Below are 56224 nucleotides of genomic sequence, written 5' to 3'. Positions count from 1 at the left end.
GCAGCGAAGCTGCGCGCGGAGGGCGAGGAGCAGTCGCTGACCATCCGCGCCCAGGCCGACCGTGACAGCACCGTGCTGATCGCCGAAGCCGAGCGTGATGCACAGCGCCTGCGTGGTGAAGGCGATGCCGATGCGGCCCGCATCTACGGCAAGGCCGGCTCGGCCGACCCGTCGTTCTATGCGTTCTACCGCAGCCTGGAGGCCTACCGTGGCTCCATGACCGACGGCAACGGCGTGATCGTGCTCGACAAGAACGACCCGTTCCTGCAGTACCTGAAGAACGACCGCTGAGGTCGCAGGGCAGTACCCCACGGGGCCCGGCCAGATGCCGGGCCCCGTGCTTTTTCCGGAGTCCCCCATGAAAGATCTGTTCGCTGCCGTCTGCCTGGTGGCGGTGCTGGAAGGCCTGTTCCTGTTCGCCGCCCCGTTCGCCTGGAAGCGCATGGCCGAACGCCTGCTGGACCTGCCCAGCCCGGCCCTGCGCAGCTTCGGCGGACTGGTGCTGTTGGCCGGCCTGAGCCTGCTGTGGTGGGTGCGGCATTGAAAGGGTAGTGCCGGCCGCTGGCCGGCAACCTGGGATTGCCGGCCAGCGGCCGGCAGTACCGGGGAGGCGCCTGACCGGCCGGTGAAGCCGTCCGTCGGAAAGGTGGCAGCGGACCCCGGAAACCCGGATAATGCACAAAAGCCGGACGGGCCTCCCCCGTTCGGCTTTTTCCGTGTCTGGGCCTTCCATCGCCGGCCGCTCCCCGTTTGGAGCCGCCCTACAGGTGCTGGCCAGCCCTGCCACGGTTTACCCGTCCGCGGCCCCGATGGCCGCAACAAATCGAGGAGCCCGTCATGGGTCAGTCTGTCGTAGTGTTGGGTGCCCAGTGGGGCGATGAAGGCAAGGGCAAGATCGTCGATCTGCTCACTGAGGAAATCGGCGCCGTCGTGCGCTTCCAGGGCGGCCACAATGCCGGCCACACCCTGGTCATCAACGGTAAGAAGACCGTCCTGCATCTGATCCCGTCGGGCATCCTGCGTGACGATGCGCTGTGCCTGATCGGCAACGGCGTGGTGATCTCGCCGGCCGCGCTGCAGAAGGAAATCGCCGAGCTGGAAGCCTCCGGCGTGGAAGTGCGCTCGCGCCTGAAGATCTCCCCGGCTGCGCCGCTGATCATGCCGTACCACATCGCCCTGGACCAGGCGCGCGAGCGCGCTGCCGGCGGCAAGGCGATCGGCACCACCGGCCGTGGCATCGGCCCGGCCTACGAAGACAAGGTGGCGCGTCGCGGCATCCGCATCGCCGACCTGCATTACCCGAAGCAGCTGGAAGAGCTGCTGCGTACTGCGCTCGATTACCACAACTTCGTGCTGACCAAGTATCTGAACACCGATGCGGTCGATTTCCAGAAGACCTTCGACGAAGCGCTGGCCTTCGGCGAGTACGTGCAGCCGATGAAGTCCGACGTGGCCGGCATCCTGCACGACCTGCGCAAGCAGGGTAAGCGCGTGCTGTTCGAAGGTGCGCAGGGCGCACTGCTGGACATCGACCACGGCACCTACCCGTACGTCACCAGCTCCAACACCACCGTCGGTGGTGCGCTGGCCGGTTCCGGCGTCGGCGCCGATTCGATCGATTACGTGCTGGGTATCGCCAAGGCCTACGCCACCCGCGTCGGCGGCGGCCCGTTCCCGACCGAGCTGGACGACGAAGTCGGCCAGGGCATCCGTGACCGCGGCGCCGAGTACGGTGCCTCGACCGGTCGTCCGCGTCGTTGCGGCTGGATGGACATCGTCGCGCTGAAGCGCGCCGTGGCCATCAACGGCATCAGCGGCCTGTGCATCACCAAGCTGGACGTGCTGGATGGCATGGAAAAGCTGAAGGTCTGCATCGCCTACGAATACAACGGCAAGCGCACCGAGTACGCGCCGCTGGACGCGCAGGGCTGGGAAGACTGCACCCCGGTGTACCTGGAGTTCCCGGGCTGGAGCGAGAACACCCACGGCATCACCAACTGGGATGACCTGCCGCCGGCCGCGCGCGCCTACCTGCGCTCGCTGGAAGAGCTGGCCGGCTGCCCGATCAGCATCGTCTCCACCGGCCCGGACCGCGACCACACCATGGTCCTGCAGGATCCGTTCGCCTGAGGTAGCACCGGGCGCTGCCCGGCGTAGGTGACAGGAAAAGCCCCGCGCAAGCGGGGCTTTTTCGTTACTGTGTCGCCAAGGCCAGCGGGGAAGCGACGCAATGACCAGGATGTCAGCGTGAAGGGCGAGACGATCGTGCGGATCACCCTGTGGGTGCTGTGGAGCCTGTGGGGCATCGCCTGCCTGGTACTGCTGCTGGGTGCGGCCGCCAATGCCCTGGCGTCGCGCACGCAGACGGTGCCGCTGGTGCTGAGTCCTGGCGCAACCGCCCAGATCACCGTCTACCGCCTCATCGATGACCAACTGCGGTTGCGCCTGCGCTATGCCGCGGACGGTACGGAGGCTGACCCCGAGGTGCTGCTGCGCATCGAAACTCCGACCGATCAGGGAGACTTCCGTGCAGGGGAGCGTTCGGGAGTGGCCGGGCAGGGCATCAATCGCGCGCTGGCTTCGGTTGAGTCCAGCGGCCTCACGGCGTTCTACTTTGGCTACGGCCGCGGCGACGCATTGCCACGCGGCCGCTCATGGCTACGGGTAACCGTGCTGGAGGTGGACCCGGCCCTGGCCGGGCACGCGGCAGACATCGAGCTGCAGCCACCGCTGGACCTGCTGAAGCTGACCGACCTGGACTACATCTGGCTGTGGCCGTTCTTCTTCTGGAAGATGGCGGCGCTGTTCCTGCTGATTCCAGGGGCTGCGTTGGCTGTCTTTACTCTGGTGTTGCGGCGCTGGCAGCGCCGGGCATCAGCGCCGCCGACTTCAGCAGGGGGTAGGGATTGATGGACTCTCCCTTCCACCACTGTTTTTCCGGCCCCAGCACATGCACCTCGAAATGCAGATGCGGCGCGTCGGCACTGGCGTTGCCGGTGCTGCCGACGTAACCGATCACATCCCCGCGTTTGATCACCTGCTTTTCCGCCAGGCCATCGGCATAGCGCTGCAGATGCGCGTAGTAGTAGCACCAGCGTCCGCTGGGTTCGAACTGGTAGATCGTCAAGCCGCCGCGCTCGCTGTCGAACAGTTTTTCCACCGTGCCATCGGCCACCGCGAGTACCGGGGTACCGGCATCGGCCATGATGTCGATGGCATCGTGCACACGGCCCTCGCTGCGCGCATCGGTGAAGGTGTCGCGCAGCTGAGAGGGCAGTACGCCCTGCAGCGGCAGCAGCAGACCGGACGGTGCATCCGCAGCCTGCGCGGCCGACTGCGCGGTGGCGGCGGGTGGGGTTGTTGCGCGCGGCGCTACTGGTTCCGTCACCGGCGCGGCGGCCAACGTCGATGGCGCTGCCGGCAGCGAGGCGGCTACCGGCTCACTCGCGTCGCGGCGCAGCCACCAACCTGCACCCAGTCCCAGCAGAACGCCCAGTACGATCAGCTGCGGAAGGCGCATCGGCTCACTCCTGCATCACCACGGGGACCAAAGTGTCCACCGCATCGGCCACACGCAGCGCATCCCAGTTGGTCATGCGTACGCAGCCATGCGATTCGGTCTTGCCCACGTGGCCGGGTTCAGACGTGCCGTGCAGGCCGTAATGCGGTTTGGACAGGTCGATCCAGACCCGCCCGACCGGATTGTTCGGGCCCGGTGGCAGGGTGGCCTTCTTTTCGCCCTTGCGGGCATCCCAGAACAGCTTCGGGTTGTAGTGGAACGGCGGGTCGCGGTACACGCCCTGGATCTTCCATTCGCCGATCGGTAACGGGTCGTGCTGGCTGCCCGACGACACCGGGACCTGTGCAATCACCTTGCCCTGCGCATCCAGCAACTGCAGGGTGGAGTCGGATTTATCGACCACGATCTTCGCCGCCTTTGGCAATGCGGCGGGTGCGATGTTGGGTACCTGGATGCGGCCGCCTGCCTTGGCAAGATCCACGCCTGGATTGAGCAGCTTCAGCAGCTCAGGGGATGCATGGAAGCGCTCGCCCAGGGCCTCTTCCACACTGCCGTATCCCAGCGATTTGAGCTTGGCCTGGGCGGCGGGCCCTTTGGGTGTGGCCTGGAACGGACCGGCAACATCCTCAGCAGTCAGCGTGTAGCTGGCCAGCGGCGTGATCGTATCGGCCTGCAGAGCCTTCCAGGTGGCGTCATCCAGTTCACCCGTTACGGTCAGCCCATGCGCCGCCTGGAAGCCCGACACCGCGCGTCGCTGGTTGCTGCCCACTTCGCCATCGATCTGGCCGGGAGAGAAATTCGCACGATCCAGCAGCACCTGGGCGTGCAGCGCGGAGCGTGGGGCCACATCCGGCCCGGCTTTCTCGGCAATGGGGGCGGGCAGCTCGGGCGGCGGCGCCTGTGCGAAGGCTGGCGACGCCAGCAGTGAGAGAGCGAGCAGGGTGGATCGGGACACGGGCAAGGGCATTGGGATCTCCAGCAGGTCACGCCACCACCTTGCCCGCAGCCGCTGCCGAGCCGTCGTGAAAGGAATCTGATGCCGGCATGAGCAGCCATCGCCATCGCAGCCGTTTCCAGTGCGCAGGTGCCGCTGGGCCGCAGGCTCACCAAGGTGAACGGTGGCCGACGCCGTCGATGGACGGCGATCAAGATCGCGTGCCGGGCCGCCGATAAGGCCTCATCCCCCCGTTTTGGATACCCCCATGAACTACTTGAGGAACGTCAGGGTTGCCTGGCGTCTTGGGCTGGGCTTTGGCCTGTTGCTGCTGCTGGTCGCCGCCGTGGTGGCCACCGGCGCCACCGCCAGTGTCGTGCAGAAGCGCGCGATGCAGCAGGTGGTCGACGTCAGCGTGGCCAAGGTGCGCCTGCTGTCGCAGATGCTCGATGCCAACAACCAGATGATGGTGGTGCGGCGCGAGATGCTGATCCGCCAGGGCGATGACCGCGGCCACGATGAGCAGCGCATCGCCGATCTGGTCAAGCGCTACGAGGCCAGCTGGACCGCCTACCAGGCGCTGCCCAGCGACGCCGAGGGCAAGGCCATTGCGGAAACCATCGCAGCCAAGCGTGCCATCGCGCGCCCGCTCAACAAGCAGACCAGCGAACTGATGGAGCAGGGCGACTACCCGGGCGCCGTGGCGCTGACCCTGGGCCCGGTGCAGGAAGCGGCCAACGGCTGGAACAAGGCACTGTCCGATGGCGTGGACTTTGAGGAGAAGGAAAGCCGCAAGGCCGCCGCCGAGGCGATCCGCCTGGGTGAGCGCAGCCTGCTGCAGCTGCTGGTGCTGGGCGGCGTCGCGCTGCTGGTGGGCATCGGTGCCTCGGTGATGATCGGCCGCAGCCTGACCGGCCCGCTGGCCCGCGCGGTGAACCTGGCCGAGCGCCTGTCCAAGGGCCAGCTGGACCAGGAGTTCCGTCTTGGTGGCCGTGACGAACTGACCCAACTGGGCGAGGCAATGGCCAGCGTTCGGCAGAGCGTGCAGGCGGCGATCGGCGCGCAGCTGCAGATGGCCGAGCAGCACGAAGCGGGGGCGATCCGCTATCGCATGGACGCCGGTGCATTCCCGGGTGACTTCGGCCGCATGGTGCAGGCGACCAACAGCCTGGTCGAATCGCACGTGCAGGTGGAACTGCTGATGGCCGAGGTGATGCAGCGCTACGCCATCGGCGACCTCAGCCGCAACCTGCCGGACTACCCGGGCGAGAAGGGGACGCTGACCCGTACTTTGGCCGCAGTGAAGCAGAGCCTGATGGCGATCAACGCACAGATCGATGAACTGGCCCGTGCCGCGCGTGCCGGTGATTTCAGCATGCGTGGCGATGCCGCTGCGTTCCAGTACCAGTTCAAGGCGATGGTCGAGCACCTCAACGGCATGATGGCCAGTTCGCAGGCCAGCATCGCCGATGTCTCCGACGTGCTGCGCGCGATCTCGCACGGCGACCTGACCGCTCGCATGGACGGCGAGTACGACGGCGTGTTCGCCCGTATGCGCGACGATGCCAACACCACCACCGCACAGCTGACCGGCATCGTGCGGGGCATCCAGGTGGCTGCCGACAGCATCAACAACGCGGCGCAGGAACTGGCTGCCGGCAACAACGACCTGTCGCGCCGCACCGAGCAGCAGGCGGCCAACCTGGAAGAGGCCGCCGCATCGATGGAGGAGCTGACCTCCACCGTGCGCCAGAACGCCGAGCTGGCGCGTCAGGCCGACAGCGAAGCGCATGCGGCCGGCGCCGCCGTGCGCGAGACCGAGCAGGCGATGGCACAGATGGCCTCGGTGATGGGTGAGATCGACCAGTCGTCGGCACGCATCTCGGAAATCTCCACGGTGATCGACGGCATCGCGTTCCAGACCAACATCCTGGCGCTGAACGCGGCGGTGGAAGCCGCACGTGCAGGCGAGCAGGGCCGCGGTTTTGCCGTGGTCGCCAGCGAAGTGCGCACGCTCGCGCAGCGTGCCGGTGTCGCCGCCAAGGAGATCAAGGAGCTGATCGAAGACGCCGCCGCCAAGGTGAAGAGTGGCCTGGCGGTGACCGTTGAATCGGAAGCCGCGATCGCGCGTGTGGCCCAGGCAAGTTCGCGCACGACCCAGCTGATGAGCGACATCGCAGCGGCCAGCAAGGAACAGGCCGCCGGCATCGAGCAGGTCAACCAGGTGGTGGTGCAGATGGACCAGGTGACCCAGCAGAACGCCGCGCTGGTGGAAGAAGCCACCGCGGCCAGCCGCGCGCTGGAAGAACAGGCGCATGCACTGACCACGTCGGTGTCGGTGTTCAAGGTGGAAGGCGCAGCGGCTTCGGCCGTGCCGCGTCGCGCAGCCTGAGCAGACTGCTGAACCCGTGACAGGAATACGGCCGCCCTGGGCGGCCGTATTCCCATTGCCTGCTCAGACAGGCCGACACATCACCATCATTGTTCAAGAACACTGCCGAGCATGGCCCCCACGGCATACAGCACGACCAGGGTAGGGGGCATCACCAGCAGGTAGACGGTCGTCCAGGTCTTTCCGGAAAGCCACCCACCCATGCCGATGACGTTGAGTGCTGCGGTCTGCAGCATCACCGGCAGCTGCATGAGGATGTAGGCGCCCTTGGGGTCGCTGTTGGCCTGGGCATCGAGCACCAGCCAGGTGGTCAGCGCGAGATAGAGTGTGCATACGGCGATGCCGGTCCAGCTGAGCCAGCGTGGCTTGCGCATGCCGCCTTCTCCGTTCCGTCGGGACCACCAGCGTAGCGCCGCGTGTGCCGCCGTGCACTTCCTTGGGCCGAGCCAATGCGTGAAGCTGCAGGCAGGGAGCCGTGCGAAGAAACCTGAAGGGTGATCAACGTGATGAATGCCGTGATGCTGCCGGTCGTGATGCTGCCAGGCCTGGATGGCACCGGCCTGCTGTCGGCGCACTTCGTAGAGGCAATGCAGGCGCGGGGCATGCAGATGCAGGTACTGCCGATGCCCGCGCAGGGGCCGCAGGACTACTCCACGTTGGCGTCGATCCTGCGCCCGCAGCTTCCGGCATCTCCTTTTGTGCTGCTGGCCGAGTCGTTCGCCGGACCATTGGCCATCGAACTGGCGGTGGCCGGGCTACCTGGATTGCATGGGTTGGTACTGAGTACGACCTTCGCACGGCGGCCGGTGCCGCTGCCTGCGGCGAGCGCACGGATACTGGCCCCGGCATGGCCGTTGCCGCCACTGGCGTTGATGGCCCGGTTGCTGCTGGGGCAATGGCGGACGCGTGCGAACCTGCGCGAGCTGAGCCTGGCAATCACGCAGGTGCCAGCGGCAACCCTGCGCCAGCGTGCTGCGGCGACGCTGCGGGTCGACGTACGCGCATTGCTGCCAGGAATCGAAGTGCCGACGCTGTGCCTGCATGCCCGGCAGGACCGCCTGCTGTGGCCGCCCAGCGTGGCCGAGCTGCAGGCCTTGTTGCCCGATGCCCGCCATGTGTCGTTGGAGGGGCCACATCTGCTGCTGCAGGCGCGCGCCGACGCAGCTGCAGCCGAAGTTGCCGCGTGGATGAGGACGCTGTCGCCCTGATCGAAGGATTCAGCCGCGCGCGCGGGTACGTGCTGCTTTCTTCGCCGCCACCTTGCGCACGGTCTTCTTCGCCGCACGGGTCTTCGCTGCCTTCTTCGCGGCAGCACTACGCGAGGCGGTGGTGCTGGGTTTCTTGGCCACCGTCTTCTTTGCTGCCTTCTTCGTGGCCGTCGTGCGGGCCGGCGCCTTCTTCGCCACCTTGCGCCCGCTACCACTACGCTTGCCGCCACCATCCTGCTTGTTCACAGTGGCCCAGGCGATGCGCTCTGCGGTGCTTTCGCTGGCGCCGCGTTCGCGCTCGCTCTCTTCGATGTGCTCGGCCTGGCGCTTCTGCTTTTCGGTATAGGCGGACTTGTCACCGCGGGGCATGGCCGGTTCTCCGGTGGGGGCTGGCCCCCACGGTGGGCCTGGCGGCGCTAAGCGCAAGTCCCGCAAGGGTGATCGCACCGGCAAGGGGCCTCGGCTATGCTTGTGGCATGCGAGTCGAGCCCGCCGACATCGAAGCCCTGTTCGACGCCATCCCGGATGTGCTGTTCTTCATCAAGGACCGCCAGGGGCGTTACACCCACGTCAACCAGACCATGCTGCGGCGGCTGGGCCTGCGCGCGCGCAAGGACGTGATCGGGCGTACCGCGGCCGAGATCTACCCGACCGGCCTCAGTGCGGACTACGTCGACCAGGACGCCCGCGTGCTGTCCGGCGAGGTGATCGAGAACCTGATGGAGCTGCACCTGTTCGCCAACCGCGAACCGGGCTGGTGCCTGACCTGCAAGCGCCCGCTGGTGGTCGATGGGGCCATCGAGGGGCTGATCGGCATTTCCCGCGACCTCGGCCAGAAGGACAGCCTCGGCACCCAGTACGAGCAGCTGCGGCTGGCGCTGGCCCACCTCAATGCGCACTACGCCGAGAATGTGCGCATGCAGACCCTGCTGGACATCACCGGTTTCTCGCTGTCCAAGCTGGAGCGCAGCTTCCGCAAGGTGTTCCAGATGACCCCGCAGCAGGTGCTGACCCGGCTGCGGATCCAGATGGCCATGCACCTGCTGCATGGCGACGACAGCATCGCCTGCATCGGCCAGGCCTGCGGTTTCAGCGACCAGAGCGCCTTCACCCGCAAGTTCAAGGCTGAAACCGGTTTCTCGCCGCGTGCCTATCGTGCCCGTATCGGTGGGAACGTCGGCGAGCCGGCGCTGGCCTGAGCCGCCTGCTGCGCTGTGCCTATCCCCGTGGGCACGGGACAGGGTAAGGTGTCGCCCCTGTAGCCCGCCGCCAGCCCCGCCGATGCCCAACTCGATTCCGACCGCTTCGCCGTCCCGCCTCGGACATTCGCTCAAGCCCCGCCAGCTGATCATGATGGGCCTGGGCAGCGCCATCGGCGCCGGCCTGTTCCTCGGCTCGGGCGTGGGTGTGCAGGCGGCCGGCCCGGCGGTGCTGGTGTCGTATCTGGTGGCCGGCGCGCTGGTGATCATCGTGATGAACGCGCTGGGTGAGATGGCGGCGGCCAAGCCCACCAGTGGCGCGTTCTCGGTGTATGCAGCCGACGCCATGGGCGCTACCGCCGGTGCCACCGTGGGCTGGCTGTGGTGGGTGCAGCTGGTGATCGTGATCGCCGCCGAAGCCGTGGGTGCAGCCGGGCTGCTGGCCACGGTCTGGCCGGCGATACCGGTACCGATGGCGGCGTTGGCCTTCATGCTGTTCTTCACCGCGATCAACCTGCTCGGAGTGAAGAACTTCGGCGAGTTCGAATTCTGGTTCGCCATCCTCAAGGTGGCGGCGATCCTGGCCTTCATCGCCATCGGCGTGGCGCTGCTGATGGGATGGCTGCCGCAGGTGACCTCGCCGGGCCTGAGCAACTTCACCGAACACGGTGGCTTCGCACCGAAGGGCCTGGCCGGGATCGGTGCAGCGCTGCTGGTTGTCGTTTTTGCCTTCGGTGGCACCGAGATCGTGGCCGTGGCGGCGGCCGAAACCGAAGATCCCGAGCGCAGCATTGCCCGTGCCATCCGCACCGTGGCCTGGCGCATCCTGGTGTTCTACATCGGCTCGCTGAGCGTGATCATCGCCGTGGTGCCGTGGACCAGCGAGGCGCTGAAGTCGCCGTTCGCCGCGGTGCTGGACATCGCCCGCATCCCGGGCGCCGGTACCGCCATCACCCTGATCGCCGTGATCGCGCTGCTGTCGGCACTCAATGCCAACCTCTACGGCGCCTCGCGCATGATGTATTCGCTGGCGCAGCGCCGCGAAGCGCCGGCCGTGCTCGGCTGGACCGACCCGCGCCAGGTGCCGGTGATCGCCGTGCTGGCCAGCGTGCTGTTCGGCTTTGCCGCCACGGTGATGGAACTGCTGTTCCCGGACCGTGTGCTGCCGGTGCTGCTGAACATCGTCGGTTCCACCTGCCTGCTGGTGTGGACGCTGTCGCTGGTCTCGCAGCTGGTGCTGCGCCGTCGCGCGGATCGCCTGGGTACCCGACTGCCGTTCCGCATGGCCGGCTTCCCGTGGCTGACCTGCTGTGCACTGGCGATCCTGGCGCTGATCTTCGGCCTGCTGCTGAGTGAGTCGCACACCCGCCTGCAGTTCCTGTCGATGGTGGCGTTGACCGCCACGATCGCCGCCAGCAGCGCCATCGCACGGCGCATGCGCGAGGCCTGATTGAAGCTGCCGGCCAGCGGCCGGCACTACCACGGGGGCTGCACATCCGCCGTGCCATCCTGATCGCGTGGGCTGTCATCGGCCCGTCGACCAGGAGCACCGCATGCTGCGCAGCCGTCCTTTCCTGATGTTCACCGGCCAGGCCGAGGGCGCGCTGGCCCTGTACGCCGAAGCCTTTGCCGATTTCCGCCTGCTGGCCCTGCAACGCCACCCCGAGGGCGCCGGCGCCGGCGTGCCCGGGCAGGTCCGCCAGGCCATCTTCCTGCTCGGTGGCACCCACTACCTGTGCTTCGACAGCCTGGACGTGCACGATTTCACCTTCTCACCGTCGATTTCGCTGTTCGTCGAGTGTTCCGGTGCCGAGCAGTTCGAACGTGCCGCACGCGTACTGGGCGAGGGCGGCCATTGGTTGATGCCGGTGGGCGACTATGACTTCAGCAACCGCTACGGCTGGGTGCAGGACCGCTTCGGCGTGTCGTGGCAGTTGAGCCTGGGGCAGATGCCGGACCCGTGACCGGATGTGTGTGGGTGTGGACCTTGGTCCACACGCCCTCATGAGAACGGCCCGCTTGCGCGGGCCGTTTTCTTTACCGATGCAGTGAGGAATCAAGCCTCGACTTCATCATCCTTGTAGGCATCGACCGGGATGCAGGCGCACATCACGTTCTTGTCGCCGTACACGTTGTCCACACGCGCCACCGGCGGCCAGTACTTGCTCTGCTTCAGGCTGGCCAGCGGGAAGGCGGCCAGTTCGCGCGGGTAGGCGTGGGTCCACTCGCTGGCGGTCACTGCGGTGGCAGTGTGCGGCGCGTTCTTCAGCGGGTTGTCCTCGCGGTCCAGGCGGCCGTCTTCGATCGCGGTGATCTCTTCGCGGATCTGGATCATCGCGTTGATGAAGCGATCCAGTTCGTGCAGCGATTCGCTCTCGGTCGGCTCCACCATCAGCGTGCCGGCCACCGGGAAGCTCAGCGTCGGGGCATGGAAGCCGAAGTCGATCAGGCGCTTGGCCACGTCCTCGGCACCGATGCCGCTGGTCTTCTCCAGCGGGCGCACGTCCAGGATGCACTCGTGTGCCACCAGACCGTTGCGGCCCGTGTACAGGGTCTTGAAGTGCGGGGCCAGGCGCTTGGCGATGTAGTTGGCGTTGAGCTGCGCGACCTGGGTGGCCTTGCGCAGACCGTCGCGGCCCATCATCGCGATGTACATCCAGCTGATCGGCAGGATCGAAGCGCTGCCGAAGCTGGCCGCGCTGACCATGCCGACCGGGCCGTTGTCACCCAGCTTGCCCGGCAGGAACGGGGCCAGGTGCTCCTTGACCGCGCACGGGCCGACGCCCGGGCCGCCACCGCCGTGCGGGATGCAGAAGGTCTTGTGCAGGTTCAGGTGCGAAACATCCGAACCCCACTTGCCCGGCTTGGCCACGCCGACCAGGGCGTTCATGTTGGCACCGTCGGTGTACACCTGGCCGCCGTGCTTGTGGATGATCTCGCAGATCTCCACCACCTCTTCCTCGAACACGCCGTGCGTGGACGGGTAGGTCATCATGATCGCGGCCAGGCGGTCGCTGTACTTCTCGGCGTTGAGGCGGATGTCCTCGACATCGACGTTGCCGTTGGCATCGGTCTTGGTCACCACCACCTTCATGCCGCACATCTGTGCCGAGGCCGGGTTGGTGCCGTGCGCCGAGTCCGGGATCAGGCAGATGTCGCGGTGGTCTTCGCCGCGCGAGCGGTGGTAGGCGCGGATCGCCAGCAGGCCGGCGTACTCGCCCTGTGCGCCGGAGTTCGGCTGCAGGCTGACCGCGTCGTAGCCGGTGCATTCCACCAGCATCGCTTCCAGCGTGTCGATCAGTTCCTTGTAGCCCAGCGCCTGGTCGGCCGGCACCAGCGGGTGGATCTGCGAGAACTCCGGCCAGGTCACCGGGATCATCTCGGCGGTGGCGTTGAGCTTCATGGTGCACGAGCCCAGCGGGATCATCGTGCGGTCCATCGCCAGGTCCTTGTCGGCCAGCGAGCGCAGGTAGCGCAGCAGTTCGTGCTCGCTGTGGTGGGTGTTGAACACCGGGTGGGTCAGGAACGCGGACTGGCGCAGCAGGCCGGCCGGCAGCGCATCGGCGGTGCTGGCATCCAGCGCGTCGACGTCGGCCTGCGCACCGAACACGGCGGCCAGCGCGACCACGTCGGCGCGGGTAGCGGTCTCGTCCAGGCTGATGCCGACCGAGTCGCTGTCGATCGCGCGCAGGTTGTAACCGGCGGCGCGGGCCTTGGCGTGGATCTCATCGGCGTGCACGCCGGTGACATGCAGGGTGTCGAAGAAGTCGCCACCGACCTGCACGCCGGCCGTGCGCAGTGCCGCGGCCAGGATCGAGGCCAGGCGGTGGGTGCGACGGGCGATGCGGGTCAGGCCTTCCGGGCCGTGGTAGACGGCATACATCGAGGCCATCACCGCCAGCAGCACCTGTGCGGTACAGATGTTGGAGGTGGCCTTCTCGCGGCGGATGTGCTGCTCGCGGGTCTGCAGGGTCAGGCGGTAGGCCGGGTTGCCCTGCGCATCGACCGAGACGCCGATCAGGCGGCCTGGCATCGAGCGCTTGTAGGCGTCACGGCAGGCCATGAACGCGGCGTGCGGGCCGCCGAAGCCGAATGGCACGCCGAAACGCTGGCTGTTGCCGACCACGATGTCCGCGCCCCATTCGCCCGGGGCGGCCAGCAGGGTCAGCGCCAGCAGGTCGCTGGCCACGGCCACCAGGCCGCCGCGTGCGTGCACGGCATCGACCAGCGCCTTGTAGTCGCCGACCTGGCCGAAGGTGTCCGGGTACTGCAGCAGCAGGCCGAAGGCTTCCGCTTCCAGTGCCTCGGCCGGGGTGCCGACGCGCAGCACGATGCCCATGGGCTCGGCGCGGGTGCGCAGCAGCTCCAGGGTCTGCGGGTGCACGGCGTCGTGCACGAAGAAGGTGTCCGACTTCGACTTGGCCGAACGCTTGGCCAGGGTCATCGCTTCAGCGGCGGCGGTGGCTTCGTCCAGCAGCGAGGCGTTGGCGATTTCCATGCCGGTGAGGTCGGCGCACAGGGTCTGGAAGTTGATCAGCGCTTCCATGCGGCCCTGCGAGATTTCCGCCTGGTACGGGGTGTAGGCGGTGTACCAGGCCGGGTTTTCCAGGATGTTGCGCAGGATCACGTTCGGCGTGTGGGTACCGTAGTAGCCCTGGCCGATGAAGCTGCGCAGCACGGTGTTCTTGTCGGCGATCGCACGGATCTTCGCCAGTGCCTGCACTTCGGTCATCGATTCCGGCAGTGCCAGCGGCGCCGGCGACTTGATCTTGGCCGGTACGATGGCATCGGTCATCGCATCCAGCGATGCGTGGCCGACGACGTCGAGCATCTGCGCGATCTCGGCATCGTTGGGGCCGATGTGGCGCTCGACGAACGCATTGTGGTGCTCGAGCTCACGCAGGGAAGGGGTGTTCTGGGACATGGCGAAGGATCCGTCAGGAAAGGGCACACGCACGGGCACAAGCCGCCGGTCGGCGGTCTGCGGGGCGCCCCTCTGTCCTTTTGCCTGAGAGTTTGGAAGCGCGGAAAACCGCGGCTTCGTGCCCCTTCGGCGCCGGATCGAACCGGTCTCTCCAGAGTTGTGTTACGGGTGGTATCGGGCCTGAGCGATTACGGGCGTTGCGCCTTCGGCAGCGGTGTTCCGCTTCTCCCACCGTGTTGCCCGCCGATTATAGCCCGTTGCGGGCGCGCCAGCCGCCTCCGGGCCCGGCCGCGGCGCCTGAATGGCCGATGGCCCGTCCGTGCGTTTTGTGCACTGCTGCATGGCGTCAGGCGCAATCCCCACCTATGATGGGCGAATACCCGAATTCATCTGGCGCCGTCCCTGCTGCAGGGGACCGGCGCCCGCCGTGCGTGCCGCGCATGGCCCTGCCGGACGCCTTCTCCATGACCGCCGCTGTTGCTCCTTCCACCCGCCGCATGGCACTGCTGCTCGCCGGCCTGGCCATGTTCGGTCCGTTCTCGATCGACACCATCTTCCCGGCGTTCCCGCAGCTGGCCCAGCGCCTGGCGGTGGACGAGGTGGCGGTGCAGCAGACCATCAGCGTGTACCTGCTGTTCTACGGCCTGATGAGCCTGGCACACGGCCCGCTGTCCGATGCCTGGGGCCGCAAGCGGGTGATCCTCGGCGGCCTGGTGGTGTTCGTCGGCGCCTCGGTCGGCTGTGCGCTTTCCACCGACCTGACCACGCTGCTGGCGTTCCGCGCGCTGCAGGGCCTGTCCGCGGGCGTCGGCATGATCGTCGGCCGCGCGGTGATCCGCGACCTGTACCACGGCCACGACGCGCAGCGGCTGATGAGCCAGGTGTCGATGCTGTTCGGCATCGCCCCGGCCATTGCACCGATCATCGGTGGCTGGATCCTGCTCAGTGGCGCGGGCTGGCCGCTGATCTTCTGGTTCCTGGTGGTGTTCGCACTGGTCCTGCTGGCAGCGACCGCGCGCTACCTGCCGGAAACCCATCCGGTCGAGGCACGGGTGCCGCTGTCGCCGCGCGTGCTGATGCGTGACTACGTGCGCATCGGTTTCAATCCGCGTTTCCTGCGCCTGGCGCTGGCCGGCAGCATCGGTTTCGGCGGCATCTTCCTGTACATCTCCTCGGCGCCGGTGTTCGTGATGCAGCACCTGCACCTGGGCGAGGGCGGCTTCGCCTGGCTGTTCATCCCCACCATCGGCGGCATGACCACCGGCTCGTTCCTGTCCGGGCGCATGGCCGGGCACACCACGCCCACCCGCCAGGTCGCCATCGGTTTCGGCCTGTGCGCGCTGTCGGTGCTGCTGAACGTTGGCTACGTGGCGCTGGCGCCGCAGTTCGTGCTGCCGTGGGCGGTGCTGCCGATCTTCCTGGGCGGCATGGGCATGGCATTGATCTTCCCGATCCTGGCGCTCGCGGTGCTGGACATGTACCCGCACCAGCGTGGCCTGGCCTCGTCGCTGCAGGCGTTCGTGCAGCTGATGATCAGCACCGTGGTGGCCGGCGTGGTGTCGCCGCTGCTCAGCGCCAGCCCGTTGCACCTGGCGCTGGGCCAGGCCGCGTTCTTCGGCGCCGGCTTCGTGTTCTGGTACTGGGAACACCAGCGTGAACGCACGGCGCAGGCGGCCTGCACGGGTCACTGAGCAGCGTGCAGGGGTAGGGCAGGCCGCGACGCCCGCAGCGCTTGCGACGGGAAACCACCGGACTAGGCTGGGCACTCCAGCCAGCCGGTGCACAGGTGCACGACAGCCAGCCGATCCAATGTCGTTGCATGAGGTTCCCCCATGGCTGCGCAGCAGACCTACCGCCTGTTCGAGGTGGCGCTGAAGGAGCGCCGCGTTCTTTCCCCTTCCCTGGACCGCATGGTGTTCACCGGTGCCGACGTGGCGCGGATGAAGACCGAAGGGCCGGACCAGCGCATCAAGGTGTTCTTCCCCTTGCCCGGCCAGGAGGTGCCGCAGGTCCCCAGGGGCGACGACTGGTATCCACGCTACCGGGCCCTGCCGGACGATCAGCGCCCGCCGATGCGCACCTACACCATCCGCCAGCTGCGTGCGGAGCAGGGCGAGGTCGATGTCGATTTCGTCATCCACGGCGTGACCGGTCCCGCCTCGCGCTGGGCCATGCATGCCCGGCCGGGCGACCGCGTGGTGCTGCTGGCCCCGGATGCCGACTGCGCCGACAGCAGCGAGGGCTGGGAATGGAAGCCGCCGACGGGCGTTGGCCAGGTGCTGCTGGTGGCTGACGAGACCGCGTTGCCGGCAGTGGCCGGGATTCTCGAGGAACTGGCGGCCATGGTGGATCCGCCGCGCACGCTGGCCCTGCTGGAAGTGGCGCAGGCCGGTGATGCGGTTCCCCTGAAGGCGCCGGCCACGGCCGAGCTGGTCTGGTTGCCGCGCGGGCAGGCGGCGTACGGGCAGCCCCTGCTGCAGGCAGTCCAGGCAAGGTTGGCTGCGGCCTCGGGCGTGGCTGCCGGCGATGCGTTGGAGGAGATCGACGTCGATACGCAGATCCTCTGGGAGCAGGCCGATAGCCGCGTGGCGGGGCCGCTGTACGCCTGGGTCGCAGGTGAGGCCGGGGCCGTGATGGCGATCCGTCGCCATCTGGTCCGTGACTGCGGGCTGGACCGCCGCGCGATCACCTTCATGGGGTACTGGCGCCACGGCAAAGTGCTGGACTGAGGCGACGTGAAGCAGCGCTGCGGGCGGGGTGCGCTATCCTTGCGCCCCCCTCGCAGCGGTACCGCACCATGTCCACCAGCTCCAAGACCCGCCGCGACCAGCGCCGTCGCCAGGAAAAGCAGGCCGCCAACAAGGCCGCTGCCCAGGCCTCGCCGGTGGAGCCGCATGCCGAACTGCGCGACGCGCAGCGCACCCTGCTGGCCGGTGTCGTGCGCCGTGATGGCGAATGGGTGCTGGGCATGGATGGCCGCATCGCGGGCCACAGCGAGAGCGCTGCGCAGGTGCTGGCGCTGATCATGCAGGCCGGTGAGCTGCACGAGCGCAACGGCACGCCGGTGCGCCTGATGTACTCCGACGCGCTGCGTGATGCGGCGCAGGCCGAAGCGAAGGAGAAGGGCCAGACCTTCGAGGAATTCAAGGCCGAGCTGGCTGCAGCGATGGCGGCGAAGAAGAACAGCTGACAGGCACTTCGGTAGAGCCGGCCGCTGGCCGGCTGCCCGTTGGGTCTTCATCGCGTGGTTGCCGGCCAGCGGCCGGCACTACCAGAAAGGGGCGGATCCTCGCGGATCCGCCCCTTTTTTCATTTCGCCGCCGGTGCCGCGTTGGCCTGCCAGCCACACATCTGGCCTTCGTTCTGCTGCTTCAGCCACTCGTTGACCGGGGTGAAGTACTCGATCATCGGGCCGGCATCGAGCTTGTCGGTGCCGGTCAGCTCCTTCAGCGTGGCCTGCCACGGCTGGCTGGCACCCTTGCTCAGCATCGCCCAGTACTTCTGGCCGGCTTCCTTGTTGCCGTAGAAGGTGCACTCATGCAGCGGACCCTTGTAGCCGGCCGCGTCGCACAGGCCCTTGTAGAACTGGAACTGCAGGATGCGCGCCAGGAAGTAACGCGTGTACGGGGTGTTGCCCGGCACGTGGTACTTCGCGCCCGGGTCGAAGAATTCTTCGCCACGGGTGCTGGCCGGCGCCACGCCCTGGTACTTGGCCTTCAGGTCCCACCATGCCTTGTTGTAGTTGTCGGCGGTGATCGAGCCATCGAACACGCCCCAGCGCCAGCGATCGATCATCAGCCCGAACGGCAGGAACGACACGCCCGACAGCGCCATGCGCATCTGGTTGTTGATGACCGCTTCGCGGCTCTCGGTCGGCGCGTCGACCAGGCCGATCGAGCTGAGGTACTTGGGCGTCATCGCCAGCACGATGGTGTCGCCGATCGCTTCATGGAAGCCATCGTTGGCACCGCCCTGGAACAGCGGCGGCAGCGGGTTGTAGGCCAGGTCGTAATAGATGTGGCCCAGCTCGTGGTAGATGGTGGTGAAGTTCTCTTCGTTCGGCTTGATGCACATCTTGGTGCGCACGTCGCCTTCCATGTTCATGTCCCAGGCGCTGGCGTGGCAGACCACGTCGCGGTCGTCGGGCTTGATGAACTGGGTGCGTTCCCAGTACGACTGCGGCAGCGACGGCATGCCCAGCGACACGTAGAAGTCCTGCGCCCGTTCGGTCATCTGCTTGGCGGTACGCAGTTCGGCCTCGCGCTGCGCCTTGTACTGCGCGGCCACGTTGGCGTCCTTGCCGGCCTTGGCCAGCGCTGCGCTCAGGTTGGTCTGGTACTGCTTTTCCAGCGCCGCGGTGATGTCCAGGCTGCCGGCACCCGGGTACGGTTCCAGCTGGTCCCACAGGTTCGACCAGTCCTGCTGCCACATGTTGCCGAGCAGATGCGCGGCGATCAGGCCATTGCCCACTTCGGCCTTGTCCTTGCCGTAGGTCTTGTCCAGCTTCCCGCGTGCGTAGCAGTGCAGCTGCTCGTACATCGGCTTGACCTGTTCCCACAGGCGGTCGGTTTCCGGACCGATCTGTTCCGGCGGCATGTCATAGCCGCTGCGCCACATCTGGCCGGCATCGGTGAAACCCATGCCCTTGGCGCCTTCGTTCACCAGGCCGACGAACTTCTGGTAGTCGCCGCGCATGCTCTTGGTGGTGCTGTGCCAGCCCTGCCAGGCATCGAGCTGCTTGTCGTAGTCGCGGCTGCGTGCCAGCACCTGCTCCAGCTCGCCCAACTGGCGGCAGGAGTTCGGATCGTTGGCATCGGTGCAGTACTTGCCGGCGCCGTAGCTGCCTTCCATGCGCGTGGCGATCTGGGTCAGCTCGGCCAGCTTGGCCGGATCGCGCGGTGCCGGCATCGACGACATCAGCTTCAGCAGGTGGATCGCGCGCTTGCTGTCCTCGCTCATCGGCTTGCCGTCGAACGTGGCCGCCTGTTCGATCCAGCTGTTGAGCTGGGTCAGCGAGCGCTCGTTGGCCTTGGCCGCGATGCGTTCCGAATCACTGTTGATGTAGGTGGAGGACAGCCACTGCGCCGAGGTCATCTCCGGGTAGGCGGCCTTGAATTCGGCATTGATGCGGGCCACGAACTGGTCGGCGGTTTCGCCGGCCGGGGCGCTGCTGCTGGCGGTATCGGTGCCTGGGGCAGCTTCCTTCTTGCAGGCGGCCAGGGCCAGCGTGGCGGCGGCGATTGCCGAGGCCAGCAGGAGATGACGGTGTTTCACGGGCGGTCCTTGGGTGGTGAACGACGGCCGAAGGCTAGTGGGCAGTGGCTGCCACCGCAAGTGGCGGAAGTCGGCCGGGCGGCGCCCGGCACCCGCAGAGGCCTTCAAGCAACGGCAAAGGCCGAAGCAACAGCAACAGCGGACTACCCGTGGTTTGGCGGGGCGGTGTCGGACTGCGGGGACGCCGCAAGTACGTCCCTGTAGGCTTGGCAGCCGCATCCATGCGGCTGACACCCCGCACTCCGACACCGCCCCACCTCTGACAGATTCCGTGTGCTGTCGGTAGGTGTCGACCTTGGTCGACACATCTGTCAGGTATCGACAATCAAAATGGGGTCAGATCCGTTTTCCGGAGGAAAACGGATCTGACCCCAAGGTCGTTCCAACCGATCGCGGAAAACTGTCGAAGGCGGGGTGGGTCCGGTTGCGGGGGCGTGAGCCGCATGGATGCGGCGACCGAGCCTACATGGATGTATTTACGGCGTCCCCCGCAACCGGACCCACCCCGCCATCCCTCGGAATGCACGCTGTTGCTGTTGCTTCGGCCGTTGCCGTTGCGGTTGCAGTTGCCTTTGCAGGTGCAGGGCTGCAAGCCCTGCCGAACAACCCTCAGCCTTCGCAGCTGGCGAACACGTCGCGGTCGCGCTCGTACAGCGAGGTCTTCACCTGCATCAGGCCCAGCACCGACGGGAACAGGTTGTCATGGTCGGTGTAGGCCGCCGAACGCTTGCGCACGCACTGCAGGTCCAGCCCGCGGCTGCTGGCGAAGCCCGGCGAGAACCACATCGTCATCGGTACCCGGGTCTGCTCGGCCGGGGCGATGGCGTAGGGCACGCCATGCAGGAACAGGCCCTTCTCGCCCAGCGACTCGCCGTGGTCGGACAGGTAGATCATCGCCGTGTCGTAGTCCTGCATGCCCTGCAGCGTGCCGATGGTCTTGGTCAGGAAGTGATCGGTGTACAGCACGGCGTTGTCGTAACTGTTGGTGATCTCTTCGCGCGAGCAACGGCCGATGTCACGGGTATCGCAGGTCGGGGTGAAGCGGCGGAACGCGGGCGGATAGCGCTCGAAGTAGGCCGGGCCGTGGTTGCCCAGCTGGTGCAGCACCACCACCCGGTCACCGGGCCTGGCACGTACCTGGGTGGCCAGGTCCTGCAGCAGGATCTCATCCATGCAGCGGCCATCGGCACACAGACCTGGTGTGGTGGCATCGGACAGCGATTGGAAGTCCAGGCCTTCGCACACGCCCTTGCAGCCGGACTGGTTGTCACGCCACAACGGCGCGATGCCGGCGCGGTTCAGGACGTGCAGCAGCGACTGGTGCGCGCGGATCTTCTTTTCGTCGTAGTCGTGGCGACCCCATGGCGAGAACAGGCACGGCAGCGAAACCTCGGTGCTGGTGCCGCACGAGTGCATGTCCGGGAAATTGATCACGCTGGCCTGCGCCAGTTCCGGGGTGGTGTTGCGGCCACCGTTGAGCCCCCAGTTCTGCGCGCGCACGGTCTCGCCCATGACGATCACCAGCAGGCGGGGCTTGCTGGCCGGCGCGCGCGGGGTGGCCTTGGCATCGGTGCCGATCGGCAGCTTCGGCGCGCGCTGCACCGGGTTGTCACCGCGCAGTGCACGCGGCATGCCCAGCAGCACGTTGGCCGGTGTCGCCAGGTAGCGCACTTCGCGCTGGTTGCGCATCAGTGCCGAGACATCCTGGAACGAGATCAACGCGCCGCCGACGGCAGTCACCGCCGCCACTACCAGGAAGCCCAGCCGCCACAACAGGCTGCGGCCCCAGCTGCGCCGACGCAGCTGCACACGCCACAGCACGATCATCGGCAGCACCGCCAGCAGCAGTACCGGCCACAGCAGTGACACGGTCATCAGCTCGCGGCTTTCCTTGGGGTCGGTCGCCAGCACGTTACGCAGCATGTCCGCATCCAGGTAGATGTGGTAGCGGCTCATGTAGTGCGCGGCGAATGCGGTTACCAGCAGCAGCAGGCTGATCACCACCTTGGCGTTCCAGCGCCAGACCAGGATGCCCAGCAGCACGCCGTGCGCACCCAGCAGCAACAGCAGCAGCGACAGCGCGTAGCGGAGGCTGCCCGGATGGCTGGCCATCGCGCTGTGCCAGAACAGGCCGTTGCCGGCCACCGCGAAGAACAGGCTGGTCAGTGCGATCAGTGCTTCGGTGGACAGCTGCGGCCGCCAGCGGCGAAGACTCGCCAACGCGGGAAGGCGGGCGGGGCGTTGGACCGATGCACTCATGCGTTTGCCTCCTGGCGGTTGGGACGGTCCAGCTGACGGCGGATCAGGACATACAGGCCGAGCGAAAGCAGCCAACATATCAATGCAGTGGCAACGTCATGCGAAAGGAAATGCGCGCCCCGGAGCTGCTGGCTGATGCCGAACACCAGGCCGGTGCCAAGGCCGATCCACAACCCGGCCCAGCGCCACGACGGGCGCCACAGCAGGGCGAAATAGTACAGGCACAGCCAGGCATAGCCCGCACTGGCGTGGCCGGCCGGGAAGCAGGCCCGAGGGGCCATACCGTCGGGGCGCAGCGTGAACAGCCCGATGAAGGGCTCATGGCCGCCGTAGCGCAGCAGATCCCACGGGCATTCCATCGGCACCAGCGCCTTCAGCAGGGAGATCACGCCGGTGCCCAGTGCCATGGCAATCACGACATAGAGCAACGCCCATCGCAGGGTGCGATCGCGTCCCTTGCGCCAGTGGTGGAAGCACAGCAGGATCGCCACCAGCGCCGCTGCCGTGCTCAGCCATTTGCCCACCTTGTGCACCACCGTGCGGGTGATCCAGGCGTCCTGCAATGCCCAGTGGCCACCTTCAAGGCGGAACAGGTGATCGGCCACCCATTGGTCGCCGCCGAAGCCCATCAGCAGCGTAAACACGGGTAGACCGATTGCGACAGGCAGCCAAAGGTGGGTTACGGCAAATCTTGACGCCAGTGGTGATGTCGCAAGCGGCGCTACCGCATCAATGGGACGAACAGGCATGCTGGGAAGGGGCGGTTCGGGAATCCGCAGTCATGCTCGTCACCTGGATGTCGGAGAAGGGTCGGACGCTCGTTCGTGCCGGGTTAATGTTTGCCCGGGACATGTCAACGTTCAGTCTTCTTCGGCGGTCGATCCTGTCCGCTCGGCGTGGCACTCCGGGTCCCAGGCCGTACCAGGAAGCAGTTGCCAACGATTCCTGTTGGCAATGCCGATGTCGATCACCTTGGCCGGGTCCACGCAGGGGCTCATCGCATCGTCCAGCACCAGCAGCCAGCGCTTGCCCGGTGCCTCGGCCAGCCACGGGCCGGCGTCATGCCACTGCTCGGCCCACGGGCGCTTGAAACCGAACTCGCGCACCGGCCGATCTGCCTGCAGCAGGTTCTGTTCGCGCCAGGCGACCAGTGCCAGCTCGGCGTCCGGGCCGATCCGCGCGCCCACCCGGCGCATCACCGCCGACGCCGACGCGTACGGATCCAGTGCCGGGATCAGCACCAGGCCGTAGAGCATCCACAGCATGCCGTGGGTCAGCAGCACCAGCGTTGCGGCACGGCGCACCCGCAGCCACACGATCAACGTGGCCAGGGCAATGGCAAAGGTCAGCAAGCCATCCCCCAGCACCGGCAGCAGCGAATCGGGCATCGCCCGCCGTTCCAGCTGCGCCACGGCCCACGAATGCTCGGTCATCAGCATCACGCCGAGCACGCCGGTGGCCAGCATCAGCACCACGCTGTAGCCGAACAGGTAGCGCCGAACGCACAGCCGGCGCAACAGGCCCGGCAACAGCGGGGCCACCGCCAGCGCCATCGCCGGCAGCATCGGCAGCACATAGACCTCGCGCTTGCCGGGGCTGGCGCTGAAGAACACCAGCACCAGCAGCGCCCAGCCCAGCAACAGCCACTGCCGTCGGTCGCCACGGCGGATGCGGCGCCACCAGGGTTTGAACAGCATCGGCAGCAACAGGCTTCCCGGCAGCCACAAGGTCAGGATCACCTGCAGGTAGTACCAGGCCGGCTGGCGGTGGTGCCAGGCGTTGGCATAGCGGGTGCCGGTCTGCTTGAACAGCAGTTCGTGGGCATAGGACTGCAGGGACGCGCTGGGCTCATGCAGCAATGCCCAGCCCAGCGGGGCTAGCCACACCGCCACGCCCACCAGGAAGGCCGGGATCAGCCACAGCAGCGTTGCCGGGTGCGGACCGTCCACGCTGCGCCCGCGGCGGCGCTGGTACAGCCACCAGCCGAACCACGGCAGCACCATCAGCAGCGGCAGGAAACCCACGCCCTTGGTCACCGTGCCGAGGCCAGCGGCGAAACCGGCCAGCCACAGCGCGGGCAGGTTGCGGCGCTCGCACAGGTGGCGCATCAATCCCCACAGGGCTACCGTGGTCATGCCGACCAGCACCATGTCGATCTGCGCGCGCTTGGCCATCAGGCCGAACTGCAGGGTGCAGAACAGCGCCGCCAGGGCGTACAGGGAATGCCGCGGTGACCACAGCCGGCGTGCCAGGTCCGAGACCAGCCACAGGCTGAGCAGGGCGCCCAGCAGCGACGGCAGCAGGAACGACCACTGCCAGCTGCCGACGATCTCGTAGGCGGCCGCCTGCAGCCACATGAAGACCGGCGGCTTCTCCGCGTACAGCTCCACGCCCCGGTGCGGCAGCAGCCATTCCCCGCTTTCGACCATGGTGCGGGCCGCCAGCACGAAGCGCGGCTCGTCCGGCGGTTGCGGCTGGCGCAGGCCGATACCGGCCGCCAACGCAGCGATGATCAGCAGCCACAACAGGGGCAGGCGCCAATGACGGGGCAGGGCTACGGGCACGGCAGGCTCCGGGAGCAAAACGGCCACTCTGACGTGGCTGGGGTAGGAAAGGCGTCGGAGCGGGCGCACGGCGACCGCATTCCGACATGGTCGGCGCTACCATGGTACGAACTTCCGTGGATCTTTCGTGCATGCGTCTGTTGGTGATCGAGGACAACCGCCAGCTGGTGGCCAACCTGTTCGACTATTTCGAGTCGCGCGGGCACGTGCTCGACGTGGCCCCGGATGGCATCACCGGCCTGCACCTGGCCGGCAGCCACCCTTACGATGCGGTGATCCTGGACTGGATGCTGCCGCGCATGGAGGGGCCGGAGGTGCTGCGTCGCCTGCGCGCCGAGCACGCGTCGGAGGTGCCGGTGATCATGCTGACCGCGCGCGACGAGCTGCCGGACAAGATCGCCGGCTTCCGCGCCGGCGCCGACGACTACCTGACCAAGCCGTTCGCCCTGCCCGAGCTGGAGGTGCGGCTGGAGGCGCTGCTGCTGCGTGCGCAGGGCCGCAATCCGCGCAAGCGCCTGCAGGTGGGCGACCTGGTGCTGGACCTGGCAACCCTGGAGGCGCAGCGCGGCAGCCAGGTGCTGCATCTGTACCCGGCCTGCCGCAAGCTGCTGGAAGTGCTGATGCGCGCGAGCCCTGGGGCGGTGACCCGCCAGCAGCTGGAATTCGCCCTGTGGGGCGACGAGCCACCGGATGGCGACCTGCTGCGCTCGCATGTCTACGAGCTGCGCCGCAGCGTTGATGGTCCGTTCGCCGACAAGCTGATCCACACCCTGCCGCGGGTCGGTTATCGCCTGGCGGTGACCACGGCCAGCGACGCAACCCGGGAAGACGATGAAGGCGCGTAAGCCGGGCCCGCTGTACCGGCGCGTGGTGTGGTGGTTGCTGGGCTACCTGGCTCTGCTGTCGATTGCCGTGTTCAGCGTCGGCAACTACGTGCACGAACATGCCGAGCACGCCGCCTGGCGCGCGCTGCTCAATTCCGAACTGGACAGCATTGTCGACCACACCGAGCACGAGCCGCATTACCGCTGGCAGGATTCGGACACGCTCAGCCTGTTCCGCTTCGACGAGGGCAACATGCCCGAGAGCGTGCGCACGCTGCATCCCGGGCTGCACGATGGCGTGCCGATCAAGGATCGGCAGACTGCGGTGATGGTGCGTGACACCGGCTCGATGGGGCGGGTGGCGCTGGCGCTGGACATCTCCGATTTCCATGATCTGGAACAGTTCGCCACACGTTGGGTGATGCTGGCCGGGGTGATCATGATCTTCGTCACCGTGCTGATGGCCTCGTTCGGCATGGAGCGGATGGTGCGTCCGTTGAGCCTGCTGGCACAGCACATTGCCGGGCTGCGGCCGGGCGTGCAGGGCCAGCGTATCGAGGTCGATCCGCGCGGCAGCTCAGAGCTGCATACCATCGCCGGTGCGTTGAACGACTACCTGGACCGCAACGAGCAGTTCGTCGAGCGCGAGCGGGTCTTCATCAGCACCGCCAGCCACGAACTGCGCACGCCGATCGCGGTGATGACCGGTGCCGCTGAGCTCGCGCTGGAGCAACCGGGCCTGCCCGAGCGTGCCCGCCAGCAGATGCAGCGGGTGTTGCGCACGGCGCAGAGCGTGGAGCAGCTGATCGAGCTGCTGTTGGTGTTGGCGCGTGATCCGGCGCGCCTGGCTGCGCGTGCCGAGCGCATCGCCCTGGACCAGCTGCTGCCGGAGATCGTCGACGACCATCGCCACCTGCTCGGTGACAAGGACCTGAGCATCGGCATCCAGGCGGCGCCGGTGGATATCGTTGCGCCGATGGCGGTGGTGCAGGCAGCAATCGGCAACCTGCTGCGCAATGCCATCGAGAACAGCGGCCGCGGCCATATCGAGCTGCAGCTGGATTCGTCGGCGGTGCTGACCCTGCAGGATCCTGGGCATGGCATGAGCCCGGAGGAGATCGCGGCCATCCACGCGCGCATGGCCCGCGGCGAGCGCGCCGATCGTGGTGGTGGCATCGGCCTGGACCTGATCGCGCGGCTGTGCGAGCACCTCGGCTGGACCCTGCAGCTGCAGCCCTGCGAGCCTCGCGGGACACGCGTCACCCTGGACTTCGGCGCTTCGCGCCCGGCCTGACCGGCGTCCCAACCTGCTTCGCGCTGCGGCATGACCCGGCGTGAAGACAATGTTAATCTCGATCTGCGCCGCTTTAAGCGGCGCTTTTTTTTCTCCGCTCTTTCGATCGACAGAGGATCCCATGCCGACCGAACCCGCTACTGCCCTGATCAGCAACGACATCGTTGGACTGGGCCTGATTGCCGCCACCCTGGCCCTGATCTTCTGGGCTGCCAGTGGTCCGACCCCGTTGTTGAAGAAGATCTTCGCCTGGGTGCCGGCGCTGCTGCTGTGCTACTTCATCCCCGCCATCTACAATACCGCCGGTGTCATCGATGGCCACAACACCTCGCTGTACAACCCGGTCGCGCGCGACGTGCTGCTGCCGGCCGCGCTGGTCCTGCTGACGCTTTCGATCGACCTGAAGGGCGTCATCAAGCTCGGCCCGAAGCTGCTGGTCGTGTTCTGTGCCGGTACCGTTGGCATCATGCTCGGCGCCATCGTGTCGTTCCAGCTGATGAAGCTGATCCATCCAGAGACGGTGGCCGGTGATACCTGGGCCGGCATGGCCGCGCTGGCCGGCAGCTGGATCGGCGGCGGCGCCAACATGGTCGCCATGCGCGAAGTGTTCGGCACCGATGCCACCACCTTCGGCCAGTTCGCGGTGGTCGACGTGGCCTGCGCCAGCCTGTGGATGGCGATCCTGCTGTTCCTGGCCAACCGCGCGCAGCAGATCGACACCCGCAACGGTGCCGACACCCGTGCCATCGATGAGATGAAGGCACGCATCAGCGCCTACGAGGCACAGAACGCGCGCATTCCCAGCATGACCGACCTGATGGTGATCGTTGGCGTGGCCTTGGGTGGCGTCGGCCTGGCCCACGCCATCGCCGCGCCGCTGTCGGGCTGGTTCAAGGCCAATGTCAGCTGGGCCAGCCAGTTCAGCCTCGACAGTCAGTTCGTCTGGGTGATCCTGCTGTCCACGGCGATGGGCCTGGGCCTGAGCTTCACCCGTGCACGCCGGCTGGAAGCGGCTGGTGCTTCGCGGCTGGGCACGGTGTTCCTGTACTTCCTGATCGCCTGCATCGGTATGCAGATGAACCTGCTGTCGCTGCTGGATCGGCCGTGGCTGTTCCTGCTGGGCGCGATCTGGATGGCCACGCATGTGCTGGTGCTGTGGGTGGTGGCCAAGCTGCTGCGCGCGCCGCTGTTCTTCTTCGCGATCGGTTCGCAGGGCAACATCGGTGCGGCCGCCTCGGCCCCCGTGGTGGCCGCAGCCTTCCATCCGACGCTGGCCCCGGTGGGCGTGCTGCTGGGCACGGTGGGCTATGCCACCGGCACCGGCCTGGCCTACGTCACCGGTTTGATCCTGAAGTGGATGGCCATCGGCTGAGTTCGGACCGCCCTGGCGTCATGCTTCCGTAGATCCACGCCATGCGTGGATGCATTTCATGGGTCTCCATGAACAAGGAAGGGGTCGGATCCGTTTCCCGCAGGAAACGGATCCGACCCCGGATTCAACTCGATATCTGCCAGGTTTCATCCACGCGTGGCGTGGATCTACTCAACGTCACTCGAGAGCTGTTGAACCCGACCCTCAACAGCAGCGGCCGCCGTTGCGCCCGCCGTAACGCGCTTCCTGGCGCTCGCGGAAGAACGTCTTGTAGTCCATCGGCTCCTGGTCCGGGTGCTTTTCCAGCATGTGCCGGACGTAGTTGTCGTAATCAGGAATGCCACAGCACAGTCGTGCGGTCTGCACCAGGCGCCGCCAGATGCGGCGGTGGGCCTGGTACTGGCCGGCGGGAACCAGTTGCGTACTCATCACAGATCCACCATTTCATGTGGCTTCAGCGCCACGTACGGGGTCTCGCGGTCGGTACGCTGCGGGTTGCGGCGTGCCGCCAGGATGGTCTTGATCGAATACACCAGCACCGCGCCCACCACCAGCAGGAACAGCGCGGTCAGGCCGGTGTTGACGTAGGCGTTGACCACGATCTGCTTCATCTGCGCCACCGACTTGGCGGGTGCGGTGATCGTATCGCTGGCGAGCGCAGCCTGGAACTTGTGTGCCTGCGCCAGGAAACCCTGTGCCGGGTTGCTGTCGAAGATCTTGATGAAGCCGGCATAGGTGGTGCAGATCAGCAGCCACACCGCCGGTACCGCGGTGACCCACGCATAGCGGTCACGCTTCATCTTGAACAGCACCACCGTGCCCAGCATCAGCGCGATGCCAGCCAGCATCTGGTTGGAGATGCCGAACAGCGGCCACAGCGTCTGGATGCCGCCGAATGGATCGACCACGCCGGTGTAGAGCAGGTAGCCCCACAGCGCCACGCAGCCGGCGGTACCGATGATGTTGGCGGTCCACGATTCGGTCTTCTTCAGGGCCGGGACGAAGTTGCCCAGCAGGTCCTGCAGCATGAAGCGCCCAGCACGGGTACCGGCGTCCACCGCGGTCAGGATGAACAATGCTTCGAACAGGATCGCGAAGTGGTACCAGAACGCCATCATCGCGTCGCTGCCACTGGGAATCGCTTCGTGCAGGATCTGCGCGATGCCCACCGCCAGCGTCGGTGCACCACCGGCGCGGTGCAGGATGGTCGGTTCACCGATGGCGGCCGCGGTCGCGGTCAGCTGCTCGGGTGTGATGGTGAAGCCCCAGGTGTTGGTGATGTAGTGCGCCGCGGAAGCCGCATCGGCACCGATCACCGCCGCCGGGCTGTTCATCGCGAAGTAGATGCCCGGATCGATGATCGAGGCCGCCACCAGCGCCATCACCGCCACGAACGATTCCATCAGCATGCCGCCGTAGCCGATGTAGCGCATGTGCGCTTCATTGGCCAGCAGCTTCGGCGTGGTGCCGGAGGAGATCAGTGCATGGAAACCGGAGACCGCACCGCAGGCGATGGTGATGAACAGGAACGGGAACATGCCGCCCTTCCACACCGGGCCATCACCGCTGGCGGCGAACTGGGTCAGTGCCGGCATCTTCAGCTCCGGCATCACCACCAGGATGCCGATGGCCAGCGCGATGATGGTGCCGATCTTGAGGAAGGTCGACAGGTAGTCGCGCGGAGCCAGCAGCAGCCACACCGGCAGCACCGAGGCGACGAAGCCGTAGCCGATCAACATCCAGGTGATCTGGGTGCCGGTGAAGGTGAACGCCGGGCCCCACACCGGGTCGGCGGCGACCTTGCCGCCGTACCAGATCGCAGCCAGCAGCAGGATCAGGCCGACCACCGAGATCTCGCCGATCTTGCCGGGGCGGATGTAGCGCATGTACACGCCCATCAGGATCGCGATGGGCATCGTCGCGATCACCGTGAACATGCCCCACGGGCTTTCGGCCAGTGCCTTGACCACCACCATCGCCAGCACCGCCAGGATGATGATCATGATCAGGAACGCACCGAACAGGGCGATGGTGCCGGGCACCTGGCCCATCTCCTCGCGGACGAGGTCACCCAGCGAGCGGCCGTTGCGGCGGCTGGACAGGAACAGCACCATGAAGTCCTGTACTGCACCTGCCAGTACCACACCCACCACCAGCCACAGCAGGCCGGGCAGGTAGCCCATCTGCGCGGCCAGGACCGGGCCGACCAGCGGACCGGCACCGGCAATGGCGGCGAAGTGGTGGCCGAACAGCACGTGCTTGTTGGTCGGCACGTAGTCCAGGCCATCGTTGTTGATCACCGCCGGGGTGGCCCGGGTCGGATCCAGCTGCATCACCTTGTTGGCGATGAACAGGCTGTAGAAGCGGTAGGCGACCAGGTACAGCGAAACCGCTGCCACCACGATCCACAGTGCGTTGATGTGTTCACCGCGGCGCAGCGCCACGGTGCCCAGACAGAATGCGCCGAGCAGGGCGAGTGCCGCCCAGCCCAGTTTGGAAAACCCTTTCATGAGGTGCTCTCTCCCGGAAAGACAGTCAAAGAGTCCTGCTTGCCCACGACAGGGTCAATTGGCACAGGACGAATCTGCGGTAGTACTTTGGTCGTACGGCGGTTGCGCTGACGTGCAGCGAACATCAGGGATGGAACAATCGGTTGCGGTGCCATCCATTGGCGTACGGCCATGTGGCGTCCATCTTCACTGGCATCCATCCAACAGGAGTCGCCATGAGCTTTCCCGAACCGGTCCGCGTGCTGCGGACCATCCGTGGCATGCCCACCTCCGACGGTGCCGGCGTGCGCCTGACCCGCGTCATCGGCGGCCCCACGCTGCCCGACCTGGATCCGTTCCTGCTGCTTGATGAGTTCGGTACCGACCGCGCCGAAGACTACATCGCAGGCTTCCCGGAGCATCCGCACCGCGGTTTCGAGACCGTCACCTACATGCTTGACGGGCGCATGCGGCATCGCGACAACCACGGCAACGAAGGCCTGCTGACCCCGGGCAGCGTGCAGTGGATGACCGCCGGCCGCGGCCTGGTGCATTCGGAGATGCCCGAGCAGGAAAGCGGGCAGATGCGCGGCTTCCAGCTGTGGGTGAACCTGCCGGCGAAGGAGAAGATGACCGAGCCGAAGTACCAGGAGTTCGCGCCCGAGCGCATTCCGGTGGTGAAGCCGGACGCCGGGGTGGAAGTGAAGGTGATCGCCGGCACGGTCGACGGCACCCGCGGCCCGATCGTCCAGCCGGCCACCGAGCCGCTCTATCTGGACATCACGCTGGCGCCCGACCGGGCCTGGACCTACACGCTGCCGGAAGGCCACAACGCCTTCGCCTATGTCTTCGAAGGTGCGCTGACGGTGGGTGAGCAGGATGCTGCGCGCGATGTCGCGCGCCAGGAACTGGCGGTGCTGGGCGGCGGCGAACAGCTGCATGTTTCGGCCGGCGGCGAAGGCGCGCGGCTGATCCTTGTAGCAGGCCGTCCGCTGCGTGAGCCGGTGATGCGCCACGGCCCGTTCGTGATGAACACGCGGCAGGAACTGATGCAGGCCTTCGTTGATTTCCAGGAAGGCAAGTTCTGAGGTAGTGCCGGCCGCTGGCCGGCAGCAGCCTCGGACGAAGGCGGATCGGTGTGCCGGCCAGCGGCCGGCACTACCGTCGGATCGGCGGGTCGCGTTGCGGGGACGCTGCCAGGCAGTCATCCCCATCACCGTCAGCGCCCGGCGGCCACGGCCGACGGGGTCAGGCTCATGCCCTGCGCCAGTTGTTGCAGTGAGCCCAGCTCCTGCGCGCTGTCCGGATACAGCGAAATCTGCGCGTAACGCCCTTTGTCGATCTTGACCACGCTGATGCGCCGTTCGGCATACCCCGGCGGTTGCTGGCCGCCCAGGTCGGGCTGGTACCAGTACAGTGATTCACCGCCGAAACTGCCTTTTTCCTGGCGCAGCGAGCGGCTCAGCGGAATGGCGGGATCACGCGCGCTGAGCATGAGGCTCAGCACTTCGCGGCCATCCGTGGTGCTGGCGCGGCAGACCAGGAAATCGGCCTGCACCTGCTGCTGCCACTGCAGGCCACTGCTGGCTGGCAGCGAAGGACATTCGGACGGTGCCTGTGCGGCGGCCTGGGCCGCAGCGAACAGCAGGCTCGACAACATGACAGGCGCGAACTTCATGCATCCCCCAAGGTGATGAGTTGTTTGGCTCCGCCAGCAGGGCCGGCGGCCATGGCATCCCATCCCCGGATGCCGCCCCATCCGGCATGTGCACGGACGGTCAACTCAACCTTAACGGAACGTGAGCGATCGCACAATTCGCGGTTACAGAAGTAACCATTGCGGCCGAGGGTCGGCCGCAATGGGTGCCGCGTGGATCAGCGGTCGCTGCCGATCCACTTGTAGATGATGCCGCCGATCGCGCCGCCCAGCAGCGGGGCGACCCAGAACAGCCACAGCTGGCTGACCGCGCCACTGCCGGCGAAGAAGGCCACGGCGGTGGAGCGGGCCGGGTTCACCGAGGTGTTGGTGACCGGAATGCTGATCAGGTGGATCAGGGTCAGTGACAGGCCGATCGCCAGCGGGGCGAAACCGGCCGGTGCCTTGCCGTGGGTGGAACCCATGATCACGATCAGGAACACCGCGGTCAGCACCACTTCGCACAGGAAGGCGGCCGCCACGCTGTAGCCACCGGGCGACAGCGCGCCATAGCCATTGCTGGCGAACGCACCGGCCTGGCTGCCATCGATGGCGAAGCCGCTGGCGCCGGAGGCGATCTGCAGCAGGATGAAGCCGGCCAGCAGGCCGCCGGCGACCTGGGCGATGATGTACGGCACCAGGTCCCTGGTCGGGAAACGACCACCGGCCCAGAGCCCGACGCTGACCGCCGGATTGAAGTGCGCGCCGGAGATATGGCCGAACGCATAGGCGCCGGTCACCACGGTCAGGCCGAAGGCGAGCGCCACGCCGAGGAAACCGATACCCAGCGGATTGCCGTCGCCACCGAACTTGGCGGCCAGCACCGCACTGCCACAGCCACCCAGAACCAGCCAGAACGTGCCGAGGAACTCGGCGGACAAGCGTTTACCCATGCTCATGTGTTGCACTCCTTTGACGTCGAAAGTGTGATTTATGTCACATTTCAATGATCAGCGGGTGACTGTAGCGTCAACGCCAGGTGCAGGGATACACCTTGGGATGTGTGCAACACGCGATGTTCAGTACTGGGGCAGGGGAATGAACTCCTTGTCGTCGCCCGGAATGGTGCCGAAGCGACCGGCTTCCCAGTCGTGCTTGGCCTGCTCGATGCGCTCCTTCGAGCTGGACACGAAGTTCCACCACAGGTGGCGCGGGCCATCCAGCGGCTCGCCACCGAACAGCATCGCCTTCACCGGCGTCTTCGCACGCAGGCGGCCACGTGCGCCGGCTTCGGGGATGACCAGGTGCTGTGCGGGGATGTCCACGCCATCGAGCTGCGCCTCACCTTCGAGGATGTACAACGCGCGCTCGCGGTGGCCGTCGTCGATATCGATCTCCGCCTCCGGGTCGAGATCGATCGCCACATTGAGCGTGTCGGCGAACACCTTCACCGGCGATTCCTCGCCATAGGCGCGGCCGGCGATCACCCGCAGCCAGGCACCATTGCGGCGCTGCTCGGGCAGGGTGGCAGCGGCGTGGTGGTAGAACGCCGGCTCGATTTCCTCGTGCGACTTCGGCAGCGCGACCCAGGTCTGCATGCCGTGGATGGGGTTGTCATGGTCGCGGTCCGGCTGTGGCGTGCGCTCGGAATGGGCGATGCCGCGGCCGGCGGTCATCCAGTTGACGTCACCGGGACGGATCACCTGATCCGAACCCAGCGTGTCGCGGTGGCCGATTGCGCCCGACCACAGGTAGGTGACCGTGGCCAGGCCGATATGCGGATGCGGGCGCACGTCGATGGCGGTGCCGGGGTGCATGAGTGCCGGGCCCATCTGGTCGACGAACACGAACGAACCGATGCTGCGCGCCTGCAGGGTGGGTACGGCGCGACGGACTTCGAGGCCGCCGATGTCGTGCACGCGCGGGGCGATGATGGTGGTCATGCGGGCGTTCTCGCTGGCAGGGATCAGGCGATCAGCATCGCATGCAGCTGTGACGGGGACATGCCCCGTATGGGTAACAGGTTGTTCCAGCCAACGGCGCAGCCCCTCGTGGCTGTGGGGGTGGTCGCTGAAGGCGGAAGCAAGATCAAAAGCCGCGCTTGGCCGGGCGGGTGGGTTGCGCAGGACACGCCGTAAACCCATCCATGGGGGCTCGATGGCGCCATCCATGGCGCCAACGGTCCTGCGCAACCCACCCGCCCGACCTCTGACAGTTTCCGTGTGCGTCCAGCCACGGAGAAGAAAAAAGAAAATCAAAATCAAACGCCGGTCGCTTCGCTCCTCGTGTCGACCAAGGTAGCCACCCACCAGTTCGTAGTGATCCACACCGGAATCGAGATTAACCGACCGTCACCGGGAAACTGTCAGGGGTGGGGCGGTGTGGGCAGGCAGGACCGTTGGCGCCATGGATGGCGCCATCGAGCCCCCATGGACGGGTTTACGGCGTGTCCTGCCTGCCCACACCGCCCCGCCCAACAAACAGAAAAGCCAGAGCCGGCTGTTGCTCCGGCTCCGGCTCTGGCTCTGGCTTTTGCTTCGGCGGTTGCCTCTGCGGGTGCCGGGCCGCAGGCCCGGCCGATCAACTCACACCACCGGTTCGCGCAGGGCGGGGTTGTCCCAGCCCGGGCGCGGTGCGAAACGGTCGCCGTGGCGCTGCTGCAGCGCCTTCAGCCGCTCGACGATCGCATCGGCACCCACCGCGCGGATGTGCTGGATGGGACCGCCGCGGAACGGTGCAAAACCGGTGCCGAAGATCACGCCGGCATCCAGCAGGTCCGCATCCGCCACCACGCCTTCGTGCAGGCACGCCACCGCTTCGTTCAACAGCGGCAGGATCAGGCGGTCCTCCAGATCGGCCGGGGCCTGGTAGTCGCTGGCCACGTCCGGCTTCTTCGGCTTGCCGTTCTCCCAGGTGTAGATGCCCTGGCCATCCTTCTTGCCACGCTTGTCCGGTTCCACCGTCTGCAGCGCGGCCGGAATCTGCAGGCCCAGGAACGGCGCCAGTTCGCGGCCGACACCGGCGGCCACGTCCAGACCGACGGTGTCGATCAGTTCGATCGGGCCCATCGGCATGCCGAACTTCACGGCGGCCTTGTCGATCACCGGGCCTGGGATGCCTTCGGCGTAGGCAGTGGCGGCTTCCAGCATGTACGGGAACAGCACGCGGTTGACCAGGAAGCCCGGGCTGCCGGCCACCGGCACCGGGAACTTGCCCAGCGCCTTGCAGAACGCGGCCAGGCGGCGCTCGGTCTCCGGCGCCATGCCGTCGTGATGGATGATCTCCACCAACGGCATCTGCGCGACCGGATTGAAGTAGTGCAGGCCGGCGAACTGTGCCGGTCGCTGGATATGGTCGCGCAGCTCCACCAGCGGAATCGATGAGGTGTTGGTGGTCAGCAGCGCATCCAGCTTCATCTTCGGTTCGAGCGTCTGGTACAGCGCACGCTTGGCTTCCGGGTTCTCGATGATCGCCTCGATCACCAGGTCGGCCTCGGCCACGCCGTTGCCTTCCAGGTCGGCACGCAGGCGCGCGGCCACGGCAGGGCGCTTGCTCTCGTCGCGCACCTTCTTGGCGAACAGCGCCTGCGCGCGTTCCATGGCCGGGTCGATGAAGCGCTGCTCACGGTCCTGCAGGGTCACTTCGAAGCCCTTGTAGGCGGCCCACGCGGCGATGTCGCCACCCATCACGCCGGCGCCGACCACGTGCACGTGGCGGATGCCGGACTCACCACCACCGAGGCCCTTCAGGCGCTCGGTCAGGAAGAAGATGCGGATCAGGTTGCGCGCGGTCGGTGTACTGGCCAGCTTCACCACGGCCCGCCGTTCGGCGTCGAGGCGTGCCTGGATCGGCTTGCCGCCGCTGCGCTGCCAGGTGCTGATCAGCGCGTACGGCGCCGGGTACTGGTCCTTCCTTGCCTTGCGGGCGAGCTGCTTGACCATCTGCGGTGCCAGCAGCGTGCGTGCCAGCCAGCTGTTGGTGGCCCAGGCCGTCGCGCGCTGCTTGAACGGGCGGGTGGTGCCGGACAGCGCCAGTGCGACGGCAGTGTCGAGCACCACTGCCGGTGCCACCACCTTGTCGACCAGGCCGATGCCACGCGCGGCCGAGGCCGACAGAGTGCGGCCGGTCAGCATCATGTCCATCGCCGCCGGTGCGCCGACCAGCTGCGGCAGGCGGGCGCTGCCACCCCAGCCCGGGAAGATGCCCAGCTGGGTTTCCGGCAGGCCGATGCGGGTGCTGCTGTCATTGGAGGCCACGCGATAGCGGCAGGCCAGGGCAAGCTCGGTGCCGCCGCCCAGACAGTGGCCGTGGATGGCCGCCACGGTGGGGCAGGGCAGCTCGGCCAGCTTCTGGTAGGTGGCCTGGCCACGACGGATCGCGTCGTTGACGGTGCCGCGACGGTCGAATTCCTGGAACTCCTTCAGATCCGCGCCAGCGATGAAGCCGGCCTTCTTCAGCGACTGGATCACCACTCCCTTGGGCGGGTCCAGCGCGATGCGCTCAAGCAGGTCGCCCAGTTCCAGCAGCACGTCCTGCGACATCGCGTTGACGCTGCTGTCCTGACGATCCAGGGAGAGAACCACCACGCCGTCGTCGCGGATCTCGGGGTGCCAGTGGCTGAAGCGGAGACCATCGAAGCCTGAGAGCATGGACGTTCCATCCGGTTGTGTATGGAGAAGCGGCTATGATCCAGAGGTTGTTTCCCCCGCGTCAAATCCCAATAGCAGGGGAGTGGCGCCCCCGGATCCATGGCCGTGGACCGGGACGCTAACGGAACGGTGGTTAAAAGCTGGTGCGGCGCCAGGTGATCGGCGACTGAACTTTTCCCGGGATTGGCAGTCTCATTGCCCGACGTCGGTTGGGCTGACAGGAGTGCGGCCCCTCATGGCCGATGTTGATACACCTCAGGAGCTGGATCTGGAGCTGGTCCGGCGCGTGCAGCACGGCGAGAGTGCCGCGTTCGATGTCCTGGTGCGCAAGTACCAGCATCGGGTCGTGGCCCTGGTCGGTCGCTACATCGCCGACTGGAGCGAATGTCAGGACGTCGCCCAGGACACTTTCATCCGTGCCTACCGCGCGATCGGAAGTTTCCGTGGCGATGCCCAGTTCTCAACCTGGTTGCATCGAATCGCCGTGAATACCGCCAAAAACTACCTGGCTTCACACAATCGACGTCCGCCGACCGATGACATCGACATCGGTGACGCCGAGCAGTTCGACAGCGGTACCCGCCTGCGCGACACCGACACGCCCGAGCGCGAGTTGATGCGCCAGGAGCTGGAACAGACGGTCATGAAGGCCGTCAACGCGCTGCCGGAAGAACTCCGGTCGGCGATCACCCTGCGCGAGGTGGAAGGCCTGAGCTACGAGGATATCGCGCAGAAGATGGGGTGCCCGATCGGCACCGTGCGTTCACGGATCTTCCGGGCGCGCGAGGCGATCGACACCGAACTCCGGCCGCTGTTGGACATCGGCAGCGCCACCCGTGAGAAGAGCCGCGTATGACCAGTAATCCGTTCAACGAATCGCAGAACCATCAATCGCCCGCCGGGCAGCGCCTGGACCAGCGCCATCGCGAGCAGCTGTCGGCCCTGGTCGATGGCGAGCTGGGCGCCGATGAAGCGCGCTTCCTGCTGCGCCGGATGGAGCACGACCCCGAACTGGCCGGCTGCCAGGAACGCTGGCAGCTGCTGGGCGACGTGATGCGCGGGCAGGCCTCGGCATTGGCACCGGCCGGTTTCAGCGCCGCCGTGGCCGCCGCAGTTGCCGCTGAGCCCGTGCCGCAGGCCGAGCCCCGTCGCCAGGTGCGGCGCAGCGGTTGGCGGGCCTGGGGCGGTGGTGCCGCACTGGCCGCCTCGGTGGCGGCCGTGGCGCTGTTCATGGGCGGCGAGAAGCTGCAGGAAGCCACGCCGGGCGAGCCGCTGGCACCGCAGGTGATCGCCAGCGAGGCCCGGCTGGCGCCGGCACCGACCCAGCCGGCGCCGGTCACCGAAGCATCGGTGGATACCGCGGCAATGGCCGTGGTGGCTGCGCCGGCCGTGGCGATGGCGGCCAGCCGCCGCCAGGATGCCCGCCGCGCCAGTGCCACCCGCAGCCAGCAGGCCGCGCGTGCCGCCCAGCGTGACGATCTTCCGCAGCGTGCCGTGGCATCCACGCAGGCACCATTGACCCCGACCGTGCCGGCCAACGCCAACCGCAACCTGCCGTTTGGTGAGGTCGGTGGGCTGCAGGCCCGGCCATGGCCGCGCTCCAGCCTGGCGCCCGCCGCCGGTGGTGCGCTCAATGCCAGCTTCCCGGCCCATGCCGGTGGTGCCGCGTTCTACCCGTTCGAGCCGCGCCTGCAGGACGACCTGCCGGTGCCGCCGCGCCCGCGCGACTGAGCCGGGCGCCTTCACGCCCCGCCGTCGGCGGGGCCCATATTCCTCTTTCCATCCGACCCGGAGGTTGCCGTCCGATGACTCCCCGACTCCGCACGCAGGCCATTGGCCTGCTGGCCCTGACCCTTCCCCTGATGGCCTGCGCGCAGGCGCCTGCGCCTGCCGCCCAGCCCCAGCCTGCGCCGGCTGCGGCACCGCGGGCGCCCGCGCAGCCGCTGGTCAGCGGCCTGCCCGACTTCACCAACCTGGTCGAACAGGTTGGCCCGGGCGTGGTCAACGTCGACACCACCATCGTCCGCAACAACCGCCAGGCCTCGCGGGGCCCGATGGGCGGCGACGATGACATGCCGGAGTTCTTCCGCCGCTTCTTCGGCCCTGACTTCCCGATGCCGGGGCAGGGGCCGGGTGGGCAGGATGGCGGTCCCAGCATCAAGGGCCGTGGCATGGGTTCGGGCTTCATCATCTCGCCCGACGGCTACGTGCTGACCAACTACCACGTGGTGGCCGACGCCAGTGACGTGAAGGTCAAGCTGGGCGACAGCCGCGAGTTCACCGCCAAGGTGGTGGGCAGCGACCAGCAGTACGACGTGGCTCTGCTGAAGATCGACGGCAAGAACCTGCCGACCGTGCGCGTGGGTGACTCCAACACCCTGAAGCCGGGCCAGTGGGTTGTCGCGATCGGTTCGCCGTTCGGCCTCGACCACTCGGTCACGGCCGGTATCGTCAGCGCGCTCGGCCGCAGCACCGGCGGTGCCGATCAGCGCTACGTGCCGTTCATCCAGACCGACGTGGCGATCAACCAGGGCAATTCCGGTGGCCCGCTGCTGAACACCCGCGGCGAAGTGGTCGGCATCAACTCGCAGATCTTCTCCGCCTCCGGCGGCTACATGGGCATCAGCTTCGCGATCCCGATCGACCTGGCGATGAGCGCGGTCGAGCAGATCAAGAAGAGCGGCAAGGTCACCCGCGGCCAGCTCGGCGCGGTGGTCGAGCCGATCGATTCGCTGAAGGCGCAGGGCCTGGGCCTGCCGGACAGCCGTGGCGCCCTGGTCAACCAGATCGTGGCCGGCAGTGCGGCCGCCAAGGCCGGAGTGCAGGTGGGCGATGTCATCCGCTCGGTCAACGGCAGCGCGGTCAACAGCTGGTCCGACCTGCCGCCGCTGATCGGTGCGATGGCACCGGGCAGCAAGGTGAACCTGGTGGTGTACCGCGACGGCAAGCCGCATGACCTCAGTGCCACGCTGACCGCCCTGAGTGAAGACGGGCAGGCCAATGCCCGCGGGCCGTCGGCCGGCAGTGCCGAGGCGGCTCCGCAGACCGGCGCCAATGCCCTGCTGGGGCTGGACGTCAGCGATCTGAACGCGGCCCAGCGCAAGCAGTTCGGGCTCAACGGCAACGAAGGCGTGCGCATCACCGGGGTCAAGGGCCAGGCGGCGCGTGATGCCGGCCTGTCGCCGGGCATGGTGATCCTGCAGGTCGGCCGCGTCGCGGTCGGCAGCGTGGATGCCCTGAACCGGGCGCTGTCCAGCTTCAAGAAGGACGACGTGGTGATGCTGCTGGTCCGCACGGCCAATGGCAACAGCGCCTTCGTGGCGGTCAAGGCCGGCCAGTAAGGCCTGCCGGGGTCGCTGCGGCGGCCCCTGCGTCTCCCCCGAAGCCCCGCCCCGGCGGGGCTTCGGTCGTTCAGCGTCCGGCCCGATGAGGCAGTTTTCGCGGCTGGGCGCCGGGCGTGCGATAATCGACCGTTACCCTGACGACGCCGCGCGCCGCCGCCACCTATGTCTTCTGATTCGATGCGGAACATCCGCAACTTCTCCATCATCGCCCATGTCGACCACGGCAAGTCCACGCTGGCCGACCGCATCATCCAGCTCTGCGGTGGCCTGCAGGCCCGCGAGATGGAAGCGCAGGTGCTCGATTCCAACCCGATCGAGCGCGAGCGTGGCATCACGATCAAGGCGCAGTCGGTGTCACTGCCGTACGTGGCCAAGGACGGGCAGACCTACCACCTGAACTTCATCGATACCCCCGGCCACGTCGACTTCTCCTATGAAGTCAGCCGCTCGCTGGCCGCCTGCGAAGGCGCGCTGCTGGTGGTCGACGCGGCCCAGGGCGTGGAAGCGCAGTCGGTGGCCAACTGCTACACCGCGGTGGAGCAGGGCCTGGAAGTGGTGCCGGTGATCAACAAGATCGACCTGCCCACCGCCGATATCGAGCGCGCCAAGGCCGAGATCGAGGCCGTGATCGGCATCGACGCCTCCGACGCCGTGCCGGTCAGCGCCAAGACCGGCCTCAACGTGCAGGACGTGCTGGAAGCGATCGTCCATCGCATCCCGCCGCCGGCACCGCGCGACACCGACAAGCTGCAGGCGCTGATCATCGACTCGTGGTTCGACAACTACCTGGGCGTGGTCTCGCTGGTGCGCGTGATGCAGGGCGAGATCAAGGCCGGTGACAAGCTGCAGGTGATGTCGACCGGCCGCAACCACCAGGTCGACAACGTCGGCGTGTTCACCCCGAAGCGCAAGGTGCTGCCGGCGCTGCGTGCCGGTGAAGTGGGCTGGGTCACCGCCAGCATCAAGGACGTGCACGGTGCGCCGGTCGGCGACACCCTCACCCTGGCCGGCGACCCGGCGCCGAAGCCGCTGCCGGGCTTCCAGGAAATGCAGCCGCGCGTGTTCGCCGGCCTGTTCCCGGTTGATGCCGAAGACTACCCGGACCTGCGCGAAGCGCTGGACAAGCTGCGCCTGAACGATGCCGCGCTGCGTTTCGAGCCGGAAAGCTCCGAGGCGATGGGCTTCGGCTTCCGTTGCGGCTTCCTTGGCATGCTGCACATGGAAATCGTGCAGGAGCGCCTGGAGCGCGAATACAACCTGGACCTGATCAGCACCGCGCCGACGGTGGTGTATGAAGTCCTGAAGACCGATGGCTCGATCATCAACATGGACAACCCGGCCAAGCTGCCGCCGGTGAACCAGGTCGAGGAGATCCGCGAGCCGATCATCCGTGCCAACGTGCTCACCCCCGAGGAGTACATCGGCAACATCATCAAGCTGTGCGAAGAAAAGCGCGGCAGCCAGATCGGCATCAACTACCTGGGCAGCCAGGTGCAGATCAGCTACGAGCTGCCGATGGCCGAGGTGGTGCTGGACTTCTTCGACAAGCTGAAGTCGGTCAGCCGTGGCTATGCCTCGCTGGACTACCACTTCGTGCGCTTCGACGCGGGCCCGTTCGTGCGCGTGGACGTGCTGATCAACGGCGACAAGGTCGATGCGCTGTCGCTGATCGTGCACCGCAGCCACGCCGATCGCCGCGGCCGCGAGCTGTGCGAGAAGATGAAGGACCTGATCCCGCGCCAGATGTTCGACGTGGCCATCCAGGCCGCCGTCGGCTCGCAGATCATCGCCCGCACCACGGTCAAGGCCATGCGCAAGAACGTGCTGGCCAAGTGCTATGGTGGCGACGTTTCGCGCAAGAAGAAGCTTCTGGAAAAGCAGAAGGAAGGCAAGAAGCGCATGAAGCAGGTCGGACGCGTGGAGATTCCGCAGGAAGCGTTCCTGGCCGTCCTGCAGATGGACAACAAGTAAGCCCGCACCGGCCCTGCGGGCCGGTCGTCTGGTGACGTTGCAAAGGACCCTGAATGAAACTGTTTGAGATCCTCCTGGTCGTGCTGACCCTGGCCTCGGGCCTGATCCTGCTCGCGGACAAGCTGTATCTCGCCAAGCGTCGCGCCCAGCGCGCGGGCCTGCTCGATTCCGAGCCGGTGCTGGTGGATTATTCGCGTGCGTTCTTCCCGGTGCTGGCGATCGTGCTGATCGTGCGCAGTTTCATCGCCGAGCCGTACAAGATCCCGTCCAGCTCGATGATGCCGAACCTGCTGATCGGCGATTTCATCCTGGTCAACAAGTTCTCCTACGGCCTGCGCCTGCCGATCAGCAACACCAAGATCGTGCCGTTCGGCGAGCCGTCGCGCGGTGACGTGGTGGTGTTCCACTTCCCCGGCCACAGCGACAACGACCCGGCCAAGGGCGAGAACTTCATCAAGCGCGTGATCGGCGTGCCGGGTGACACCGTGGTCTTCGAAGGCGACGGCGTGATCCTCAACGGCGAACCGCTGAAGTACGACAACAAGGGCATCTATGCCGGCCACAAGGGCCAGGGCGAGGGCGCCAACCTGCTGGTCGAGCACCTGCCGGGCCGTACCCACACCGTGCTGGAGACCGACTACCCGCGTGGCCAGGGCCAGTGGACCGTGCCGGCCGGCAAGTACCTGGTGATGGGCGACAACCGTGACAACAGCGACGACGGCCGTTTCTGGGGCCTGCTGCCGGAAGAAAACCTGCGCGGCAAGGCCTTCCTGATCTGGCTGAACTGCCAGGGCTGGTTCTGCAAGGATGGCTTCGAGCCGTCGCGGATCGGCTCGAGCATCAACTGATCGGGCACCAACCGAGTATTTTCACATCCAACGCGTATCTGGGGAGAACGCAATGAAGACGATGAACACGCAGCGTGGCATGACCCTGACCTCGTTCCTGGCGGTCCTGATCGTGGTCGGTTTCTTCCTTTACATCGGCATGAAGCTGTTCCCGATGTACCAGGAGTATTACGCGGTGCGCTCGGCGATGAAGAGCCTGGCCAAGGAGCCCGGGGTGGGCAGCATGGAGCCGGCCCGGATCCAGGATCTGTTCTTCAAGCGCCTGTACATCAACTACTCGGAAAACGTGAAGCCGGCCAACGTGAAGTTCGACCGTCGCGACAATGGCTGGACCCTCAAGGTCAACTACGAAGTGCGCCGTCCGCTGGTCGGCAACCTGGACGTGGTTGGCAAATTCGATTCATCCCAGGACCTGACCCGAAGCGGTGCCGAATAAACCTTTCCATCGTGGTGACCTGATCGGTCATCCCTTCCGCGACCCGGCGCTGCTGAAGCAGGCGCTGACGCATCGCAGTGCCGGTGCGCCACACAACGAGCGCCTGGAGTTCCTGGGTGACAGCATCGTCAACATGATGGCGGCCGAGGCATTGTACCAACGCTGGCCCAAGGCTGACGAAGGCGCGATGACCCGTGCCCGCGCCGAGCTGGTGCGTGAAGGCGCGCTGGCGGTGATCGGGCGCACCCTGGAACTGGGCGATCGACTGATCCTGGGCCCGGGCGAAATGAAGTCCGGCGGCCATCGTCGTGATTCGATCCTGGCCGACGCGGTGGAAGCCGTGGTGGCTGCGATCTACCTGGATGCCGGCTTCGAGGCCTGCCGGGCGGTGGTACTGCCCTGGTTCAGCGCTTCGATCGAGGCACTGCCGGCCTCCGGCCGGCCCGAGAAGGACCCTAAGACCCGCCTGCAGGAATGGCTGCAGGCCCGACAGAAGGCGTTGCCGCAGTATGAACTGGTGTCAGAATCCGGTGACGACCACGCCAAGCACTTCCGGGTACGCTGCAACGTAGCCGACCCGGCCGCCAGCACCGAGGGCGAAGGCGCCTCGCGGCGGCTTGCCGAACAACAGGCGGCTGCGGCCGTCCTAGAACAACTGGATTCCAAGTGAGCGAACAAACTCCCCATCATTGCGGCAGCGTGGCCGTCATCGGCCGCCCGAACGTGGGCAAGTCGACCCTGACCAATGCCCTGGTCGGCGCCAAGGTCAGCATCGTCTCCAACCGCCCGCAGACCACGCGCCATCGCCTGCTGGGCATCGCCACCTATCCGGAAGGCCAGCTGGTGCTGGTCGACACCCCCGGCCTGCACAAGGTGCAGAAGCGGGCGATGAACCGGGTGATGAACCGCGCCGCGCGCGGTTCGCTGGAAGGCGTCGATGCCGGCCTGCTGGTGATCGAAGCCGGTCGCTGGGATGAAGAGGACAGCCTGGCGTTCAATGTGCTGCGTGACGCCGGCATTCCGGTCGTTCTGGTGGTCAACAAGATCGATCGCCTGAAGGAAAAGGGCGCGCTGCTGCCGTTCCTGCAGCAGGTGACCGAAGGTCGGGATTTCGCCGCCGTGCACCCGATCTCCGCGCAGAAGCGCAACGGCCTGGAAGCGCTGGTGCGCGACGTGCTGAAGCTGCTGCCGGAAGCCCCGCCGATGTTCGGCGAGGACGAGATCACCGACCGCAGCCAGCGTTTCCTGGCTGGTGAACTGGTGCGCGAGCAGCTCATGCGCCAGCTCGGCGAGGAACTGCCGTACGCCACCACCGTCGAGATCGAGCGCTTCACCGAGGATGGCAACCTGCTGCGCATCGGTGCGGTGATCTGGGTCGAGCGCGAGGGCCAGAAGGCCATCGTGATCGGCAAGGGCGGCGCCCGCCTGAAGGAGATCGGCGCCAAGTCCCGCCTGCAGATGGAGCGTCTGTTCGGGGCCAAGGTGTTCCTGGAAACCTGGGTGCGCGTGCGTGAAGGCTGGTCCGACGACGAGGCCGCGCTGAAGGCCTTCGGTTACGAGTAACGCGTTGCGGTCGCTTCGATGATGATCGAGGACGACACCGGCTTCGTGCTGCACGCACGGGCCTACCGCGAGACCAGCCTGCTGGTCGAAGTGTTGAGCGCGCAGCATGGTCGTATCGGCCTGCTCGCGCGTGGCGTGTCCACCGCAAAGGGTCAGGTGCTGCGTGCTGCCCTGCAGCCGTTGCAGTGGATCCGCTTCAGTGCCCAGCAGCGGGGTGAACTGGCCCAGCTGCGTGGTGCAGAGGCATTGGATGCGGCGCCACGCCTGGTCGGCCAGGCGATGCTGGCCGGCTTCTACCTGAGTGAACTGACCCTGCGCCTGGCTCCGCGCCAGGACCCGCTGCCGGAGCTGTACCTCGCCTATGGTGAGGCGCGCGCGCGGCTGGCGGTCGGTGCCGGCCTGGCCTGGACCCTGCGCCGTTTCGAACGCGAACTGCTGTCCGCGCTGGGCCTGGGCTTCGAGCTGGACAGTGCCAGCGATGGCCAGCCGATCGACCCGGCGGCGCGCTACGAACTGGATCCGCAGGAGGGCGCGCAACGCCTGCTGAGCGAGCGCGGCGGGGAACGCCGGGCAGCGGCCACTGGCTCGGCGCTGCTGGCTTTGGCGGCAGATGAAGAGCCGGATGCCGCCGACCTGGCCAGCCTGCGCCTGCCGATGCGGCGGGTGCTGGCCCATCACCTGGGGCCGCGCGGCCTGAAGTCCTGGGAAATGCTCGAGCAGCTCGCGCCCAGGCGTTGAGGGGTGTTCGGCAGGGCTTGCAGCCCTGCACCCGCTGAATCAACGTCAACGTCAACTGCAAAAGCTGGCTATCTGTGGGTAGGCGGGGTGGGTCCGGTTGCGGGAGACGCCGTAAACCCCGCTCCGCGGTCCGGCCCAGCCGCTGGCGGCTGTGCGTTCGGGCGCTTGCGAAGCAGTGCTTCGCAAGCAAAGCGCCCTCACCCATGGGGGCTTGGCCGCGGCATCCATGCCGCGGACACTCCCTCAACCGGACCGACCCCGCCTTCGACAGTTTCTCGCGAGCTGTTGGACGTGCCGACGGGGTCAGATCCGTTTTCCGAAGGAAAACGGATCCGACCCCAATTTGGAGTTCGATATCTGACAGAGATTCATCCACGCATGGCGTGGATCTACCAGCCGTCACACGGAATCTGTCGGGGGTGGGGCGGTGTGGGTTGGCAGGACCGTTGGCGCCATGGATGGCGCCATCGAGCCCCCAGGGGTGAGGGCGCTTTGCTTGCGAAGCACTGCTTCGCAAGCGCCCGAACGCACAGCCGCCAGCGGCTGGGCCGGACCGCGGAGCGGGGTTTACGGCGTGTCCTGCCAATCCACACCGCCCCGCCCAACAAGCAGAAAGCCAGAGCCGCTCTGGCTCTGGCCCTTGGTGTTGCCCTGGCTTGAAGCATCTGCAGGTGCAGGGCTGCAAGCCCTGCCGAGCAACCCTCAGTGCAGCAGGGCAGCCACCGCGGCGCGGAATCCATCCTGGGCCTGCCCGGACTCGGGCGCATGATGCAGCTGGCGCACCGCCCGTCCCAACCGTGCCGCCCCCACGAAGCCACAGCTCGCCTGCAACCGGTGCAGCTGACTGCGCAGCTGGCGCTCGTCGTGCTGGTCCACCGCCTGCTCCACCGCATCACGCACGCCCGGCAACTCGGCCAGGAACAGCTCGCGCAGGGCGATCAGGTGGTTGCGCTGGCCATTGAGCGCGGCCAGGGCTGCGGTCTCGTCCCAGTCCTGCACGGCCAGCTCGACCGCGGCCGGGGCCTGTGCCACGAAGATTCCCGCCGGGCTGTTGACCAGCGCACGGCGCACCGCCTTCAGCAGCTGGTCGCGGCCCAGTGGCTTGACCAGGGTGTCGCTGAAACCGGCTTCGCGCAGGCGGGCGTGGATGGAGGTATCGCCGTCGGCGGTATGTGCCAGCGCCGGCGTGTCGGGGTGTGAACGGCGCAGCTCACGCAGCAGCTGCGCGCCATTGCCATCCGGCAGGTTGACGTCGATCAGCCACAGGTCGTGCGCGCCGGGTTCGGCACTGGCCAGGGCGCTGGCCAGCGAATCTGCGGTATCCACATCCGCCGGTAACGTTTCCAACGCCGCCTTGAAAAAACCGCGGCTGATGATGTCGTCCTCGACAAGCAGGAAGCGGGGCCGTGCGGCCCGCGGGGTCATCTGCATCAGGGCTGCCTCCATGTCAGCTGTCCCAATCATCAAGCACGGCGGCCACGGGCGCAAGCGGGTCCGGGCCCCGCCGGTCAGGATCTGCGACAATACGCCCCCATTTTTGCCCGCAGCCTGTTGCCACGTGGCCCGATCCCGTTCCCGCACCGACCGTACCCCATTCCAGACCGAGATCCTCGACCTCAGCCATGATGGTCGCGGTGTCGCCCGCCGTGAAGGCGAGGGCGGCAAGGTCACCTTCGTCAGTGGCGCCCTGCCCGGCGAGGTGGTGATGGCTGAACAGACCGCCCGCAGCCGCCATTTCGACGAGGCGCGCACCGTGGAGGTGCTGCAGGCCTCGCCGCAGCGGGTGACCCCCAAGTGCCCCCATTTCGGTACCTGCGCCGGTTGCGTGCTGCAGCACCTGGACGAGGACCAGCAGATCGTCGCCAAGCAGCGCGTGCTGATGGACAACCTGGAGCGGATCGGCCATGTGAAGCCGGGCACCGTGCTGGCGCCGCTGGTCGGTGAGAGCTGGGGCTACCGCCGCAAGGGCCGCTTCTCGGTGCGCCGGGTCGAGAAGAAGGACAAGACCCTGGTCGGCTTCCGTGAACAGGATCCGCGCTTCGTCGCCGACCTCAGCCAGTGCCTGACCGTGATCCCCGAGATCGGCACCAAGGTCGAGGCGCTGTCCACCTTCATCGAGTCACTCGATGGCAAGCGTGACATCCCGCAGATCGAATTCATCGCCGGTGACCAGGCCGTGGTCCTGACCGTGCGCCACCTGCAGCCGCTCAGCGATGCCGACCGCGTGGCCTGGGCGGCCTTCGGCCAGCAGCATGGCTTCGTGATCTACCTGCAGTCCGGCGGCGTGGACACCGTGCAGCCGCTGGACGGGCAGGGCGTGCCGCTGTCGTTCCGTCTGGCGCCGTGGGATGTCGAGCTGGCGTTCCGCCCGCTGGACTTCATCCAGGTCAATGCCAAGCTCAACGAGAAGATGATCGCCCACGCCCTGGACCTGCTGGAACCGGGCGAGGACGAGCGCGTGCTGGACCTGTTCTGCGGTCTGGGCAACTTCACCCTGCCGCTGGCGCGCCGCGTGCGCGAGGTGGTCGGCGTGGAAGGCGATGCCGGCCTGGTGGCGCGTGCGCGTGAGAACGCCGAGCGCAACGGCCTGGCCAACGCGCAGTTCTTCAGCGCCGACCTGACCCAGGACCAGCGCAGCACCCCGTGGATGCGCCAGGGCTTCGACAAGCTGCTGCTGGACCCGCCGCGCTCGGGTGCGATCGAAGTGCTGCAGCAGCTGCCGCTGAAGCAGTTCAAGCGCATCGTCTACGTCAGCTGCCACCCCGGCTCGCTGGCGCGCGATGCCGGCTACCTGGTCAACGAACAGGGCTTCACCCTGGTCAGCGCCGGTGCCATGGACATGTTCCCGCACACCGCGCACGTGGAAAGCATCGCGGTGTTCGAGAAGCGCTGATCGGCTGTCATGCCCATCGCGCATAATAGCGCGATGGGCATCGAAATCGAACGCAAATTCCTCGTCAGCAGTGATGGCTGGCGCACCGCCGCGCACCGGGTGATCCCGATGGCGCAGGGCTACATCAACGACATGGGCGCGCTCGACCGCGGCACCCAGAATGCTTCGGTACGCGTGCGCATCGAAGGCGACCACGCCGCGCTGAACCTGAAGTCGCGCACCATCGGCCATACCCGCCAGGAGTTCGACTACCCGATCCCGGTGGACGATGCTCGCGCACTGCTGGCGTTGTGCGTGGGGGGCCTGATCGACAAGCGCCGCCATCTGGTCGAACACGCCGGCCTGACCTGGGAAGTGGACGAGTTCCTCGGCGACAACGCCGGCCTGGTGGTGGCCGAAGTCGAGCTGGACAGCGCCGACCAGGCGATCGACCTGCCGGACTGGGTGGGTGCCGAAGTCACCGACGATGCGCGCTACTACAACGTCGCGCTGGCCAGTCACCCCTATTCACAGTGGTGAAGCCCCCAAAAAGGGGACGGAGGGGATTAAGTCGTCTTTACCCCAGCTGTGCTGGAAACGACTTAATCCCCTCCGCCCCCTTTTTTCGAGGGAGGCGGGCCCCATGTGGTGGGGATGAGAATCGACATCTACTCCGACGTGGTCTGCCCCTGGTGCTGGATCGGCAAGCATCGCTTCCAGCAGGGTGTGCAGTTGCTGGGCGCCAACGCGCCTGAACTCGATATCCACTGGCAGCCGTTCCAGCTGGACCCGGACGCGGACGACACTCCGGTGCCGCTGCGCGAGGCCTATGTGCGCAAGTTCGGTGGCGTCGAGCGCACCGAGCAGATCCTCGGCCAGACCCAGACCACCGCGCGGGGCGAGGGCCTGCCGATGGATTTCAGCCAGGGCCAGGTGCGGGTGACCACGCTGCCGGCGCATCGGGTGTTGTGGCTGGCCGGCGAGCACGGCGTGCAGGATGCAGTCGGCGAAGCACTGTTCCGTGCCCACTTCGAGCATGGCCAGAATCTGGCCGATACCGCGGTGCTGGTGAAGGCCGGCGTGGCGGGCGGCCTGGACGGTGGTGAAATCGCGCAGATGCTGGCCTCCGACCGCGGCCTGGCCGAGGTCGAAGCCAAGCTTGCACAGGCCCATGCATTGGGCATTTCCTCGGTGCCGACCTTCGTCATCGATGGGAAGTGGGCCATTTCCGGGGCCCAGCCGCCGGAAGCGTTCGCCCAGGCCCTGCAGCAGATCGCGGCCGAACAGGGCGCCCCGGCCACCCCGGCTGACGGCGACGAGGCCTGCGGCCCGGACGGCTGCAAGGTCTGAGCAGATCGGGGTCAGAGCCCCTGTGGGGATCTGACCCCACACCTCGCTTTTGCCTTGACCACTGCGCCTGTCGGCCGGTTCTGCGACAATGCGGCACTGCGCCATCCGGGCGCGCGTTGTGGAGATCGACCATGCTGCTGATCGGCGTTGCCGGCACCGAACTGACCGCCCAGGAACGTGACTGGCTGCAGCACGATGCCGTGGCCGGGGTGGTGCTGTTCAAGCGCAACTTCGCCTCGCGCCAGCAGGTGACCGATCTGAGCGCGGCGATCCGTGCCGCTGCCCCGCGCCCGCAGTTGATCTGCGTGGACCAGGAAGGCGGTCGCGTGCAGCGCTTCCGCGAAGGCTACAGCGAGCTGCCGCCGCTGCAGGACATCGGTGCACTGTACGCCACCGACCCGCAGCAGGCCCTGGCCCTGGCCGAGCAGCACGCCTGGCTGATGGCCAGCGAAGTGCGCGCCAGCGGCCTGGACCTGAGCTTCGCGCCGGTGGTCGACCTTGGCCGCGGCAACCGCGCCATCGGCAACCGCGCCTTCAGTGAAGACCCGCAGGTGGTAGCCGCGTTCACCGCGGCCTATGTGCGTGGCATGCATGCGGTCGGCATGGCCGCCACGCTCAAGCATTTCCCCGGCCACGGCACCGTGCTGGAAGACACCCACGTCGATACTGCGATCGATCCGCGCGCGCTGGACGAACTGCGCGCGCAGGACCTGGTGCCGTTCCAGGCCGGCATGGCCGCCGGTGCCGATGCAGTGATGATGGCCCACGTGATCTATCCGCAGGTGGCACCGGAGCCGGCCGGCTACTCGCCGCGCTGGATCCAGGACATCCTGCGCGGTGAGCTCGGCTTCCGCGGCGTGGTGTTCTCCGATGACATCGGCATGGCCGCCTCGCACAGCGCCGGTGGCGTGCCGGCACGCGTGCACGCGCACCTGGATGCCGGCTGCGACGTGGTGCTGGTCTGCCACCCGGAACTGGTCGATGAAGCCCTGCACGCGGTGCAGGGACGCTCCCTCAATACTGCTGCGCTGCTCGGCCTGCTGGGCCGCGGCGCGCTCGGCTGGGACGGCCTGCTGGCCGATGCCCGCCATGGCGACACCCAATCCCGTCTGCTTGAAACCCTTGGAAGAACCGTCTGATGCCCAACCTCACCATTTCCCAGGCCCTGGCCCAGGCTGACCTGCTGGTCGACCGCCCCACCATCGACAAGGCCATCGCTGGTATCGCCGACGCCATCGCGCGCGATTACAAGGGCGAGGTGCCGCTGTTCCTGTCGATCATGCATGGTGCGCTGCCGTTCGCCGGCCAGCTGGCGCTGGAACTGGGCGCGCGCGGCCAGGACGTGCAGTTCGATTACCTGCACGCGACCCGCTACCGCGGTGAAACCACCGGCGGCGACCTGGTCTGGAAGCACAAGCCGGCTACCTCGCTGTTCGGCCGCCGCGTGCTGCTGATCGACGACATCCTCGACGAGGGCTACACCCTGCAGGGCGTGCGCACCTGGTGCCTGGAGCAGGGCGCGACCGACGTGCGCATCGCCGCGATGACCGTGAAGAAGCACGACCGCGCATTGCCGGACGTGACCGCCGACTACGCCGGCATCGAGCTGCCGGACCGCTACGTGTTCGGCTTCGGCATGGACGTCAACGAGACCCTGCGCTGCGTGCCGGCCATCTACGCAATGAAGGAATAACGGCGCAGCCGCCCACAGCGCGTCTTCTTCCATCGCCGGCATCCTCGGGTGCCGGCGTTCGTCTTTTCATGGAGTGCTTCGAATGCAACAGATCGCCCTGGCCGTGATCGGCGGTACCGGTGTCTACAACCTGGCCAAGCTTGACGACGTGCAGACCCACGAGGTCGACACCCGCTTCGGCCGCCCGTCCGGCCCGGTGCGCGTGGGCACGCTGCTCGGCCATCGCGTGGCGTTCCTGGCGCGGCATGGCGAGGGGCATTCACTGCCGCCGCACAAGATCAACTACCGTGCCAACCTGGCCGCGCTGCAGCAGCTGGGCGCGCAGCGGGTGCTGGCATTGAACACGGTGGGTGGCATCACCGAAGACTTCGGCCCGCGCGTGCTGGCCTGCCCGGACCAGATCATCGACTACACCTGGGGCCGCATCAGCACGATCTGTGAAGAAGAGGGCACCGACGTGGTCCACGTCGATTTCGGCCATCCCTACACGCCGATGCTGCGCAGCAAGATCCTGGCGGCAGCCAAAGTGACCGGTGTCACGGTCCATGACGGTGGCTGCTATGGCGCAACACAGGGCCCGCGCCTGGAGACCATCGCCGAAATCGCCCGCATGCGCCGTGACGGCTGCGACCTGGTGGGCATGACCGGCATGCCGGAGGCCGCGCTGGCACGCGAGCTGGGGCTGGATTACGCCTGCCTGGCGATCATCGCCAACTGGGCCGCCGGCTGCGGTGATGGCGAGGAGATTACGATGGCCGAAGTGCTGGCCAATGTGCAGGCGGCAAGCAACGGACTTCCGGAACTGGTGGGCGAATTGGCGCGGGGGTGATTGTCTTCCCCGAGCAAGCTTTGCATACTCAGCTTGTGCGCGGGTTCAGCGTACACCACCCATTCATTGCATAAGGTCTCGCATCACCATGCCGAACGGTACCGTCAAGTGGTTCAACGACGCCAAGGGATTTGGCTTCATCTCGCCGGAGGATGGCAGCGCCGACGTGTTCGCGCACTTCTCCGCCATCAACTCCAAGGGCTTCCGCAGCCTGCAGGAAGGCCAGCGTGTCACCTATGACGTGACCCAGGGCCCGAAGGGTGCCCAGGCTTCGAACATCACGCCGGCCGAGTGATCCACTCGACAGTGCGTTGAAAACCCCGCTTCGGCGGGGTTTTTTTTGCGCCGCGGCGGGTATTGCAGCGCCATGGGCAGGATGCCGGGTGGTCATCCGGATTTGCGCTCGGGCACAATGCGCCCATGAAGGAACGACTGCGCATCGCCGTGATCGGCTACGGTACTGCTGGCCAGGCATTGGCCATCCTGCTCACCCGTGATGGCCACGAGGTGGAGATCTTCGAACGCGTGCCCACGCCGGGGCCGGTTGGCGCCGGTTTTCTGCTGCAACCCAGCGGCCTGCAGGTGCTGTGGCAGATGGGCCTGCTCGATGCAGTTCGTGCGCATGCCGCGCCGGTGCACCGCCTGTATGGCGATACGCCGTGCGAACGCGCGGTGATGGACATGCGCTACGACGGCCTGGATGCGCGCCTGCACGGCCTCGGCATGCAGCGCGGAGCGTTGTTCTCGTTGCTGGACCAAGCGCGTGCAGGTGCGGGCCAGCTGCATGCCGGCGTCTCCATTGCCGCGGTGGATGCCGAGCAGGGCCGCCTGCGCGACAGCGAAGGGCGCATGCATGGTCCATTCGACCTGGTGGTGGCTGCCGATGGCGCGGCCTCGACGTTGCGCGGCACGATCGAAGGCGGTGCCGGGCTGGATCGCGTGTATCCATGGGGTGCGCTGTGGTGCCTGTTGCCGGCCGAAGACTGGCCGCACCTGCAGGAGCTGCGGCAGCGCTACGTGGCCGCGCGCAAGATGATCGGGCTGCTGCCGGTCGGCACGCGGCCCGGTGACGACACGCCGCGCCTGAGCTTCTTCTGGAGCCTGCCACGCGCCGACTTCGAACGTTGGCAGGCGGAGGGCATGACGCCCTGGCTGGACGAACTGCACACCCTGTGGCCGCAGGCCAGTGCACGCTTCGCGCATCTGCGTGACGCTGGCCAGCTCGCGCGCGCGGTCTACCGCGACGCTGTGATGACGCGTTGGCATTGCGGCCGCATGGTGCTGGCCGGCGATGCCGCACATGCGATGAGCCCGCAGCTGGGGCAGGGCGTGAACATGGCGCTGCTCGATGCGCTGGCATTGCGCGATGCCGTACGCGCGCAGGGCGGTGGTGCCGCTGCATTGCAGGCCTACCAGGCGCAGCGCAGGGCGCACGTTGCGGTCTACCAGCGCTGGAGCCGTTGGCTCACGCCGCTGTTCCAGTCCGACCGCGATGCCTGGGCGAAGGCGCGCGACGTGCTGCTCGGCCCGATGGGGCGCCTGCCGGGTGGGCGTGGCCACATGCTGCGCGTGCTCAGCGGTACCCAGCATGGCTGGTTCGGTTCGCTTGTGCTGGATCCGGCCTTCATCGATGCGCTGGCCACTGCGGCCGAACCGCCTCGCGCACACGTGGCTGCGGCAACGGCGTGAAGTACGCCGTCACGTGAATTAACGGTTGCCTCACCGCGGATATGCGAGAAGTAGGTTGCACGCGATTGCGCGTCGCCCGTTTTCCTTTCCGTGATCAATATCGCGCGTGGCCCGGGAGGCGCTGCCGTTGCGGCCTGTTGCGGCCCGGACGTGCCGCCTGTCGTTGAAGAGGAGGACGCCATGTTGTTCGCGGTCGAGGAGCTGGAATCGGAAATCTGCAAGCTGCGCGGACTGTTGCAGATGCTGCACGAGGACCAGCCCGACGTACTGGAGGATGTGTTCGAGTTCCATGTCGGCAGCCTGATCAGTCATGCGCCAGCGGAGCACCACGCACGCATCCGCACCTGCGCGCAGGAAATGCTGGCGGCGGTCCAGGCGTTGCCGCGACGACGTGAAGATGACACGCCTGAGTTCCAGTTGATGCCGCAGCTGGGCGTTCGTCCGGCTTGATTCAAGCCACCGGCAGTTCCACCAGGCCGTTTTCCACGCAGGCGACCATCTGTTCGCCACCGTTGGGAACAGGCACGAGTCCGGCGGTGAACGCGGAAAAGGCCGGCAGCACCGTCATCCTGTCACGCAGCCAGAATGCGGGGAAGCGCCTTCGCAATGGCGTCAAGGCGACCTGCGGATGCAGATGTCCGGCGATCACATGCAGGTCTGCATCGGGTATCGGCTCATGGCGGAGCAGGAACGGCTGCAGCCGTACTTCGTCGTGGATCTGTACCTGCAGCTGGGCATGCGGCAGCTGCAGGTCATGATTTCCGCGCAGGACATGCACGTCCAGTGCGATGTTGCGTTCGCGCCAGCCGAGCCATTGCTGGTACCAGGCGGCGCGATGCGCCGGCCCATGCAGGATGTCGCCCAGGATCCACAGCTCGCGGCAGGCATGCCTGTCCAGCAGACCCTGCAGGCGGTGCAGGTCTTCGCCGGTGCCGCCGGCGGGCAGCGCGATGCCGGCGCGGCGGAATACATCGGCTTTGCCCAGGTGCAGGTCGGCGATCAACAACGCCTGCCGCGCGGGCCAGTAAAGTGCACGCGCGCCAAGCAGAATCAGCGATTCGCCCGCGCGCAGCAGCGGCAGTTCATCGGCCATGGCGACGCTCCAGCTGCAGGGCCGCGCGTTGCACGCGGGTACGCCAGTCCTCGTTGCTGAACTGCCCACGCAGGCGTTCGGCCCACAACGGGAAGCCCAGTGGCGTGAGTGACGATGGACGCTGCATCGAGAGAATCCGTGTGCCGATCCTTGCCAGTACCTGCTGTAGTCCGGCCAGATCGAGGCTGTCGTGCAGCACCTCGCGTTCGGCCAGCGCCAGCAGAAGATGGTCAGGATCGTGCTCGCGCAGTACGTCGAAGAGCAGGCCTGCCGAGGCCTGCAACTGGCGCAGTGATCGCGGCATGCCGCCGGGCAGGCTGGGCACCAGCAGGCCCGCTACGCGTGCGATGCCACGGAACTGGCGCCGCGCCAGCTCGCCCAGGTTCACTGCGGCACGCAGGTCGTCCAGCAGCTGATCGGTGGTGAACAGCGCCCTCCATTCCGCCGCATCCAGATCAATCGCCTGCGCCGGTGCCAGCACCAGGCCATGATCGTTCACTGCGTAGCCGATGCTGTTGCGCTGCCGGCGGGTACAGCGCAGTGCCAGCAAGGCGGCCAGCGCCTCGTGCACGTGACGGCCGGCAAAAGGGTAGACGAACAGGAACTGGCCTTCGCGGCGCCGCACCTCTTCGACCAGCAGATGCTCTGGGCCGGGAAGCGCCGACAACTGCTGCTGCAGTGCCAGCAAGGGGGACAACCAGCGTGATTCGGCACTGTCGTCGGCGCCGGACAGGACCCACTCCAGCTCGCGGCCGAGCGGCATCGACAGCGGCAACTGGCCTCCCTGCCAGCGTGGCACCACACCATCACCGCGCCCTCGTGCCAGCCGCACGAAGGCGGTCATGTCGCGTAGTTGCACCAGCTCCAGCAGGCGCCCGGCGAACTGGAAGCGATCGCCACGGCGCAGGCGGCTGGCGAACTGTTCTTCTACGGCGCCCAGGCTGCCGCCGCGCAGGAACTGCACGCGCACGCTGCCATCGCTGCTGATGGTGCCGATCGACAGCCGATGACGCAGCGCCTGGCGACGGTCGTGCATGCGGTACCGGCCATCGGCATCACGCACGACCTTGTGGAAATCGGGGTACTGGGCCAGCGCCTGGCCGCCCTGCACGATGAACGTGAGCACGGCCTGCCATCGATCGTCGCCGAGAGACGCGAAGGCATGGGTACGCCGTACCTGCGCCAGCAGCGCGGCGCTGTCGAAGCCGCCCGCCAGCGCGCGGCTGACCGCATGCTGGGCCAGCACATCCAGCGGCAGCG

The 56224-nt window shown here is 67.0% G+C and carries 52 protein-coding genes and 1 riboswitch (2 of these 53 running past the window's edge); of the genes, 34 read left to right on the top strand and 18 right to left on the bottom strand.

Going from position 1 to position 56224, the window contains the following annotated elements:
• From DFO63_RS06430 to DFO63_RS06415, 4 genes are all read left to right on the top strand, one after another.
• Window positions 1–291, top strand: partial view of a protease modulator HflC gene (locus tag DFO63_RS06430; RefSeq protein WP_010482785.1) — the 3' portion only. It extends 573 nt beyond the left edge of the window; only the last 291 of its 864 coding nucleotides appear in the window; the start codon falls outside the window, past its left edge; it ends in the stop codon at window positions 289–291.
• A 67-nt stretch (window positions 292–358) separates the two neighbouring features.
• The gene (locus tag DFO63_RS06425) at window positions 359–544 is read left to right on the top strand and encodes a DUF2065 family protein (RefSeq protein ID WP_049443025.1); all 186 of its coding nucleotides are present in this window, start codon (window positions 359–361) and stop codon (window positions 542–544) included.
• 293 nt (window positions 545–837) lie between these two features.
• Window positions 838–2130, top strand: a complete 1293-nt coding sequence (locus tag DFO63_RS06420) for an adenylosuccinate synthase (RefSeq protein WP_014038120.1) — start codon at window positions 838–840, stop codon at window positions 2128–2130.
• A gap of 117 nt (window positions 2131–2247) precedes the next feature.
• Complete coding sequence (locus tag DFO63_RS06415) at window positions 2248–2910, top strand: hypothetical protein (protein WP_119006621.1); 663 nt, start codon at window positions 2248–2250, stop codon at window positions 2908–2910.
• Here the strand turns inward: DFO63_RS06415 and DFO63_RS06410 are convergent.
• Window positions 2840–3520 (bottom strand): M23 family metallopeptidase, encoded by a 681-nt coding sequence (locus DFO63_RS06410; RefSeq protein WP_119006620.1) that lies wholly within the window; start codon window positions 3518–3520, stop codon window positions 2840–2842. The genes DFO63_RS06415 and DFO63_RS06410 overlap by 71 nt on opposite strands.
• A gap of 4 nt (window positions 3521–3524) precedes the next feature.
• The gene (locus DFO63_RS06405; RefSeq protein WP_119006619.1) at window positions 3525–4487 is read right to left on the bottom strand and encodes a murein L,D-transpeptidase; all 963 of its coding nucleotides are present in this window, start codon (window positions 4485–4487) and stop codon (window positions 3525–3527) included.
• Window positions 4488–4722: 235 nt separating this feature from the next.
• On the opposite strand from DFO63_RS06405, the gene DFO63_RS06400 reads away from it, so the two are divergent.
• A complete protein-coding gene (locus DFO63_RS06400; RefSeq protein ID WP_119006618.1) occupies window positions 4723–6846 on the top strand; it encodes a methyl-accepting chemotaxis protein in 2124 nt (707 codons plus the stop codon).
• A gap of 86 nt (window positions 6847–6932) precedes the next feature.
• Here DFO63_RS06400 and DFO63_RS06395 read toward each other — a convergent pair whose 3' ends face one another.
• Window positions 6933–7220 (bottom strand): hypothetical protein, encoded by a 288-nt coding sequence (locus DFO63_RS06395; protein ID WP_119006617.1) that lies wholly within the window; start codon window positions 7218–7220, stop codon window positions 6933–6935.
• A 132-nt stretch (window positions 7221–7352) separates the two neighbouring features.
• On the opposite strand from DFO63_RS06395, the gene DFO63_RS06390 reads away from it, so the two are divergent.
• A complete protein-coding gene (locus DFO63_RS06390) occupies window positions 7353–8054 on the top strand; it encodes an alpha/beta hydrolase (protein WP_119006992.1) in 702 nt (233 codons plus the stop codon).
• A 9-nt stretch (window positions 8055–8063) separates the two neighbouring features.
• On the opposite strand, the gene DFO63_RS06385 is transcribed toward DFO63_RS06390, so the two are convergent.
• The gene (locus tag DFO63_RS06385; protein WP_119006616.1) at window positions 8064–8423 is read right to left on the bottom strand and encodes a hypothetical protein; all 360 of its coding nucleotides are present in this window, start codon (window positions 8421–8423) and stop codon (window positions 8064–8066) included.
• 107 nt (window positions 8424–8530) lie between these two features.
• Between DFO63_RS06385 and DFO63_RS06380 the strand changes: the two genes are divergently transcribed.
• The 3 genes from DFO63_RS06380 to DFO63_RS06370 all read left to right on the top strand — a co-directional run bounded on the left by DFO63_RS06380 (window position 8531) and on the right by DFO63_RS06370 (window position 11217).
• Entirely contained in the window at window positions 8531–9253 is a 723-nt protein-coding gene (locus DFO63_RS06380; RefSeq protein ID WP_014038112.1) for an AraC family transcriptional regulator, read from the top strand.
• An 82-nt stretch (window positions 9254–9335) separates the two neighbouring features.
• A complete protein-coding gene (locus tag DFO63_RS06375) occupies window positions 9336–10703 on the top strand; it encodes an amino acid permease (protein ID WP_014038111.1) in 1368 nt (455 codons plus the stop codon).
• Window positions 10704–10806: 103 nt separating this feature from the next.
• A complete protein-coding gene (locus DFO63_RS06370) occupies window positions 10807–11217 on the top strand; it encodes a VOC family protein (RefSeq protein WP_049443033.1) in 411 nt (136 codons plus the stop codon).
• A gap of 92 nt (window positions 11218–11309) precedes the next feature.
• Here the strand turns inward: DFO63_RS06370 and gcvP are convergent, their stop codons facing one another.
• Window positions 11310–14177 carry an aminomethyl-transferring glycine dehydrogenase gene (gene gcvP, locus DFO63_RS06365; RefSeq protein WP_101765918.1) on the bottom strand — a complete coding sequence of 956 codons (2868 nt, stop codon included), beginning with the start codon at window positions 14175–14177 and terminating at the stop codon, window positions 11310–11312.
• A gap of 62 nt (window positions 14178–14239) precedes the next feature.
• A riboswitch (glycine riboswitch) is annotated at window positions 14240–14342 on the bottom strand.
• Between the two features lie 299 nt (window positions 14343–14641).
• Here gcvP and DFO63_RS06360 point away from each other — a divergent pair.
• From DFO63_RS06360 to DFO63_RS06350, 3 genes are all read left to right on the top strand, one after another.
• Complete coding sequence (locus DFO63_RS06360; RefSeq protein ID WP_042359276.1) at window positions 14642–15868, top strand: multidrug effflux MFS transporter; 1227 nt, start codon at window positions 14642–14644, stop codon at window positions 15866–15868.
• A 141-nt stretch (window positions 15869–16009) separates the two neighbouring features.
• Window positions 16010–16906, top strand: coding sequence for a siderophore-interacting protein (locus DFO63_RS06355; protein WP_119006615.1), 897 nt, complete (start codon window positions 16010–16012; stop codon window positions 16904–16906).
• Window positions 16907–16974: 68 nt separating this feature from the next.
• Window positions 16975–17367, top strand: a complete 393-nt coding sequence (locus DFO63_RS06350) for a hypothetical protein (protein ID WP_008265644.1) — start codon at window positions 16975–16977, stop codon at window positions 17365–17367.
• A 119-nt stretch (window positions 17368–17486) separates the two neighbouring features.
• Here DFO63_RS06350 and DFO63_RS06345 read toward each other — a convergent pair whose 3' ends face one another.
• From DFO63_RS06345 to DFO63_RS06320, 4 genes are all read right to left on the bottom strand, one after another.
• Window positions 17487–19451: a M2 family metallopeptidase gene (locus tag DFO63_RS06345; protein WP_014038105.1), complete on the bottom strand. Its 1965-nt coding sequence runs from the start codon at window positions 19449–19451 to the stop codon at window positions 17487–17489.
• Between the two features lie 609 nt (window positions 19452–20060).
• Complete coding sequence (locus DFO63_RS06330) at window positions 20061–21710, bottom strand: phosphoethanolamine--lipid A transferase (protein ID WP_049443036.1); 1650 nt, start codon at window positions 21708–21710, stop codon at window positions 20061–20063.
• Window positions 21707–22459: a phosphatase PAP2 family protein gene (locus DFO63_RS06325; protein WP_101765915.1), complete on the bottom strand. Its 753-nt coding sequence runs from the start codon at window positions 22457–22459 to the stop codon at window positions 21707–21709. Before DFO63_RS06325 ends, DFO63_RS06330 begins: the two co-directional genes overlap by 4 nt.
• 111 nt (window positions 22460–22570) lie before the next feature.
• A complete protein-coding gene (locus tag DFO63_RS06320; protein ID WP_049443049.1) occupies window positions 22571–24274 on the bottom strand; it encodes a glycosyltransferase family 39 protein in 1704 nt (567 codons plus the stop codon).
• A gap of 131 nt (window positions 24275–24405) precedes the next feature.
• Here DFO63_RS06320 and DFO63_RS06315 point away from each other — a divergent pair, with 131 nt between their 5' ends.
• The 3 genes from DFO63_RS06315 to DFO63_RS06305 all read left to right on the top strand — a co-directional run bounded on the left by DFO63_RS06315 (window position 24406) and on the right by DFO63_RS06305 (window position 27764).
• Window positions 24406–25119, top strand: coding sequence for a response regulator transcription factor (locus DFO63_RS06315; protein ID WP_101765913.1), 714 nt, complete (start codon window positions 24406–24408; stop codon window positions 25117–25119).
• Window positions 25106–26392 carry a HAMP domain-containing sensor histidine kinase gene (locus tag DFO63_RS06310; RefSeq protein WP_049443039.1) on the top strand — a complete coding sequence of 429 codons (1287 nt, stop codon included), beginning with the start codon at window positions 25106–25108 and terminating at the stop codon, window positions 26390–26392. The genes DFO63_RS06315 and DFO63_RS06310 overlap by 14 nt, the downstream gene beginning before the upstream one ends.
• A 121-nt stretch (window positions 26393–26513) precedes the next feature.
• Window positions 26514–27764 carry a DUF819 family protein gene (locus DFO63_RS06305; RefSeq protein ID WP_119006614.1) on the top strand — a complete coding sequence of 417 codons (1251 nt, stop codon included), beginning with the start codon at window positions 26514–26516 and terminating at the stop codon, window positions 27762–27764.
• A 204-nt stretch (window positions 27765–27968) separates the two neighbouring features.
• On the opposite strand, the gene DFO63_RS06300 is transcribed toward DFO63_RS06305, so the two are convergent.
• Together DFO63_RS06300 and DFO63_RS06295 are read right to left on the bottom strand one after the other, a co-directional pair.
• Window positions 27969–28193: a CstA-like transporter-associated (seleno)protein gene (locus DFO63_RS06300; RefSeq protein WP_005410613.1), complete on the bottom strand. Its 225-nt coding sequence runs from the start codon at window positions 28191–28193 to the stop codon at window positions 27969–27971.
• Window positions 28193–30274: a carbon starvation CstA family protein gene (locus tag DFO63_RS06295; protein ID WP_014038097.1), complete on the bottom strand. Its 2082-nt coding sequence runs from the start codon at window positions 30272–30274 to the stop codon at window positions 28193–28195. The genes DFO63_RS06300 and DFO63_RS06295 overlap by 1 nt, the downstream gene beginning before the upstream one ends.
• A gap of 215 nt (window positions 30275–30489) precedes the next feature.
• On the opposite strand from DFO63_RS06295, the gene DFO63_RS06285 reads away from it, so the two are divergent.
• A complete protein-coding gene (locus tag DFO63_RS06285) occupies window positions 30490–31341 on the top strand; it encodes a pirin family protein (RefSeq protein ID WP_119006613.1) in 852 nt (283 codons plus the stop codon).
• 131 nt (window positions 31342–31472) lie between these two features.
• Here the strand turns inward: DFO63_RS06285 and DFO63_RS06280 are convergent, their stop codons facing one another.
• The 4 genes from DFO63_RS06280 to DFO63_RS06265 all read right to left on the bottom strand — a co-directional run bounded on the left by DFO63_RS06280 (window position 31473) and on the right by DFO63_RS06265 (window position 36538).
• Window positions 31473–31931 carry a hypothetical protein gene (locus DFO63_RS06280; protein ID WP_119006612.1) on the bottom strand — a complete coding sequence of 153 codons (459 nt, stop codon included), beginning with the start codon at window positions 31929–31931 and terminating at the stop codon, window positions 31473–31475.
• A gap of 197 nt (window positions 31932–32128) precedes the next feature.
• Window positions 32129–32848: an aquaporin Z gene (gene aqpZ, locus DFO63_RS06275; protein WP_119006611.1), complete on the bottom strand. Its 720-nt coding sequence runs from the start codon at window positions 32846–32848 to the stop codon at window positions 32129–32131.
• Window positions 32849–32968: 120 nt separating this feature from the next.
• On the bottom strand, window positions 32969–33832 hold the full coding sequence (locus DFO63_RS06270) for a pirin family protein (RefSeq protein ID WP_049443043.1): 864 nt from the start codon (window positions 33830–33832) through the stop codon (window positions 32969–32971).
• A 642-nt stretch (window positions 33833–34474) separates the two neighbouring features.
• Window positions 34475–36538, bottom strand: a complete 2064-nt coding sequence (locus DFO63_RS06265; RefSeq protein WP_119006610.1) for a 3-hydroxyacyl-CoA dehydrogenase NAD-binding domain-containing protein — start codon at window positions 36536–36538, stop codon at window positions 34475–34477.
• A gap of 235 nt (window positions 36539–36773) precedes the next feature.
• On the opposite strand from DFO63_RS06265, the gene rpoE reads away from it, so the two are divergent.
• The 9 genes from rpoE (at window position 36774) to recO (ending at window position 45438) form a co-directional block, all read left to right on the top strand.
• Complete coding sequence (gene rpoE / locus DFO63_RS06260; protein WP_014038091.1) at window positions 36774–37394, top strand: RNA polymerase sigma factor RpoE; 621 nt, start codon at window positions 36774–36776, stop codon at window positions 37392–37394.
• Entirely contained in the window at window positions 37391–38269 is an 879-nt protein-coding gene (locus DFO63_RS06255) for a sigma-E factor negative regulatory protein (RefSeq protein ID WP_014038090.1), read from the top strand. The genes rpoE and DFO63_RS06255 overlap by 4 nt, the downstream gene beginning before the upstream one ends.
• A 74-nt stretch (window positions 38270–38343) precedes the next feature.
• Window positions 38344–39879 (top strand): DegQ family serine endoprotease, encoded by a 1536-nt coding sequence (locus DFO63_RS06250; protein ID WP_119006609.1) that lies wholly within the window; start codon window positions 38344–38346, stop codon window positions 39877–39879.
• 180 nt (window positions 39880–40059) lie between these two features.
• Window positions 40060–41853, top strand: coding sequence for a translation elongation factor 4 (lepA, locus tag DFO63_RS06245; RefSeq protein ID WP_014038088.1), 1794 nt, complete (start codon window positions 40060–40062; stop codon window positions 41851–41853).
• A 53-nt stretch (window positions 41854–41906) separates the two neighbouring features.
• Entirely contained in the window at window positions 41907–42701 is a 795-nt protein-coding gene (gene lepB, locus DFO63_RS06240) for a signal peptidase I (RefSeq protein WP_014038087.1), read from the top strand.
• A gap of 52 nt (window positions 42702–42753) precedes the next feature.
• On the top strand, window positions 42754–43137 hold the full coding sequence (locus tag DFO63_RS06235) for a DUF4845 domain-containing protein (RefSeq protein ID WP_014038086.1): 384 nt from the start codon (window positions 42754–42756) through the stop codon (window positions 43135–43137).
• Window positions 43127–43807, top strand: coding sequence for a ribonuclease III (rnc, locus tag DFO63_RS06230; protein WP_049447073.1), 681 nt, complete (start codon window positions 43127–43129; stop codon window positions 43805–43807). The genes DFO63_RS06235 and rnc overlap by 11 nt, the downstream gene beginning before the upstream one ends.
• Window positions 43804–44700: a GTPase Era gene (gene era / locus DFO63_RS06225; protein ID WP_005410599.1), complete on the top strand. Its 897-nt coding sequence runs from the start codon at window positions 43804–43806 to the stop codon at window positions 44698–44700. Before rnc ends, era begins: the two co-directional genes overlap by 4 nt.
• Window positions 44701–44718: 18 nt before the next feature.
• On the top strand, window positions 44719–45438 hold the full coding sequence (gene recO / locus DFO63_RS06220; RefSeq protein WP_049447075.1) for a DNA repair protein RecO: 720 nt from the start codon (window positions 44719–44721) through the stop codon (window positions 45436–45438).
• Window positions 45439–46140: 702 nt separating this feature from the next.
• Here the strand turns inward: recO and DFO63_RS06215 are convergent.
• Window positions 46141–46869, bottom strand: coding sequence for a response regulator (locus DFO63_RS06215; RefSeq protein ID WP_014647994.1), 729 nt, complete (start codon window positions 46867–46869; stop codon window positions 46141–46143).
• Window positions 46870–46996: 127 nt separating this feature from the next.
• On the opposite strand from DFO63_RS06215, the gene rlmD reads away from it, so the two are divergent.
• The 9 genes from rlmD to DFO63_RS06170 all read left to right on the top strand — a co-directional run bounded on the left by rlmD (window position 46997) and on the right by DFO63_RS06170 (window position 54321).
• Window positions 46997–48331 (top strand): 23S rRNA (uracil(1939)-C(5))-methyltransferase RlmD, encoded by a 1335-nt coding sequence (gene rlmD / locus DFO63_RS06210; RefSeq protein WP_087923290.1) that lies wholly within the window; start codon window positions 46997–46999, stop codon window positions 48329–48331.
• Window positions 48332–48364: 33 nt separating this feature from the next.
• Window positions 48365–48850 (top strand): CYTH domain-containing protein, encoded by a 486-nt coding sequence (locus tag DFO63_RS06205; RefSeq protein WP_049447080.1) that lies wholly within the window; start codon window positions 48365–48367, stop codon window positions 48848–48850.
• Window positions 48851–48964: 114 nt separating this feature from the next.
• A complete protein-coding gene (locus DFO63_RS06200; RefSeq protein WP_101765908.1) occupies window positions 48965–49660 on the top strand; it encodes a DsbA family oxidoreductase in 696 nt (231 codons plus the stop codon).
• Between the two features lie 131 nt (window positions 49661–49791).
• Window positions 49792–50799: a beta-N-acetylhexosaminidase gene (gene nagZ / locus DFO63_RS06195; RefSeq protein ID WP_119006608.1), complete on the top strand. Its 1008-nt coding sequence runs from the start codon at window positions 49792–49794 to the stop codon at window positions 50797–50799.
• A complete protein-coding gene (locus DFO63_RS06190; protein WP_014038078.1) occupies window positions 50799–51353 on the top strand; it encodes a hypoxanthine-guanine phosphoribosyltransferase in 555 nt (184 codons plus the stop codon). Before nagZ ends, DFO63_RS06190 begins: the two co-directional genes overlap by 1 nt.
• Before the next feature lie 82 nt (window positions 51354–51435).
• Window positions 51436–52182: an S-methyl-5'-thioinosine phosphorylase gene (locus tag DFO63_RS06185; protein WP_006461208.1), complete on the top strand. Its 747-nt coding sequence runs from the start codon at window positions 51436–51438 to the stop codon at window positions 52180–52182.
• An 88-nt stretch (window positions 52183–52270) separates the two neighbouring features.
• On the top strand, window positions 52271–52477 hold the full coding sequence (locus DFO63_RS06180; protein ID WP_005410590.1) for a cold-shock protein: 207 nt from the start codon (window positions 52271–52273) through the stop codon (window positions 52475–52477).
• A 125-nt stretch (window positions 52478–52602) separates the two neighbouring features.
• Window positions 52603–53871: an NAD(P)/FAD-dependent oxidoreductase gene (locus DFO63_RS06175; RefSeq protein WP_119006607.1), complete on the top strand. Its 1269-nt coding sequence runs from the start codon at window positions 52603–52605 to the stop codon at window positions 53869–53871.
• 180 nt (window positions 53872–54051) lie between these two features.
• Complete coding sequence (locus DFO63_RS06170) at window positions 54052–54321, top strand: hypothetical protein (protein ID WP_014038076.1); 270 nt, start codon at window positions 54052–54054, stop codon at window positions 54319–54321.
• A gap of 1 nt (window position 54322) precedes the next feature.
• On the opposite strand, the gene pdeM is transcribed toward DFO63_RS06170, so the two are convergent.
• Window positions 54323–54964, bottom strand: a complete 642-nt coding sequence (pdeM, locus tag DFO63_RS06165) for a ligase-associated DNA damage response endonuclease PdeM (RefSeq protein WP_049447088.1) — start codon at window positions 54962–54964, stop codon at window positions 54323–54325.
• Window positions 54954–56224 carry the 3' portion of a ligase-associated DNA damage response DEXH box helicase gene (locus DFO63_RS06160; protein WP_119006606.1) on the bottom strand. 1189 nt of this gene lie beyond the right edge of the window, so 1271 of the gene's 2460 nt are visible here — the last part of the coding sequence; its start codon lies beyond the right edge, outside the window — the gene reads right to left on this strand; it ends in the stop codon at window positions 54954–54956. The genes pdeM and DFO63_RS06160 overlap by 11 nt, the downstream gene beginning before the upstream one ends.

It is taken from the genome of Stenotrophomonas sp. AG209 (assembly GCF_003550055.1).
GTDB lineage: Bacteria > Pseudomonadota > Gammaproteobacteria > Xanthomonadales > Xanthomonadaceae > Stenotrophomonas.
Note: the sequence above shows the minus strand (reverse complement) of the source record. Positions and strands in the feature narration are given on the sequence as shown.

Bases quoted from the DNA above. Each gene is read 5' to 3' on its own strand.
- DFO63_RS06425 (WP_049443025.1), top strand. From the start codon at position 359: ATGAAAGATCTGTTCGCTGCCGTCTGCCTGGTGGCGGTGCTGGAAGGC.
- DFO63_RS06420 (WP_014038120.1), top strand. From the start codon at position 838: ATGGGTCAGTCTGTCGTAGTGTTGGGTGCCCAGTGGGGCGATGAAGGC.
- DFO63_RS06410 (WP_119006620.1), bottom strand. From the start codon at position 3,520: ATGCGCCTTCCGCAGCTGATCGTACTGGGCGTTCTGCTGGGACTGGGT.
- DFO63_RS06405 (WP_119006619.1), bottom strand. From the start codon at position 4,487: ATGCCCTTGCCCGTGTCCCGATCCACCCTGCTCGCTCTCTCACTGCTG.
- DFO63_RS06400 (WP_119006618.1), top strand. From the start codon at position 4,723: ATGAACTACTTGAGGAACGTCAGGGTTGCCTGGCGTCTTGGGCTGGGC.
- DFO63_RS06395 (WP_119006617.1), bottom strand. From the start codon at position 7,220: ATGCGCAAGCCACGCTGGCTCAGCTGGACCGGCATCGCCGTATGCACA.
- DFO63_RS06390 (WP_119006992.1), top strand. From the start codon at position 7,353: ATGAATGCCGTGATGCTGCCGGTCGTGATGCTGCCAGGCCTGGATGGC.
- DFO63_RS06385 (WP_119006616.1), bottom strand. From the start codon at position 8,423: ATGCCCCGCGGTGACAAGTCCGCCTATACCGAAAAGCAGAAGCGCCAG.
- DFO63_RS06380 (WP_014038112.1), top strand. From the start codon at position 8,531: ATGCGAGTCGAGCCCGCCGACATCGAAGCCCTGTTCGACGCCATCCCG.
- DFO63_RS06375 (WP_014038111.1), top strand. From the start codon at position 9,336: ATGCCCAACTCGATTCCGACCGCTTCGCCGTCCCGCCTCGGACATTCG.
- DFO63_RS06370 (WP_049443033.1), top strand. From the start codon at position 10,807: ATGCTGCGCAGCCGTCCTTTCCTGATGTTCACCGGCCAGGCCGAGGGC.
- gcvP (WP_101765918.1), bottom strand. From the start codon at position 14,177: ATGTCCCAGAACACCCCTTCCCTGCGTGAGCTCGAGCACCACAATGCG.
- DFO63_RS06360 (WP_042359276.1), top strand. From the start codon at position 14,642: ATGACCGCCGCTGTTGCTCCTTCCACCCGCCGCATGGCACTGCTGCTC.
- DFO63_RS06355 (WP_119006615.1), top strand. From the start codon at position 16,010: ATGGCTGCGCAGCAGACCTACCGCCTGTTCGAGGTGGCGCTGAAGGAG.
- DFO63_RS06350 (WP_008265644.1), top strand. From the start codon at position 16,975: ATGTCCACCAGCTCCAAGACCCGCCGCGACCAGCGCCGTCGCCAGGAA.
- DFO63_RS06330 (WP_049443036.1), bottom strand. From the start codon at position 21,710: ATGAGTGCATCGGTCCAACGCCCCGCCCGCCTTCCCGCGTTGGCGAGT.
- DFO63_RS06325 (WP_101765915.1), bottom strand. From the start codon at position 22,459: ATGCCTGTTCGTCCCATTGATGCGGTAGCGCCGCTTGCGACATCACCA.
- DFO63_RS06315 (WP_101765913.1), top strand. From the start codon at position 24,406: ATGCGTCTGTTGGTGATCGAGGACAACCGCCAGCTGGTGGCCAACCTG.
- DFO63_RS06310 (WP_049443039.1), top strand. From the start codon at position 25,106: ATGAAGGCGCGTAAGCCGGGCCCGCTGTACCGGCGCGTGGTGTGGTGG.
- DFO63_RS06305 (WP_119006614.1), top strand. From the start codon at position 26,514: ATGCCGACCGAACCCGCTACTGCCCTGATCAGCAACGACATCGTTGGA.
- DFO63_RS06300 (WP_005410613.1), bottom strand. From the start codon at position 28,193: ATGAGTACGCAACTGGTTCCCGCCGGCCAGTACCAGGCCCACCGCCGC.
- DFO63_RS06295 (WP_014038097.1), bottom strand. From the start codon at position 30,274: ATGAAAGGGTTTTCCAAACTGGGCTGGGCGGCACTCGCCCTGCTCGGC.
- DFO63_RS06285 (WP_119006613.1), top strand. From the start codon at position 30,490: ATGAGCTTTCCCGAACCGGTCCGCGTGCTGCGGACCATCCGTGGCATG.
- DFO63_RS06280 (WP_119006612.1), bottom strand. From the start codon at position 31,931: ATGAAGTTCGCGCCTGTCATGTTGTCGAGCCTGCTGTTCGCTGCGGCC.
- aqpZ (WP_119006611.1), bottom strand. From the start codon at position 32,848: ATGAGCATGGGTAAACGCTTGTCCGCCGAGTTCCTCGGCACGTTCTGG.
- DFO63_RS06270 (WP_049443043.1), bottom strand. From the start codon at position 33,832: ATGACCACCATCATCGCCCCGCGCGTGCACGACATCGGCGGCCTCGAA.
- DFO63_RS06265 (WP_119006610.1), bottom strand. From the start codon at position 36,538: ATGCTCTCAGGCTTCGATGGTCTCCGCTTCAGCCACTGGCACCCCGAG.
- rpoE (WP_014038091.1), top strand. From the start codon at position 36,774: ATGGCCGATGTTGATACACCTCAGGAGCTGGATCTGGAGCTGGTCCGG.
- DFO63_RS06255 (WP_014038090.1), top strand. From the start codon at position 37,391: ATGACCAGTAATCCGTTCAACGAATCGCAGAACCATCAATCGCCCGCC.
- DFO63_RS06250 (WP_119006609.1), top strand. From the start codon at position 38,344: ATGACTCCCCGACTCCGCACGCAGGCCATTGGCCTGCTGGCCCTGACC.
- lepA (WP_014038088.1), top strand. From the start codon at position 40,060: ATGCGGAACATCCGCAACTTCTCCATCATCGCCCATGTCGACCACGGC.
- lepB (WP_014038087.1), top strand. From the start codon at position 41,907: ATGAAACTGTTTGAGATCCTCCTGGTCGTGCTGACCCTGGCCTCGGGC.
- DFO63_RS06235 (WP_014038086.1), top strand. From the start codon at position 42,754: ATGAAGACGATGAACACGCAGCGTGGCATGACCCTGACCTCGTTCCTG.
- recO (WP_049447075.1), top strand. From the start codon at position 44,719: ATGATGATCGAGGACGACACCGGCTTCGTGCTGCACGCACGGGCCTAC.
- DFO63_RS06215 (WP_014647994.1), bottom strand. From the start codon at position 46,869: ATGCAGATGACCCCGCGGGCCGCACGGCCCCGCTTCCTGCTTGTCGAG.
- DFO63_RS06205 (WP_049447080.1), top strand. From the start codon at position 48,365: ATGGGCATCGAAATCGAACGCAAATTCCTCGTCAGCAGTGATGGCTGG.
- DFO63_RS06200 (WP_101765908.1), top strand. From the start codon at position 48,965: ATGAGAATCGACATCTACTCCGACGTGGTCTGCCCCTGGTGCTGGATC.
- nagZ (WP_119006608.1), top strand. From the start codon at position 49,792: ATGCTGCTGATCGGCGTTGCCGGCACCGAACTGACCGCCCAGGAACGT.
- DFO63_RS06190 (WP_014038078.1), top strand. From the start codon at position 50,799: ATGCCCAACCTCACCATTTCCCAGGCCCTGGCCCAGGCTGACCTGCTG.
- DFO63_RS06185 (WP_006461208.1), top strand. From the start codon at position 51,436: ATGCAACAGATCGCCCTGGCCGTGATCGGCGGTACCGGTGTCTACAAC.
- DFO63_RS06180 (WP_005410590.1), top strand. From the start codon at position 52,271: ATGCCGAACGGTACCGTCAAGTGGTTCAACGACGCCAAGGGATTTGGC.
- DFO63_RS06175 (WP_119006607.1), top strand. From the start codon at position 52,603: ATGAAGGAACGACTGCGCATCGCCGTGATCGGCTACGGTACTGCTGGC.
- DFO63_RS06170 (WP_014038076.1), top strand. From the start codon at position 54,052: ATGTTGTTCGCGGTCGAGGAGCTGGAATCGGAAATCTGCAAGCTGCGC.
- pdeM (WP_049447088.1), bottom strand. From the start codon at position 54,964: ATGGCCGATGAACTGCCGCTGCTGCGCGCGGGCGAATCGCTGATTCTG.